50 protein-coding genes and 5 tRNA genes (1 of these 55 running past the window's edge) are annotated in these 57,671 nt (G+C 49.5%); 24 read left to right on the top strand and 31 right to left on the bottom strand.

All coding sequences use genetic code 11. From position 1 onward, the window contains the following. The 8 genes from FMR86_RS13355 to atpD all read right to left on the bottom strand — a co-directional run. Positions 1–1,154: the 5' portion of a F0F1 ATP synthase subunit alpha gene (locus tag FMR86_RS13355; protein WP_163351903.1), read on the bottom strand. 373 nt of this gene lie to the left of the window's left edge; 1,154 of the gene's 1,527 nt are visible here — the first part of the coding sequence; its start codon is at positions 1,152–1,154; its stop codon lies off the left edge, out of view. 111 nt (positions 1,155–1,265) lie between these two features. Continuing rightward, entirely contained in the window at positions 1,266–1,997 is a 732-nt protein-coding gene (locus FMR86_RS13350; protein WP_163351902.1) for an ATPase, read from the bottom strand. A gap of 2 nt (positions 1,998–1,999) precedes the next feature. Continuing rightward, a complete protein-coding gene (locus FMR86_RS13345) occupies positions 2,000–2,278 on the bottom strand; it encodes a F0F1 ATP synthase subunit C (RefSeq protein WP_136675197.1) in 279 nt (92 codons plus the stop codon). Positions 2,279–2,470: 192 nt separating this feature from the next. Next, positions 2,471–3,139, bottom strand: a complete 669-nt coding sequence (locus FMR86_RS13340; RefSeq protein ID WP_163351901.1) for a F0F1 ATP synthase subunit A — start codon at positions 3,137–3,139, stop codon at positions 2,471–2,473. After that, positions 3,130–3,447, bottom strand: coding sequence for an ATP synthase subunit I (locus FMR86_RS13335; RefSeq protein WP_163351900.1), 318 nt, complete (start codon positions 3,445–3,447; stop codon positions 3,130–3,132). Before FMR86_RS13335 ends, FMR86_RS13340 begins: the two co-directional genes overlap by 10 nt. Further along, positions 3,434–3,835: an AtpZ/AtpI family protein gene (locus tag FMR86_RS13330; RefSeq protein WP_239057241.1), complete on the bottom strand. Its 402-nt coding sequence runs from the start codon at positions 3,833–3,835 to the stop codon at positions 3,434–3,436. The genes FMR86_RS13335 and FMR86_RS13330 overlap by 14 nt, the downstream gene beginning before the upstream one ends. Beyond that, a complete protein-coding gene (locus FMR86_RS13325) occupies positions 3,835–4,215 on the bottom strand; it encodes a F0F1 ATP synthase subunit epsilon (protein ID WP_163351898.1) in 381 nt (126 codons plus the stop codon). Before FMR86_RS13325 ends, FMR86_RS13330 begins: the two co-directional genes overlap by 1 nt. After that, on the bottom strand, positions 4,212–5,585 hold the full coding sequence (gene atpD, locus FMR86_RS13320; protein ID WP_163351897.1) for a F0F1 ATP synthase subunit beta: 1,374 nt from the start codon (positions 5,583–5,585) through the stop codon (positions 4,212–4,214). Before atpD ends, FMR86_RS13325 begins: the two co-directional genes overlap by 4 nt. A gap of 221 nt (positions 5,586–5,806) precedes the next feature. On the opposite strand from atpD, the gene map reads away from it, so the two are divergent. The 4 genes from map to FMR86_RS13300 all read left to right on the top strand — a co-directional run bounded on the left by map (position 5,807) and on the right by FMR86_RS13300 (position 10,096). Then, on the top strand, positions 5,807–6,586 hold the full coding sequence (map, locus tag FMR86_RS13315; RefSeq protein WP_163351896.1) for a type I methionyl aminopeptidase: 780 nt from the start codon (positions 5,807–5,809) through the stop codon (positions 6,584–6,586). Positions 6,587–6,655: 69 nt separating this feature from the next. Beyond that, entirely contained in the window at positions 6,656–6,943 is a 288-nt protein-coding gene (locus FMR86_RS13310; protein ID WP_163351895.1) for a hypothetical protein, read from the top strand. Between the two features lie 69 nt (positions 6,944–7,012). Next, complete coding sequence (recQ, locus tag FMR86_RS13305; RefSeq protein ID WP_163351894.1) at positions 7,013–9,244, top strand: DNA helicase RecQ; 2,232 nt, start codon at positions 7,013–7,015, stop codon at positions 9,242–9,244. A 141-nt stretch (positions 9,245–9,385) separates the two neighbouring features. Further along, positions 9,386–10,096 carry an ABC transporter substrate-binding protein gene (locus FMR86_RS13300; protein WP_163351893.1) on the top strand — a complete coding sequence of 237 codons (711 nt, stop codon included), beginning with the start codon at positions 9,386–9,388 and terminating at the stop codon, positions 10,094–10,096. A 54-nt stretch (positions 10,097–10,150) separates the two neighbouring features. Here FMR86_RS13300 and FMR86_RS13295 read toward each other — a convergent pair whose 3' ends face one another. Further along, positions 10,151–11,491: a PpnN family nucleotide 5'-monophosphate nucleosidase gene (locus FMR86_RS13295; protein ID WP_163351892.1), complete on the bottom strand. Its 1,341-nt coding sequence runs from the start codon at positions 11,489–11,491 to the stop codon at positions 10,151–10,153. Positions 11,492–11,616: 125 nt separating this feature from the next. Continuing rightward, positions 11,617–11,706 (bottom strand) — tRNA-Ser (locus tag FMR86_RS13290). 170 nt (positions 11,707–11,876) lie between these two features. On the opposite strand from FMR86_RS13290, the gene FMR86_RS13285 reads away from it, so the two are divergent. Both FMR86_RS13285 and FMR86_RS13280 read left to right on the top strand, forming a co-directional pair. Beyond that, the gene (locus FMR86_RS13285; RefSeq protein ID WP_163351891.1) at positions 11,877–13,244 is read left to right on the top strand and encodes a hypothetical protein; all 1,368 of its coding nucleotides are present in this window, start codon (positions 11,877–11,879) and stop codon (positions 13,242–13,244) included. A gap of 187 nt (positions 13,245–13,431) precedes the next feature. Continuing rightward, on the top strand, positions 13,432–13,677 hold the full coding sequence (locus FMR86_RS13280) for a hypothetical protein (RefSeq protein WP_163351890.1): 246 nt from the start codon (positions 13,432–13,434) through the stop codon (positions 13,675–13,677). Between the two features lie 93 nt (positions 13,678–13,770). Here FMR86_RS13280 and FMR86_RS13275 read toward each other — a convergent pair. The 3 genes from FMR86_RS13275 to FMR86_RS13265 all read right to left on the bottom strand — a co-directional run bounded on the left by FMR86_RS13275 (position 13,771) and on the right by FMR86_RS13265 (position 15,660). Then, positions 13,771–13,860, bottom strand: a tRNA-Ser gene (locus FMR86_RS13275). Positions 13,861–13,950: 90 nt separating this feature from the next. Further along, complete coding sequence (locus FMR86_RS13270) at positions 13,951–14,862, bottom strand: dihydroorotate dehydrogenase (protein WP_163351889.1); 912 nt, start codon at positions 14,860–14,862, stop codon at positions 13,951–13,953. Between the two features lie 3 nt (positions 14,863–14,865). Continuing rightward, the gene (locus FMR86_RS13265) at positions 14,866–15,660 is read right to left on the bottom strand and encodes a dihydroorotate dehydrogenase electron transfer subunit (RefSeq protein ID WP_163351888.1); all 795 of its coding nucleotides are present in this window, start codon (positions 15,658–15,660) and stop codon (positions 14,866–14,868) included. A 57-nt stretch (positions 15,661–15,717) separates the two neighbouring features. Here FMR86_RS13265 and FMR86_RS13260 point away from each other — a divergent pair, with 57 nt between their 5' ends. Next, entirely contained in the window at positions 15,718–17,694 is a 1,977-nt protein-coding gene (locus FMR86_RS13260; protein ID WP_163351887.1) for a U32 family peptidase, read from the top strand. Positions 17,695–17,815: 121 nt separating this feature from the next. Here the strand turns inward: FMR86_RS13260 and FMR86_RS13255 are convergent, their stop codons facing one another. Beyond that, positions 17,816–18,700: a helix-turn-helix domain-containing protein gene (locus FMR86_RS13255; RefSeq protein WP_163351886.1), complete on the bottom strand. Its 885-nt coding sequence runs from the start codon at positions 18,698–18,700 to the stop codon at positions 17,816–17,818. Between the two features lie 351 nt (positions 18,701–19,051). Between FMR86_RS13255 and FMR86_RS13250 the strand changes: the two genes are divergently transcribed. From FMR86_RS13250 to FMR86_RS13225, 6 genes are all read left to right on the top strand, one after another. Continuing rightward, positions 19,052–20,071, top strand: coding sequence for a TRAP transporter substrate-binding protein (locus FMR86_RS13250; protein WP_163351885.1), 1,020 nt, complete (start codon positions 19,052–19,054; stop codon positions 20,069–20,071). A 61-nt stretch (positions 20,072–20,132) separates the two neighbouring features. Continuing rightward, the gene (locus FMR86_RS13245; protein WP_163351884.1) at positions 20,133–20,651 is read left to right on the top strand and encodes a TRAP transporter small permease; all 519 of its coding nucleotides are present in this window, start codon (positions 20,133–20,135) and stop codon (positions 20,649–20,651) included. Positions 20,652–20,663: 12 nt separating this feature from the next. Next, positions 20,664–21,941, top strand: coding sequence for a TRAP transporter large permease (locus FMR86_RS13240; RefSeq protein ID WP_163351883.1), 1,278 nt, complete (start codon positions 20,664–20,666; stop codon positions 21,939–21,941). A gap of 15 nt (positions 21,942–21,956) precedes the next feature. Continuing rightward, entirely contained in the window at positions 21,957–23,288 is a 1,332-nt protein-coding gene (locus FMR86_RS13235; RefSeq protein ID WP_163351882.1) for a Zn-dependent hydrolase, read from the top strand. After that, a complete protein-coding gene (pyrC, locus tag FMR86_RS13230) occupies positions 23,288–24,331 on the top strand; it encodes a dihydroorotase (protein ID WP_163351881.1) in 1,044 nt (347 codons plus the stop codon). Before FMR86_RS13235 ends, pyrC begins: the two co-directional genes overlap by 1 nt. Positions 24,332–24,398: 67 nt before the next feature. After that, positions 24,399–25,094, top strand: coding sequence for an orotate phosphoribosyltransferase (locus FMR86_RS13225; RefSeq protein ID WP_163351880.1), 696 nt, complete (start codon positions 24,399–24,401; stop codon positions 25,092–25,094). Between the two features lie 210 nt (positions 25,095–25,304). Here the strand turns inward: FMR86_RS13225 and FMR86_RS13220 are convergent, their stop codons facing one another. From FMR86_RS13220 to carB, 4 genes are all read right to left on the bottom strand, one after another. Next, the gene (locus FMR86_RS13220; RefSeq protein ID WP_163351879.1) at positions 25,305–27,716 is read right to left on the bottom strand and encodes a penicillin-binding protein 1A; all 2,412 of its coding nucleotides are present in this window, start codon (positions 27,714–27,716) and stop codon (positions 25,305–25,307) included. A 16-nt stretch (positions 27,717–27,732) separates the two neighbouring features. Continuing rightward, complete coding sequence (locus FMR86_RS13215; protein ID WP_163351878.1) at positions 27,733–28,260, bottom strand: YkgJ family cysteine cluster protein; 528 nt, start codon at positions 28,258–28,260, stop codon at positions 27,733–27,735. Between the two features lie 27 nt (positions 28,261–28,287). Continuing rightward, entirely contained in the window at positions 28,288–29,676 is a 1,389-nt protein-coding gene (gene purF, locus FMR86_RS13210; RefSeq protein ID WP_163351877.1) for an amidophosphoribosyltransferase, read from the bottom strand. A gap of 171 nt (positions 29,677–29,847) precedes the next feature. Then, positions 29,848–33,081: a carbamoyl-phosphate synthase large subunit gene (gene carB / locus FMR86_RS13205; RefSeq protein ID WP_163351876.1), complete on the bottom strand. Its 3,234-nt coding sequence runs from the start codon at positions 33,079–33,081 to the stop codon at positions 29,848–29,850. Positions 33,082–33,252: 171 nt separating this feature from the next. Here carB and FMR86_RS13200 point away from each other — a divergent pair, with 171 nt between their 5' ends. The 3 genes from FMR86_RS13200 (at position 33,253) to FMR86_RS13190 (ending at position 34,173) form a co-directional block, all read left to right on the top strand. Then, entirely contained in the window at positions 33,253–33,525 is a 273-nt protein-coding gene (locus FMR86_RS13200; protein ID WP_163351875.1) for a FeoA family protein, read from the top strand. Positions 33,526–33,573: 48 nt separating this feature from the next. Beyond that, a complete protein-coding gene (locus FMR86_RS13195) occupies positions 33,574–33,840 on the top strand; it encodes a hypothetical protein (RefSeq protein WP_163351874.1) in 267 nt (88 codons plus the stop codon). Between the two features lie 99 nt (positions 33,841–33,939). Then, the gene (locus FMR86_RS13190; protein WP_163351873.1) at positions 33,940–34,173 is read left to right on the top strand and encodes a SlyX family protein; all 234 of its coding nucleotides are present in this window, start codon (positions 33,940–33,942) and stop codon (positions 34,171–34,173) included. A gap of 151 nt (positions 34,174–34,324) precedes the next feature. Here FMR86_RS13190 and metG read toward each other — a convergent pair whose 3' ends face one another. From metG to murA, 5 genes are all read right to left on the bottom strand, one after another. Then, positions 34,325–36,265 (bottom strand): methionine--tRNA ligase, encoded by a 1,941-nt coding sequence (gene metG, locus FMR86_RS13185; RefSeq protein ID WP_163351872.1) that lies wholly within the window; start codon positions 36,263–36,265, stop codon positions 34,325–34,327. 250 nt (positions 36,266–36,515) lie between these two features. Further along, positions 36,516–37,874, bottom strand: coding sequence for a regulatory iron-sulfur-containing complex subunit RicT (locus FMR86_RS13180; RefSeq protein ID WP_163351871.1), 1,359 nt, complete (start codon positions 37,872–37,874; stop codon positions 36,516–36,518). A gap of 240 nt (positions 37,875–38,114) precedes the next feature. Next, complete coding sequence (locus tag FMR86_RS13175; protein WP_163351870.1) at positions 38,115–38,513, bottom strand: response regulator; 399 nt, start codon at positions 38,511–38,513, stop codon at positions 38,115–38,117. Between the two features lie 121 nt (positions 38,514–38,634). Beyond that, positions 38,635–41,037, bottom strand: a complete 2,403-nt coding sequence (locus tag FMR86_RS13170) for a DNA internalization-related competence protein ComEC/Rec2 (protein ID WP_163351869.1) — start codon at positions 41,035–41,037, stop codon at positions 38,635–38,637. A gap of 15 nt (positions 41,038–41,052) precedes the next feature. After that, on the bottom strand, positions 41,053–42,306 hold the full coding sequence (gene murA / locus FMR86_RS13165) for a UDP-N-acetylglucosamine 1-carboxyvinyltransferase (RefSeq protein WP_163351868.1): 1,254 nt from the start codon (positions 42,304–42,306) through the stop codon (positions 41,053–41,055). Positions 42,307–42,634: 328 nt separating this feature from the next. Between murA and FMR86_RS13160 the strand changes: the two genes are divergently transcribed. Continuing rightward, positions 42,635–42,710 (top strand) — tRNA-His (locus tag FMR86_RS13160). A 45-nt stretch (positions 42,711–42,755) separates the two neighbouring features. After that, positions 42,756–42,831, top strand: a tRNA-His gene (locus FMR86_RS13155). Positions 42,832–42,897: 66 nt separating this feature from the next. On the opposite strand, the gene FMR86_RS13150 is transcribed toward FMR86_RS13155, so the two are convergent. Then, a complete protein-coding gene (locus FMR86_RS13150) occupies positions 42,898–43,434 on the bottom strand; it encodes a hypothetical protein (protein WP_163351867.1) in 537 nt (178 codons plus the stop codon). Positions 43,435–43,633: 199 nt separating this feature from the next. Here FMR86_RS13150 and FMR86_RS13145 point away from each other — a divergent pair, with 199 nt between their 5' ends. Next, the gene (locus FMR86_RS13145; RefSeq protein ID WP_163351866.1) at positions 43,634–43,870 is read left to right on the top strand and encodes a CopG family ribbon-helix-helix protein; all 237 of its coding nucleotides are present in this window, start codon (positions 43,634–43,636) and stop codon (positions 43,868–43,870) included. Beyond that, complete coding sequence (locus FMR86_RS20850; protein WP_163351865.1) at positions 43,870–44,145, top strand: type II toxin-antitoxin system RelE/ParE family toxin; 276 nt, start codon at positions 43,870–43,872, stop codon at positions 44,143–44,145. Before FMR86_RS13145 ends, FMR86_RS20850 begins: the two co-directional genes overlap by 1 nt. Positions 44,146–44,184: 39 nt before the next feature. Here the strand turns inward: FMR86_RS20850 and selB are convergent, their stop codons facing one another. From selB to FMR86_RS13120, 4 genes are all read right to left on the bottom strand, one after another. Further along, complete coding sequence (gene selB / locus FMR86_RS13135) at positions 44,185–46,092, bottom strand: selenocysteine-specific translation elongation factor (RefSeq protein WP_163351864.1); 1,908 nt, start codon at positions 46,090–46,092, stop codon at positions 44,185–44,187. 117 nt (positions 46,093–46,209) lie between these two features. Next, positions 46,210–47,598 (bottom strand): aminopeptidase, encoded by a 1,389-nt coding sequence (locus FMR86_RS13130; RefSeq protein WP_163351863.1) that lies wholly within the window; start codon positions 47,596–47,598, stop codon positions 46,210–46,212. Between the two features lie 110 nt (positions 47,599–47,708). Further along, complete coding sequence (gene selA / locus FMR86_RS13125) at positions 47,709–49,106, bottom strand: L-seryl-tRNA(Sec) selenium transferase (RefSeq protein ID WP_163351862.1); 1,398 nt, start codon at positions 49,104–49,106, stop codon at positions 47,709–47,711. Positions 49,107–49,249: 143 nt separating this feature from the next. Then, positions 49,250–50,458 (bottom strand): folylpolyglutamate synthase/dihydrofolate synthase family protein, encoded by a 1,209-nt coding sequence (locus FMR86_RS13120; RefSeq protein ID WP_239057240.1) that lies wholly within the window; start codon positions 50,456–50,458, stop codon positions 49,250–49,252. A 64-nt stretch (positions 50,459–50,522) separates the two neighbouring features. Here FMR86_RS13120 and FMR86_RS13115 point away from each other — a divergent pair. Continuing rightward, a tRNA-Arg gene (locus tag FMR86_RS13115) sits at positions 50,523–50,599 on the top strand. Between the two features lie 390 nt (positions 50,600–50,989). Here the strand turns inward: FMR86_RS13115 and FMR86_RS13110 are convergent. From FMR86_RS13110 to FMR86_RS13100, 3 genes are all read right to left on the bottom strand, one after another. Next, on the bottom strand, positions 50,990–53,455 hold the full coding sequence (locus tag FMR86_RS13110) for a DUF3987 domain-containing protein (protein ID WP_163351861.1): 2,466 nt from the start codon (positions 53,453–53,455) through the stop codon (positions 50,990–50,992). Between the two features lie 10 nt (positions 53,456–53,465). Continuing rightward, positions 53,466–53,651 carry an AlpA family transcriptional regulator gene (locus tag FMR86_RS13105; protein WP_163351860.1) on the bottom strand — a complete coding sequence of 62 codons (186 nt, stop codon included), beginning with the start codon at positions 53,649–53,651 and terminating at the stop codon, positions 53,466–53,468. 180 nt (positions 53,652–53,831) lie between these two features. Next, a complete protein-coding gene (locus tag FMR86_RS13100) occupies positions 53,832–54,647 on the bottom strand; it encodes a hypothetical protein (RefSeq protein ID WP_163351859.1) in 816 nt (271 codons plus the stop codon). Positions 54,648–55,159: 512 nt separating this feature from the next. Here FMR86_RS13100 and FMR86_RS13095 point away from each other — a divergent pair. From FMR86_RS13095 to FMR86_RS13085, 3 genes are all read left to right on the top strand, one after another. After that, a complete protein-coding gene (locus FMR86_RS13095; RefSeq protein ID WP_163351858.1) occupies positions 55,160–56,158 on the top strand; it encodes a hypothetical protein in 999 nt (332 codons plus the stop codon). Continuing rightward, on the top strand, positions 56,155–56,373 hold the full coding sequence (locus FMR86_RS13090) for a hypothetical protein (RefSeq protein ID WP_163351857.1): 219 nt from the start codon (positions 56,155–56,157) through the stop codon (positions 56,371–56,373). The genes FMR86_RS13095 and FMR86_RS13090 overlap by 4 nt, the downstream gene beginning before the upstream one ends. 72 nt (positions 56,374–56,445) lie before the next feature. Beyond that, the gene (locus FMR86_RS13085; RefSeq protein ID WP_163351856.1) at positions 56,446–57,468 is read left to right on the top strand and encodes a hypothetical protein; all 1,023 of its coding nucleotides are present in this window, start codon (positions 56,446–56,448) and stop codon (positions 57,466–57,468) included. The last annotated feature ends 203 nt before the right edge of the window (positions 57,469–57,671 follow it).

The following is a 57,671-nucleotide window of genomic DNA, read 5'->3' as shown; positions in this document are numbered from 1 at the left end:
AGGTCACCGGAAACCTTACGGTAGGCCTTGGGCTGGGCCCGTCCGCCTACTCGTGAAACCGACTTGCCCACATCGATTGCCGGGAGCATGCCTTTCTGGAAAAGCACCGGGGAAAGATAAATCTGCCCGTCGGTGATGGAAATAAGGTTCGTAGGAATATAGGCCGAGATATTCTGGGCCTCGGTTTCCACGATGGGCAGCGCGGTAAGCGTACCGCCTCCGTGTTCCGGCTTAAGCCTTGTGGAACGCTCCAGCAGCCTTGAATGGATATAGAAAATATCCCCCGGAAAAGCCTCACGCCCCGGAGGACGGCGCATTAGCAGACTGAGCTGGCGATATGCTTGTGCGTGGCGGGTCAAGTCGTCATACACGATAAGCACATCCTTACCCTGCTCCATGAAATATTCAGCCATGCTCGTTGCCGCATAAGGGGCAATATACTGCATGCCCGAAGGAGCATCGCCCTCAACAACCACAACGAAACTGTAATCCATGGCCCCGTGGTTGCGCAGGGTATCAATCACCCGTGCCACCGAAGTACTGCGCTGCCCGATGGCGCAATACACGCAGACCACGTCACCCTTTTTCTGATTCAGGATAATATCAAGAGCCACGGCGGTTTTCCCGGTCTGGCGGTCGCCAAGTATAAGTTCCCGCTGGCCGCGCCCGATGGGAATCAACGTATCAATCACCTTGATGCCGCTGGCCATGGGCGTATCAACCGGGGCACGCATCAGGATTGGCGGGGCTTCTGATTCTACCGCACGGGTCTCGAGTGTTTCCGGTTGCGGACCGCCGTCCAGCGGATTGCCCAGCGGATCTACAACACGCCCGATCAAGGAATCCCCCACCGGGACGCTCAGCACCGTGCCGGAAGGAACAGCTTCATCCCCGGCTTTAAGGCCCGTGTTCGCGCCCAGCAGGGCCACGCCGATGGAATCCGGCAGCAAATCCAGAGCCATGCCCGGAACATCGTTGCCAAGCGTAATCAACTCTTCCGAACGCACTGAACCAAGACCCTGCACCTGCGCAACACCGCGGGCCACGGAAATCACCCGACCTACTTCACGTGAATCAGGAGAATAATCCATGTTCTCACGGCCCTTCTCATGAGCATTCAAGGCCTGATTTATGTTCTTTTCAAGAAAAGACATTTTGCCTCCGGCGGCTCTCCGAGGGCTTAAACCCTTTTGAAAAAGGGTTTAAGAATCCCAAAACTTTTTATTAAGGCTTCGCCGCTTCGTCTGAAAGAGTGTGCGGCAAATTTAGCTATTTATTTCTGTTAAAATTTTACTCTCAAGCTCTGTTACATATGAACTTAAATTCCATTCCCACTTGCGATCTCCGGCAATTAGCTCAATACCGAGGCCCAATCTTGGATCGTTTGAAAATATCCGTTCATTTTGAACCGGGAACAATTCCTCAAGTAATTGTTTAAGTTTTTGTTCTTGTAAATCAGTATGTTCAAACCCTGTACGGATCAGAATTTCAGAATTACCGCAATCAACATCCCGTGCCTCTGCATCTATCCGCTGCATGAATCCGCTCAGAATCAGCTGCTCCAGATCACTGCCGGAAAGGTCCTGCACAATGCGTGCGGCTGTGGCGGAAACTTCGTGGGTAAGCTTTTTGCGCAGGTTAAGTGCAACGCTTTCCTTTTCCCGCTCCAGCGCGGCCAGCCATTCCCTGCGCATGGTTTCTATCTCACCACGAGCGGATTCCATAGCCTGATTGCGCCATCGTTCGGCCTCGGCATGAATTTCGGCCATGACTTCAGATTCGCGGTTCTCAAGCTCCTCGCGCTTACGGCGAAGCTCGACATTAATAATTTCCGCTTTATCTCGCGCCTCACGCAATGCCCGCGTTTCCTGCGCAACACGCTCCTTGCGTTCCTGCATAGCCGTAACAATGGGCCTGTACAGAAACATCCTGAGCAGCGCGATAAGCACGAAGAAATTCACGATCTGAGCAATGATCGTGAACCAGTCCAGCAGCATTATCAGCCTCCGGCCTTTTCAATAAAATAGGACCAGAACGGATTGGCAAAAAGCAGAATCATGGCCAACACAAAGCAATAAATAGCCGTGGATTCGACCATAGCCATACCCACAAACAGGAATTTCACAATAGTATTGGTCTCATCCGGCTGCTGGGCAATGGAACTGAGTGCCCGCGAAAGAGCCATCCCTTCACCAATCGCCGGACCAATGGCTCCGATACCCATGCAAAGACCGGCCGCAATTATCGACCCGAATGCAATCCAACCAAGAGTTTCCATTGAGAACCCCCTTTATTTAATTCAATTAGGCGAAGCCTTAATAAAAGGTTTTGGGATTCTTAAACCCTTTTGACACAAATCCGCAGGAAAGCGGATTTGCCCGGTGCCAGAAAGGCACCGCCCCGAAGGGGTAAGCCCCAGGAAGGGGCGCAATAAAAAGGGTTTAAGGCCCCCGGCAGGGCCGCCGGAGGCTTACCCATGCACTTCCAGACCCGCAGCAATAAATACCGCCGCGAGCACGGTAAAAATATAAGCCTGCACAACTCCGATAAGCAGCCCCAGCATCTGCATGATTACGGGAACGAAGAGCGGCATGATCACCAGTAATATCGCCCCCATCATGGTTCCGCTGAGAATATTTCCGAACAAACGCACTGCCAGCGCAAAAGTACGGCTGACCTCACCGATTATATTAAACGGCAGCATAAACGGCGAAGGCTGCACGTAACTTTTGAGATAATTGAGCAGACCGTTCTGCTTGATGCCGTAATAAGGAACCGCGAAAAATACGATCAGACTGAAGGCTGTGGTGGTGGAAAGCGATCCCGTGGGCGGCTTGAATCCCGGCACTACGGAAAGCAGATTGGAAACTAAAATGAAAATGAACAGACTTCCGAGCAGCGGCAGGAACTTTTCAGGCTGCTGATTGGTAGCGTCTTTGATCTGAACAAGCAGCCCGCCCACCAGTACTTCCAGCAAATTCTGCTGATCTGAAATTTGCGCGGACGATGTAACCCGGCGGGTCACCAGCCAGGAAAATCCCGCAAGCAGAACCATAACCAGCCATGTGTAAACAATGGTGGCATTCAGCTTGAAAAAACCGAAGCTGAAATAAACGATATGGTCCGGGCTTATTTCCATTCAGACCTCTTTACCTTCACAAATTCCAGCACGCCCATGCCGCAATGGTTTGCCAATGCGTAAGTCCTGAGCAAATAAAAGCCGAGAAACGCCGACACAAACGGTAACGGACCGTAGCTCATAACCTGTGCGAACCCCCATAGAGTGATCCCGTAACGTCCCAGATAACTGGACCAGAAAAAGAGCCTCGGCCTTTCGCAACGGGGCAGAATACGCACTGTCAGCCACAGCCCGCCGAAATGTACTGCCGAGAGCAGCAGGCCGATACCGAAAGCGGCAATGGTTATTATATAATTACTGATGATCATCGTTTTTATCCTTCAACTCTGGTTCCTTCGTTTCTAAGTCCTTAGATTTCAAATCCTGCTGCTCCCATTCCTCTCGTTCCCTGATGATCTTGTTCTTCTCGCGGTTCATCCATATTCCGGCGAAGAGACAGCCTACAGCCAGCCCGGCTCCGAGCATGGTCATGGTCCAGTTGATTTTCGCAGGCCAATTATGGTCCATCCAGACTCCCAGCAGACTGCCCAGCACTATCGGCACTGCCACCAGCCAACCAACGGCCCCCATGGCCCCGAAAGCCGACCACGCGCCCACGGTCCCTTTCTGCTCCGCACGAATTTTGCGCTGCTCTTTGGAGCCTACGGTCTGACCGAAATCATCGGACTTATGTTCATCGGCCCTGTGCTCACTCATCATGTAGTCTCCACCTCAATGAGAGTTCGCACGAATCCGGCCTCAAGCTTAGCGACAGCACTGCGTGCGGACTTCTCAGCCTCTGCGGCCTCATCCTGCATACGCATAACTTCTGCTTCAAGCTCACCCAATTCGCCCGCTACAGCCGCACGGGATGAAACACGTACAGCATCGCCCTTTTTGACCAGCACCCCGCCATTCACCGCCAGATGATGCGACTCACCTTCAACTTCGTAAGTAAGAATTCCCGGCGCAAGAGCAGATGCAGTGTCAATATGGTTGGGCAACAGGCAAAAGCCGCCCCTGGTGGATTCAGCCAGAACCTTATCCACCGGACGGTCCAAAAAGAGACCTGCGGGGACCAGAATCTTCAGTCTCATCTGCCGACCTCCTCAATTGAACCGATCATGTAGAAATCACGCTCAGATGCATCGGGAAATTCGTCATTCAGAATCCGCTCACAGCCGAGGACCGTATCTTCAAGGGAGACAATACGCCCGTCCATGCCCGTAAAATGCTTGGTGGTGTTGAATGGCTGGGTCATGAACCTTTCCAGTCTGCGTGCGCGGGAAACAATCTTGCGGTCCTCGCGGGAAAGCTCCTCAAGGCCGAGCATGGCGATGATATCTTTAAGGTCCTCATATTGGGCCAGTGTGCGGCGCACCTCACGGGCTACGTCATAATGACGCTGCCCTACAATTGCCGGAGAAAGCATCATGGAACGGGATTCCAGCGGATCGACCGCAGGGTAAAAACCTTCTCCCGCACGCTTGCGGGAAAGTACGATGGAAGATGAAAGATGGGAAAATGTATGCGTCGCCGCCGGGTCGGTCAGATCATCGGCGGGTACGTATACGGCCTGAATAGATGTAATGGCCCCGGAACGGCTGGATGAAATACGTTCCTGAAGTTCCGCCAGATCGGAACCAAGCGTAGGCTGATAGCCCATGCGTGAAGGCAGACGCCCCAGCAGCCCGGAGAGCTCCATCCCGGCCTGAATAAAACGGAAGATGTTATCGATGAGCAGAAGTACATCCTTGCCCTGTTCATCCCGGAAATGCTCGGCAATGGTCAAGGCGGTATGCCCGGTACGGAAACGCGCCCCCGGAGGTTCGTTCATCTGCCCGAAAACCATGACCGTATTATCAAGCACCCCTGCATCACCCATTTCGCGGTAAAGCTCTTCACCTTCGCGGCAACGTTCCCCGATTCCGCAAAAGATACTGATCCCGCTATGTGCACCGACCATGTTGTTGATCAACTCGGTAATGAGCACGGTCTTGCCCACCCCCGCACCGCCGAAAAGCCCGGCCTTGCCACCTTTCTCAAGCGGCATAAGCAGATCGACAACCTTGATTCCGGTAGTAAAAATTTCCTCGGACACAACACGCCTGGATAATTCGATGGGCTGATTGTGGATGGAGCGCAGTTCTATATCTGCGGGCAGGTCTTTGCCGTCCACCGGATCACCGAAGACATTGAGCACCCGGCCCAGCAGTTCTTCGCCCACAGGAGTGCTCAAAGTTTCGCCGCTGCTGTAAACCGCATCACCACGGGCCAGTCCTCCGGTGGGAGTCATGGCAATAGCGCGCACGGAATTCATATCCAGATGGTCGGCAACCTCAAGGGAAACCGCTTTCTCGCCACCGGAATACATAACAGAAAGCAAGGGGGGAATATCTTCAGGAAAACGCACATCCACAACAGATCCCCGTACAGATATTACTTCGCCTGTATATTTGTGTTCCATACCGTCACCACCGCAACTGGAGTCATACTCTGCAAAGCAAAAAAATCCTATTCTGTTTATAGAATACGGAAACGGGAAGTTTAGTAAAGAGTTTTTGAATTAAGTTTGTTTTTTCACCGAAGTAAGTGCTCCACCCGAAGAACGTGCTCTTCTCCTGTTGACTTCCATATATTTAAGAGTAGCCTGTCCCGGTCACGAAAACATTTTCTGGAGTCATCCCAATGATTATAAAGAATAAAAAACAAATCGACCTCATGCGCGAAGCAGGTATTCTGCTCCACAAAGCCCACATGGTGGCTAAAGAAATGTGCGAAGCAGGTGTAACCACCGAAGCAATCAATGCCGAAGTGGAGAAATATATCACCTCCAACGGAGCCACTCCGCTTTTCAAAGGTGTTCCGGGCAAGGTTCCTTTTCCTGCCGGCTGCTGCATGTCCATCAACGAAGCTATCGTTCACGGCATCCCCTCCGCCCGTAAACTGGAGAATGGAGATATCCTGTCCATCGATATCGGTGTGCGCTTGAACGGCTGGTGCTCAGACTGCGCCGTAACCCATGCCATCGGTGAAATTGATGATGAGAAAAGAAAACTCATGGACGTGACCGAGGAATGCCTGCGTATTGCCATTAAACGCATCAAGCCCGGCGTAAAATGGAGCAAGATCGCCAAGGAAATGTCCAAATACGCCCGCAACGAAGGCTTTTCCGTTGTTGAATCGCTGGTGGGCCACGGTATCGGTGAAGGACTCTGGGAATCCCCGCAGGTCCCCAACTACCACAGCAGGCTGGTCAAGGATTTCAAGCTCAAACAGGGTCTGGTCATTGCCGTGGAACCCATGATCAACGCTGGTGTAAAGACCACCGAAACCCTCAAAGACCACTGGACCATCGTCACTAAGGACGGCAAGCCTTCCGCCCACTTCGAGCACACCATCGCTGTTACCTCCACCGGATCACAGGTGCTTACCTGCGGGGAGAACGGCGAAGGCTGGGCGATGTAGGATTTATTTACTTACGATTCTTGACGTAATATAACTTTATGCCTATTTATATAGACAGAGGTACTTGAAATGGCATTACTTTTTGATGACTCAGAAAAGCTAAAAGAAGCTGTAGGCAAAGAGGCTGCCGAAGTTATTGCTCATGTTCTGGAAAGGCAGGACGAACAATACAAGCAAGAACTTGCTACAAGAGCAGACCTGATGGCCATGAAAGCGGAACTACAGGTAGAAATCGCCACAGTTCGTGGAGAACTGAAAGCTGAAGTCAGAGATGCCAAATCAGAAATTATTAAATGGATGGCTGGCCTTCTTATTGTTCAAGGAGGATCAATAGCTGCCCTAGTGAAACTACTCTAATGCGAGCACACTCTAAACACCAAGCTCCCTTTGGATTCTCCATCGGGAGCTTTCTTCATATTTAACACAATGGATCAAAATACTCCCAACCGTACTCCTTTAGATGTCCTGCGCCAGACCTACGGTTATGAATCATTCCGCGGCCCGCAGGAAAACATCATCGACCGCATCATGGGCGGCGGAAATGCCGTTGTTTTCATGCCCACCGGTGGCGGTAAATCCGCCTGCTACCAGATCCCGGCCATCCTGCGTCCGGGGGTGGGCATTATCATTTCCCCGCTCATCGCCCTGATGCGCGATCAGGTGGCGGCCCTGCAGCAGATGGGAGTACGTGCGGCCTGTTTGAATTCTTCGGTGCAGCCTTCCGAGGCCAACCACATCATCCATGAACTGCACAGCGGAAACATGGACCTGCTTTACGTGGCCCCGGAACGGTTGGCCCAGCCCGGATTCATGGACATGCTTTCCGGCATTAAGATCAGCCTCATCGCCATTGACGAAGCTCATTGCGTTGCCCAGTGGGGACATGATTTCCGACCCGACTACCTGCGTCTTGGCGTGTTTGCGGAAATGTTCCCCAATGTCCCGCGCATGGCCCTGACCGCCACTGCCGACGGGCCCACGCGCAAAGAAATACTGCATCGACTTTCTTTTACGGAAGACGACATTTTCGCCACCGGGTTTGACCGCCCGAACATCCGCTACACAGTGGTTCCCAAGGATCAGGAAAAACGGCAGCTCTTGAATTTCATCAAGAACGACCATTTCGCGGAATGCGGCATCGTCTACCGCATGAGCCGCAAGAAAGTGGAATCCACCGCAGCATGGCTCTGCAAACAAGGTATCAACGCCCTGCCTTACCATGCCGGACTGGACGCGCAGACCCGCGAAGCCAATCAGGCCCGGTTCATGTCTGAAGACGGTATCGTCATGGTGGCGACCATCGCCTTCGGTATGGGCATCGACAAACCGGACGTGCGCTACGTGGCCCATCTCGATCTGCCCAAGACCATCGAGGCCTACTATCAGGAAACAGGTCGTGCCGGACGTGACGGACTGCCCGCCGAAGCATGGATGTCCGTGGGTATTCAGGATATCGGCTTCCTGAAACGGATGATCATGTCCGGCAATGCTCCCGATGACCGCAAGGCCCTTGAGCTGCGCAAACTGAACGCCCTGCTCGCTTATTGCGAATCTCCGGGCTGTCTGCGTCAGTCACTGCTTGCCTATTTCGGGGAAGAACTTGAAAAAACCTGCGGAAACTGCTTCACCTGCATTAACCCGCCATCCACCTTTGACGGAACCATTCCGGCCCAGAAAGCCCTTTCCAATATTTACCGCACCGAACAGCTTTTCGGGGCCAACTACCTGATCGACATCCTGCTGGGCAAGGAAAGTAAACGAATTTCAACACAGGGACATGCAAGCCTGAGCACCTACGGCATCGGTAAGGAATTTAATTCCGACGAATGGCTCTCCATCCACCGCCAGCTGGTTTCCCAAGGGTTGGTTGATGTGGATATGGAAGGTTACGGATCGTTGAAACTGAACGGTAAAAGCTGGGAGGTTCTGCGTAAGGAACGCACTGTAGCCTTGCGCAAGGACCCGGTACTGGCCAAGACCAAAACCCGCAAGTCCCGCAAGAAGCTGGTCATCGGCGATGCGAACAGCCCGTCCCTCACCACTCCCGAAGCTCAGGAACTGCTGGAATCTTTACGCAGCCTACGCAACACCCTCGCGCAGGAGCAGCATGTCCCGGCCTATGCCATCTTCGCAGACAAAACCCTGCTGGAGCTGGGCTGCTATCGCCCGCAGACCACCGGGGAACTGTACGCCATCAGCGGTCTAGGCGACCAGAAAATCTTCCGCTACGGAGCCGCAATAGTTGAAGTTCTGCTGAATCATCAGGAACAACACGGCAGACCGGACGACCTTTTTCCCATCCCGGAAGACAAAATCAAGGAAGTCCCCGCTTCAAAGCCCAAAAAAGAAGGTCCCACTGTATCAGCATCCGCACTGGAAACCCTTGAGCTCTTCGAAGAACTGATGGACGTAGAAAAAGTGGCTGAATCACGCGGTATCAAGCCTGCAACGATTTATGCCCACCTGACTTCATGCATCGGGGCCGGAAAAGTAAACGTGACCGATATACTTGATTTTAAAGATACGGAGCTGGAATGCTTAAAAGACACCCTCGCTTTCTACAAAGAGGAAGGTCTCATGCAGCTCAGTCCGGTTTTTAATGGGCTCTGCGGAAATTACTCCTACGAACAGCTGCGCATGATCCGGGCCGCCATGTAAAAAACATTACCGCTTTCCTACTATACATTTGACCTGAATCGAAAACTTTGAATAAGATGGCAATACCATCTGTTGTCCTTAAACACTCAGGTACAAATCTTGTTGCATAAATATCTACTCATTTTCATGATCTGCGCGGGAATGAACATCTTCCCAAACAGCGGACACGCCGCAGAAAAAATTACTGTCTATGGCGACAAGACATATCCGCCGTACAGCTATGTACAAAACGGGACCTATAACGGAATTTACGTACAAATTCTGCAAAAAGCATTCGCCCGCATGGATGGATACGATGTTCAAATCAAGCCGTTGCCATGGAAAAGAGTCCTTCTCGGAATTGAAAAGGGACATTATTTTGCATTCTTCCCCCCCTATTACCGCCCCAAACTGCGCCCGTGGATAGATACTTATTCTGTGCCTATCCTTGAAGAAGGCTACGGGCTGTTTTGCCGGAAAGAAGTTCTAACCAAACCGCGTCAAAATTGGCCGGAAGACTATAAAGATCTCCAGATCGGCACCAATCTCGGTTTTGCCGTACCCGGAATTGATAAAATTAAGTTTCAGAAAGCAGCCAGCACAATACAAAATGCCAAAAAATTAATGCAGGGAAGAATTGATTGTTACGCCAGCAACAACATCTCATCCCTCTACATGTTAAATAAAGTGGGTGCAGATTTATCAAAGCTTAAAAAAAGCATACAAATCAGCACAGAACACGGTTATCTTGGATTTTCAGGAAATAACAACCCTCCGTATAAACAGGATTTCATACGGCAATTCAACGACAAAATTCTTGAAATGCAAAAAAACGGGGAGATAGATGCCATAGTTAACGAATTTATCCATTAAAAAAGCCGACCTGAAATCAACAGGTCGGCTTTACTTTTTCCAATTAAAACCAGACTACGCTATACGGTATGCAGACGAATTATTCTTGCTGGGATGAATCCTGCCCTGCTTAGCCAGCTTGCGGACCAGCTCGTCTGTGGCATCCAGAATCTTTCTATCGCCCTTGATAAGCGGCCTGTCATCGCCCCATGAATCCAGCATATCCGGGTCTTTTACTGTCAGATGAACAACAGCGGAAAAGAACCGGCGCAGGTTGATAAGCAAGGAAAACGGTTCCTGATCACGGGAAAGATCGAGTCCTTCCATAGATTCAAAGGTCACCTCGAAAGGCTCCTGAATTCGGGGCTCGAAAACCAGATCATCATTCCACAAATAGCGGGTATTCAAATGCTGCGACTGATAGGCCACATAGTTGGCATAAGACCGGGCAGTACCCACATGCACATTGTACAGACCGTCCAGAGCATCATCAAAGCAGATGTTCAGATACTCCACCAATTCTTTGAAATAAACACCGCCGCCCTTTTCCACGAGGTCGAACTCATAAGGAATCTCCTTATTCTCCGGCATGGAAAGCAGAGCCAGCATGGTCAGGATTTCCTCAACTGTACCGGCACCGCCGGGATGAACCTTGCCGCGGTGGGAAGCACGGATAAATGCTTCCATACGCTCTTCAATGGTCGGAAAAGTGAGCAGTTGGGTGACAAGCTCGTTGGGTGCTTCCGCAGCCAGAATCTTCTTCTCGGAAAAACCGATAAAATCACGGTGTCCGAAACGCTCAAAGGTGTTCTGCTTACCGTAAGCCACCTGCGCGCCTTTGAACGGGGCCTTCATAACCCCGACACCGCACCCGGTGATGTTCTCCATGTCGGGCATGAAAAGCGCGGTCCAATAACCGAGTTCCTTGGCAAAATTGTATTCATCCATGGGAACCTGATGCCCGCCCCAGGTGAACATGACCAGCCCGCGCTCACCCCGGTACATCAGCCCGGAATGTTCAACAAATTTCCTGATATTGGTTGAACGGCAGCAGTCAGTGCCGCAATCAAATTTTGGGGCAAAAATAATATCACGGATCACCGCAGAAATGTGCTCCACAGACTGCCAGATAACATTTCGGCCATCGTAGAGGCAATCCCTCGGCACACGGGTACACATCAAATTGACATGGCCGTTCACCCGGTCCACCTCAATCTGCATATCTTTAAATTTTACGCGTATTTCGCGGGTATCGCAGACATCATTCTTGTGCACGTTGATCAAGGCACCAATGATCTCAGTCATACGATTTTCAGGATCAGCCAGCCCTTGGGCAAGACGTTCAATATCAGCTTCACTGAACTGCTGTGAGACAATCCTGCGGGGAAGAATGGGAATCTTTAATTCTGTTTGCATAAGGAAAATGAGTAATCAGAACACAGGCAAATGCAAGGATAAATTGCATTCCAGCTGAAAAGAAATCAAACCGACACGAAAAAGCCCCTCACAACATCGTTGCAAGGGGCTTACTAAATTCAAGCTGGCGGAGAGGAGAGGATTTGAACCTCCGATAGCGTTAACTATACACGCTTTCCAGGCGTGCTCCTTAAGCCGGACTCGGACACCTCTCCGCTTGGGAGAAATGTATCTAGCTAAATCAGCCACGCTTGGCAAGCATTTTTTCAATTATTTTGAAATATATTCACAAGCCATCTTAACTTCGTAAGAGAGCAAAAACATAACTACTAGAAATATCCTTTAAAATACGCTACAATCCATACAAACCTTAAGGAGCTGCACAATGAACCGCACCTGTATGATTTTATTGCTGATTTTGCTTTCCTTTTTCAGTTTCACATCACTCTCATTGGCGACTGACATGTCTCAGGGACTGCAATGTCCGCCGGGATGGAATGACAATAGGGCTGCACGAGGTAATGATCTGATTAAACAATGTACTTCTCCGGCGCAAGATGCTGCCATTGAACTTTACGCAGCACCTGGGCAAGAGGTGCCGCTTGATGCACTGCTTGATATGTGGGCGCAGGAAATGACCAAGGAAGGGTTGCCCTTTCAAAACAAAGTGTCCCAAGTACCCGGTCAGGTGTCAGGTTACCCTGCTGTTACCCGAACATATTCCGGTCATACCCGCGATGGAAACCAATTCGACTCACATCTTGTCGCATCCAGATACAACGGCGTGAACTACGTCTTTCAAGGTTTTGCCCTCAAAGGACGCAGTCAGTCATGGCACCAGCTCCGCCACTCCATGAACACATGGTATTATCCCGGAGCAGGTCAACAGAACCATGGCAGCCAGCTAGGCGGACTGCCGCTTGGAGCAGGCAGTTCCGGCAATGATCCGTATGGCAATCAACAACCCAGTTCCGGTAATGATCCCTACGGCAACACTCCTTACGGCAACCAACAGGCTGCTGTTAATTCCGGCAATTCACTCCCGACCATATCCGGTACATTTCTGGCTGATATAAAAGACTACTGGAATGGCAAATACCACTACAGAATCTACCACTTCAATGGTGATGGGACTTACGTCTCCGGCAGCAAAAATGCCAAGACCGGAAAAGTGACCATGAGCAAGCATAAAAAAAGGTTCAGAATTTCAAAATCAGGTAACCTCTTTGTAGTAAGCAGCGGAGGTTCCTGCACCGAAGGCTATGTCACCGATACCGAAGCAAATGAGATAACCCGTTTTAAAAGCGGGTGCTACAGCCCCGGCGGAAGGGCAATGTACTTCAAGAAGATTCATGATAATTTTTCCAACACCAGCCAAGGCGGAAACACAGCCGGTGCGATCAATTCCGGCAGCACAAAACCCAAAATAGCCGGAACCTTTGTCTCAGACCTGACCGACTACTGGGGAGGCAAAGAACACTACAGAATATATCAGTTCTACACCGATGGAACATATATACAGGGATCCAAGGCTGCTAAAAGCGGTAAAATCACCATGGGGAAAAATAAATTCAAATACAAAATCAAAAAATCAAGCGGAAATAAAACATCATATGTAATCAAAGGCTCTAAAACCTATTGCACCGAAGGGTTTATAAAAAAGACCAAAGGGAACGTGGTCACGAGCTTTCAAAGTGGATGCTATACCCACAAGGGCCGAAAAAGGCTTAACTTTAATCTGATCAGAAATTAACCGACAATAAAAAAGCCCCTTGCAGCTTGTCCACCCAATGGGGGGCAAGCTGCAAGGGGCTTACTGATATTACACCGACATGCAGCAGATTCCCCCATTGCCGACAATTCCTTTTGAGCGTAGTGTTCAGACAGGCGGAAGTACCTGACGGTCCGAATATGACGCACGTTCGTCAAAGGAGCATCAGATGGCACTTTATCTGATTATCGCAATAGGAATCTGTATTTATTCAATTCACAGACGCTCGATGTCTGTAGGCGGCAGTGTTGTTTCAGGTCTGATCTGGCCTGTTACTTTTGCCCTGTACCTGTATACTGTTGTAACGGGCCGCCCGACCCGCAATCCGATTACCGGCATAACCAGCTCATCCAGCGGACGGGGCTGGAGTCAGAGAGGCAGACAAGGAAGAGGTAGAGGACGGGGACGGCACTAGCAAGTGCTAACCAAAACACATTAAGCAGACAAATTAACCAACCACGAAAAAGCCCCTCGCAACAACGTTGCAAGGGGCTTACTAAATTCAAGCTGGCGGAGAGGAGAGGATTTGAACCTCCGATAGCGTTAACTATACACGCTTTCCAGGCGTGCTCCTTAAGCCGGACTCGGACACCTCTCCGCTTGGGTGAGAAAGTGTCTAGCTAAATCAGAACTGATTGGCAAGCACTTTCTCCAGATTATTCTAAATAAAATCTAAAAAACTAATTTCCTAGACTTTCAGGCTGCCGATGAATTCATCAATGGATTCAGCCTTTACCCGCTCCAGAACCTTGGGCAGCTCTTCAGCAATTTTGAATGCAGTGTCGGGGCTGATGAAGTTTGCAGTGCCGATCTGGACCGCAGTAGCACCTACCAGCAGGAACTCCGCAACATCTTCAGCAGAACTGATGCCGCCAAGTCCCATGACCGGGATTTTTACTGCATTCACGGCCTGATACACACAACGCAAGGCAACAGGCTTCACAGCCGGACCGGAAAGCCCGCCGATGACGTTGGCAAGGCGCGGGGTGCGGCGTTCAATATCCACAGCCATACCTGAAAGGGTGTTGATCAGCGAAAGCGCGTCCGCCCCGCCGTCTTCAGCTGCTTTTGCGCAGACAGTGATATCGGTGACGTTGGGGGAAAGCTTGATGATGACCGGCTTGTTTCCGGCATTCTTCTTTACCGCCTCGGCAACCTTGGTGATCTGCTTCGGGTCCTGACCGAAGGCGATACCGCCCTCTTTTACGTTGGGGCAGGAAACATTGACCTCAAGGGCTGCCACGCCCTCTTCCCCGGCCAGAACTCCGGCCAGTTCGCCGAACTCTTCAGCATCGGTGGCGTAGAGGTTTGCCAGCACAGGCAGGGTCTTCCACGGCAGCTTGGGCAGCTTTTTATTAATGAATTCCTCTACCCCCGGGTTCTGAATGCCGATGGCATTGAGCATACCGCAGGGAGTTTCCGCGATTCTGGGCATGGGGTTACCTTCCCTCGGCTTGAGAGAAAGCCCCTTGACCACGATGCCGCCCAGAGATTCAAGATCTCCGTAACGCTTGAATTCAAGGCCGAAACCGAAAGTCCCGGACGCGGTGAGGATGGGGTTCTTGAGCTTCAGTCCGGCAAAATCTACTGATACATCCATGTCTTAATCCTCCAGACTGAGATTATTGGCTTTAAAAATCGGCCCGGTGGTACAGACCTGAGTATGATGGTCGTCACCGTCCTTGCAAACACAGCCCAGACAGGCACCTACGCCGCAGGCCATGCGGTTTTCAAGGGAAAGCTCCGCATCCGCGCCGTACTTGTTGGCCGCATTCCAGATGGTTTTCAGGAACGGATGCGGTCCGCAGGCAACAATAAGACCGTCATTATCCGCATATTCCTTAACCAGCTCCTCCACCCTTGCGATGATGGCAGGGATGTCTTCAGGCTTGGTTTCGCGGATATCTTCCACATCAACCTTGCCCGCCAGACCTTTATAAGGATAATTTTCCAGCGGCGGGCGGTGGGCAAAAAAGAGCTTCAGATTTTCAGGCTGCGGATGGGTATCGACATATCCGCAAAAGGGAGCTAAACCCATCCCTCCGGCGAGCATGAGTACGGGACGGTTCTGCGGTTTGCTGAAGAAGTTACCCAGCGGTCCCCAGATATTCACTTCGTCGCCCTCTTTAAGTTCCAGCAGACGGGCAGTTCCGCGACCGACAACCTGAAAAAGGATAGTCAGACCGGTCTCATCTGCGTTACATATGGAGAAAGGACGTCCCCAGATGAGGTCCAGAGGCCATGAAACGGGCCTGATCATAACGAACTGTCCGGCCCGCCAACCCGGCTTCCAATCCGGATATTCGAGTTTGAGTTCGACAATTTCCTCACCGGGTGAGGATAATCCGAGGGGCTTGTTGCTGATGACTTTAACAGCCCTGCAATTGTTTGCACTCATGATTTAATCCTGTAGATTTTTGCTGACCGCATTTTTGCGGCATAAGCGTGATACATTATGAATGAACATAAACCAGAAATTCTTGCTCCGGCAGGCGACAAATCCTCTTTCCTTGCAGCCATAGCCGCAGGCGCGGACGCTGTCTATGCCGGACTTAAACATTTTTCCGCCCGCATGGAAGCTTATAATTTCGCTACGAGCGAGCTTGCAGCCCTTGCTGAGCTGGGTCGGGAAAACGGTGTTCGCACCCACATTCCCATGAATACCCTTATCAAACCGGACGATATCAACTCCGCAGCCCGTTTGATTGACCGCGTTTCCCGCACAGTCAAACCGGACGCCCTGATCATTCAGGATATCGCCATGGTTGAGATCGCCCGTCAGGCCGGATTCGAAGGGGAACTGCACCTTTCCACCCTCGCCAACGTCAGCCATCCTGCGGCCCTCAAGACCGCCGAAGAGCTGGGCGTAGACCGCGTGGTCGTGCCCCGCGAACTCAACCTTGATGAAATCAGGATGATGGCCGATGCCTGCCCTGATTCCATGACCCTTGAAATGTTCGTCCATGGCGCGCTCTGCTATTCCGTTTCCGGCCGCTGCTACTGGAGCTCCTTTTTCGGCGGCAAGAGCAGCCTGCGCGGACGCTGCGTCCAGCCCTGCCGCAGACTTTACGGCGGTGCCAAGCGCAAGGATCAGCCCAAGCGTCTGTTCTCCTGCCTCGATCTCAGCCTTGATGTGCTGACCAAGCCGACCCTTGCCATTCCCAAGGTCAGCTCATGGAAAATCGAAGGCCGCAAAAAAGGCCCCCACTACGTATACTACACTGTAGCAGCCTACAAAATGCTGCGCGACAATCCCAATGACGCCAAAGTCAAAAAGGATGCAGTAGAACTGCTGGAACTGGCTCTGGGCAGACCTTCTTCCCATTCCGTATTCCTGCCGCAGCGTCCGTTCACTCCGCTTGATCCGTCCAACGAAACCGGTTCCGGTTTCCTCATCGGTATCACCAAGCAGGAAAAAAACGGCAAGCCCTACTTCAACTGCAGACAGGAACTTCTCGCCGGGGATTTCCTGCGCATCGGCTATCAGGACCAGCCCGGACACCAGACCATGAAGATCCGCAAATTCATCCCCAAGCGGGGCAAGGTCTCCATTCCGGTCAAAGGCAAAACCCGCCTCAAATCCGGTACCCGCGTGTTCCTCATAGACCGCCGCGAAGAAGGTTTAGTCAAGGCCCTCAAAAAACTTGATTCCAGACTTTCAAAGATCAAAGTTGCAGATAACGCAGCCAGCAACATGATCATCGATCTGCCGCAGCCCTGTCCGCTGCCGGAACGTACCGCGCGTCATACATTGACCCGCAATCCGCCCAAAGGAAAAACAAAATTCGGCACCGATGTCTGGCTTTCCATGAACGCCCTCAAGCGCACCCCGCGTCCGGCCGTGTCCAAAATATTCTGGCATCTGCCCCCGGTGGTCTGGCCGGATGAGGAAAAAGAAATCCAGAAGATCATCGACATCTGTCTCAGCGGCGGCGGACGCGATTTCGTGCTTAACGCCCCGTGGCAGAAAGCCTTTTTCCCGGAACATGCCAAAGTCCGCTTTCATGCCGGACCTTTCTGCAACGTTTCCAACCCGCTGACCATCGAGCTGCTGGCCGACATGGGCTTTTCATCCGCTTACGTCAGCCCGGAGCTGGCCCGCGAGGATTTCCTCGCCCTGCCGCAGAGCAGCCCGCTTCCGCTGGGTGTGATCCTTTCCGGCATGTGGCCGCTCGCTCTTTCAAGGATCATGGCTGACGAGACAGAACTGATGAGCCCCATCTACAGCCAGAAAAAGGAAATCTGTTGGGCCCGCAAGTACGGACAAACCTACTGGATCTATCCCGGCTGGCCCCTCGATTTCAATGCCGAGCGCAAGGTGCTGGAAAATTCCGGCTACACCATGTTCCTGAACATTGATGAGCCGTGGCCCCGCGCCGTACCGGAACCGCAGAGAACCAGTAATTTCAACTGGGATTTGAGTTTATTGTAAGAGTTGCCTCCGGCGGCTCTCCGAGGGCCAAAGAAACTTTTTGAAAAAAGTTTCTCTGGACTCTTCAAAAACTTTTATTAAGCTTCGCAACGGGTTCTGCACAATTGTGCGGGACCCTTTTTTATTTGCAGTCTTCTATCATTTTGCGCAGATAATCTGCGGCCCTGCGTCCTTTCAAAGCAGGACCCCAAAGCTCGGAAATCATACTTTGATGCAACTCAAGTGCTTCAGGAGCTGATGTTAACATCCCCACGCCGAGCCGTACATTGGGAAAATGACATAATTTGTAAGGACTGAGGCAAAGTGTTGAACGTTCAGACTGGCGGAAAATCTGAAAATGAGTGCTCGGCACGGAATCCACCAGCAGACCTATCTGTACACCGATGGGCTGTTCTTCCAACAGGTTGATTACATTCTCCACCTCGCGCCGGGCAACCTCGCGCCGCTTCTGCAATTCATCTTCGGGCAGATCAAACGTCCCCACAAACCCGCTGCGCAGGAATTGCTCAAGATTGGTGGCTGAAGCAAGGTTGACCATGCTCGGCCTGCGTTGCTCGTACCCTTTTTTGCGTTCACTCAGAACAGCCATAATATCGGAGATATGTCTCAGTGTATCTGCGTCATCCTGCAATTCTTCAGGAAGACCTTCCTTAATAGAAATCTCAAGATATTCGTCAAATTCATCCGTGGTCAGCAGGTAAGAAACCAAGCCGAACATGACCGAAAGCTGTTCCGATTCAGCCTCGTTCTGACGCATGCGCTCAAAAAAACTGATTGCCGAAGAAATGTACTCCACCCCTACGCCCATCAAAGACGGCAGGGAAACGCCGAACAGCTCGGCTATGGACTCCAGAGTCTCCAGCTTGGGCGGATCGCCTTTTTCATACCTATAAAGAGCCGCCCGTGAAATCCCGATTTTGGACGCGATTTCCTCGGTACTATATTTACTGCCCAGCCTGAATGCCTTCAGACGCTGACCTATTTCCTTAGGACTGAGTTCACTCATTCGCTCGTCTCCGTGAGAGCTAAAAAACTATTTAATTTCCATAATTGTTATCAATTATGACTCAAAATCTCATTTTTGTGAACATTTTTTTGAATTGTTTCAAAAATGAGATTTTTCTTGACAAAAATCTATTTTTTGACCCAACATAGGGAAATCAAATTACAGTTGCAGATCAATACGAATTCCCTTGAATTCATTCTGCAGCCTGTTAAATTTGCAATCAAACCCGCTTGCCAGTCGGGCAAACCCGCTTGCCAGTCGGGCAAACACCGGGATGCACGGTTCCGGTTCGACTTGATCATGTGATGCTGCAGGTCAGTTTCACGCACACCATTTCAGGAGGCTTCCACAATGAAATTTTTCGGACGAATTGTTACTATAGCTCTGGCTTTGTGCATGGTCATGGGTGGAGTTATTTCCGCCAATGCCGCCAAATACGAAGCCCGTATCGGTCACCTCGAATCCCCGCTCCAGCCCCGCCATCAGGGGCTGGAAAAAGTTGCCAAGCTTGTTAAAGAGCGCACCGGCGGCGAAGTTGAATTCAAAATCTTCCCCTCTTCTCAGCTCGGCAACCAGCGTCAGATGAACGAAGGAGTGCAGTTCGGAACCATCGAGGGCACCGTATCCCCCGCGGCTTTCCTCGGCGGATTCAACCCTGCGGTTTCCATTATGGATATCCCCTTCCTGCTTCCCGTTGACCGCGCAAAAGCACAGGAACTGCGTCAGGGCAACTTCGGTAAAGCTCTGCTCAAATCTTTTGATTCAAGAGGCTTCAAAGCAATCGCCACCTGGCCCAACGGTCGCAAGAACTTCACCTCCAACAAGCCCATTTCCTCCATCGCGGACTTCAAAGGCCAGTCCTTCCGCGTAATGGATTCCAAAATCCTCATCGAGCAGTTTGCAGCCATCGGTGCTTCCGCCATCGCCCTGCCTTTCGGTGAACTTTACACCGCCCTGCAGAACGGCGTTGTAGACGGTGAAGAGAACCCCCTCGACACCATCCAGCGTATGAAATTCTACGAAGTACAGAAGTACCTCGTAACTTCCGAGCACGGTGCCATGGAAGACTATGTTCTTTTCAACCCCTCCTACTGGGAATCCCTGCCTGCCAAATACCAGAAGATCATCGTGGACACTTTCATTGAAGTAATGCCCGGTGTTGAAGCTCACAAGGAACAGGCCCAGAAAGACGCTCTTGAAGTCATCAAGAAGGCCGGTGTGAACGTATCCCCCCTGCAGGCTGCAGACCGCGCTGCCATGCGTGAACTCATGTACCCCAAGACCAAAGCGGCCTACCTTTCCCGCGCAGGTGCTGAAGGTGAAAAGCTGATCAAGCTTTACGAAGAAGAATACGCACAGATTGTAAAATAATTACGATTCATTACACCGCAGGGAAAATACATTTCCCTGCGGTTTTTTCAGGAGTTTTCATATGCGTAAGATGCTGGGTTCCCTGCTGGACGGGATACGGATAATCGAAAGGGTACTGATCATTTCCATAAATCTGGTCATGGTCGGCCTGTACACCTTCAATGTTCTGGTCCGGGAAATAACACCCCAATATTCCAGCACCTTCGCATGGATTGATGAAGCCACACGACTGCTCATGGTTTGGGCGGTATTTCTCGCACTGGGCCTTGCCCTTGAGCGCGGCCGTCAGGTAGCGGTAACCACACTTTTCGAAAAGATGCCCGACCTACCCCGCAAAATTATCAGCATCCTCATCAACCTGACCGGGACCGTCTTCAGCTGCTATCTGGTCTGGCTGGGCATCGCCCTCGTTAAATTCGTCATGCGTACCGGACAGCTCAGCCCCACACTGGGCCTGCCCATGTACTGGCTCTACATCGCACCATCCATCGGATTCGGCCTGCTGACCCTGCGCTATCTGCTTGAGCTTTTGAACATCAATGACCGCCACACCCGGCCCATCACCATCCCCAGCAAGTAAAGGCGGTAAACCATGACTCCTGTAATTATCCTCATCGCACTTTTGATGCTTGTCTGCGGTTTTGAAATGCTGCTGGTGCTCGGCGTACCCGCTTTCCTGACCAAAACCTTCATGTTTCAGCGCATTCCCGATCCGGTACTGATTCAAAAACTGGTCGGCGGAATCAACTTTTCCACCCTGCTGGCAATTCCCTTTTTCATCTTTGCTGCAGAACTCATGGCTTCCGGCCAGATTGCCAAACGGTTAACCGACCTGATCAAATATTTCACCGGGCACCGTCTGGGCGGCATCGGCCACACCACAATTTTCGGTTCCATGGCCTTCGGTTCCGTTTCCGGATCTGCCCCGGCAACCGTGGCCGCCATGGGCAAACTCATGTACCCGGAACTGCGCAAGACCGGATTCAGCGAAAAATTCAGCCTCGGGTTAATCATTTCCAGTGCAGAAACCGCCCTGCTCATCCCGCCCTCCATCACCCTGATTATTTACGGCTGGATGACCGGAACTTCCATCACCGGACTCTTTATCGGCGGTCTGGGTGTAGGCATGGCTCTCGGTCTGGCCTTTGCCGCGCTGGTTATCTTCGAATCCCTGCGCAAGGGCGTGGGCCGAGGAGAAAAATCCACTGTACCGTTTTTCACAGTCTTCAAATCCGCAGCATGGGCTCTGGGACTGCCGATCATCATCCTCGGCGGTATTTACACTGGTCTGTTCACCCCCACGGAAGCGGCGGCGGTATCCGTTGTTTACGCTATCCTTATTGAAGCATTCGTATACAAAAACCTGTCCTTCAGCCGACTGATCAGCATAACCGAACGTGCTGCCATCTCCACCACGATCATTTTTATCCTGCTGGCCATGGGCAGTGTGCTTTCCTACTTTGTCACCCTTGCTCAGGTTCCGGTTCTGATCACCAATTTCCTGACCCAGATAGATGCCGGACCGATCACCTTCCTGATGATCGTCAACGTGGCCTTTTTCATTGCCGGGATGTTCATTGATCCCAACTCAGCCCTGCTGATTCTGGTGCCGCCCCTTTATCCGGTGGCACTTTCCATGGGTGTAGATCCCATCCATTTCGGTCAGATCGTCTGTCTGAACATCTGCATCGGCATGATCACCCCGCCTTTCGGTCTGGATATTTTCGTGGCCTCTTCCACTCTGGAAAAGCCGGTCATGTCCATTATCAATGGAGTCTGGCCCTTCCTGTTCATTAATATTCTGGTCCTCATTCTGGTCACCTATGTTCCCGGTCTGGCAACCTTCCTGCCCAGCCTCATTGCTCCCTAAAAAGGAAATATTGATATGATGAACGCAATGACCAGCAATATGGGATCAGCAGGCAACAGTACCAGCCCGCACCCGGTTCCCCAGACCCCGGCAAGCTTAGAGCATCTCACCGCAGAAGCGGAACAGCTCTTTGCCGATCTGGAAGAACTCTCCCGCGATGTGGCCGGGGTATCCCGTCCTTCATACGGCGAAGCGGAAACACGGGCCTTTGAACTTATTGAGAATTTCGCACACAAGGAAGGTTTAATCACCTACCGCGACAATGCAGCAAACCTTGTCATAGAGTTGGAAAAAATTCCCGCAGACGAAGAATACATCCTCATCGGCTCGCATCTTGATTCCGTACCCCAAGGCGGAAACTACGACGGTGCCGCCGGGGTTATCGCAGGGCTGCTCTGCCTTGCGGAAATTAAACGCAGCGGTAGGACTCCTGAAGTCCCGGTAAAAGTTATCGCCCTGCGCGGTGAGGAAAGTGCGTGGTTCGGAGCCTGTTACCTCGGCTCCAAGGCCCTGCTCGGCAAGCTGGAAGAATCCGAACAGGAACTGCTCCAGCGTGACGACAGCCGCCCGCTCAAAGAACACATGGTTGATTGCGGTGCCGATGTAGAACGCATTGCCAACGGCGAAGTGCTCATCGACACATCAAAAATCAAAGCCTTCTTTGAACTGCACATTGAACAGGGTCCGGTCATGATCGCCCGCAACCTGCCCGTTGCCGCTGTGACCGGAATCCGGGGCAACATCCGCCACCGCAAGATCAAGTGCATCGGCGAGGCCGGACATTCGGGAGCCGTTCCCCGCTGGCTGCGCAAAGATGCGGTCTTCGCCACTGCGGAGCTGATCACCCGTATCGACGACCACTGGACCACCATCCTGCAGCATGGTGGTGATCTGGTGACCACCTGTGGAATCCTCTCAACAGATCCGCAGCACCATGCCATGTCGCGCATACCCGGCGAGGTAACTTTCAGCTTCGAAGCCCGCAGCCAGTATGAACACACCCTTGCGGCCATCGAAGCCCTGCTCCATTCCGAATGCGCCACCATCACCCATGAACGGCGCATAAATTTCGAATTCGACAAACCGGTCAAAACTCCCCCGGCGGTCATTGATCAGGAAATTGTGGATCGTATAAACAATGCTTGCATTGCGGAAGGGTTACCTGTAGAAGCTATTCCAAGTGGAGCTGGGCATGATGCCTCACTCTTCGCCAACGCGGGTGTTCCCACAGGCATGATTTTCGTGCGCAACCGCAACGGCTCCCACAACCCGGAAGAAGAAATGGACATGGAAGATTTCATCCGGGGCCTTTCAGTACTGCACCGCACAATCACGGAGTTCAACTAATGAACAACGAAATAACCATCATACGACCGGATGATTGGCATCTTCACCTGCGCGATGGAGATATGCTTGCGGCAGTGCTTCCTTCCAGCGCAAAAATTTACGGTCGGGCCATTGTCATGCCCAATCTCATGCCCCCGGTAACCACAGCCGAAATGGCCGAGGAATACCGCAAACGCATCATTGCAGTCCGTCCCGAAGGATCACACTTCGAACCGCTCATGACCTGCTACCTGACCGATTCCACCTCAGCGGACGATATTCACACCGCCTACGCAGTCAAAGCCTTCCATGCTGTAAAACTTTTCCCGGCAGGAGCGACCACAAATTCCGACAGCGGCGTTACCGACATCAAAAATGTCTATCCCGTGCTGGAAGCCATGCAGGAAATCGGCATGCCCCTTTCCGTACACGGAGAGGTCACCGACCCGGAAGTGGATGTATTTGACCGCGAAGCTGTCTTCATCGAACGGGTCCTCGATCCGGTCCGCAGGGATTTCCCCAAGCTCAAAATCGTATTCGAACACCTGACCAGTAAAGCCGGGGTTGATTACGTTTTTGAGCAGGACGAGAACATGGTCGCCACCATAACCCCGCACCATCTGCTGCTGACCCGCAACGATCTTTTTAAAGGCGGCATGAATCCATACATGTATTGCCTGCCCGTTGCCAAAAGCTTCGAGGACCGCGAGGCCGTGCGTAAGGCTGCTGTATCCGGTGATGAAAGATTTTTCCTCGGCACTGATTCCGCCCCCCATCCGGCCCGGGCCAAAGAAAAAGCCGGGGCTGCGGCAGGCATATTCAATGCCCCCACTTCAATAGGATATGTAACCCAGATTTTTGAAGAGCTTAATGCCCTTGAAAAACTCGAAGGGTTTACTTCCATATACGGTGCCAGATTTTACGGATTTTCTCCCAATGGCAGCACCATTACTTTAGCCAAACGAGAAGAACCCGTTGAAATGGACTGGCAGATTAAAGTCGGAGGCGATGTCGTAAAGATATTCAAACCCGACACCCCCCTTTATTGGGATTTGGTTGATTGATAGATGCTGAACCGTTATATTTCGGTTCAGCTTTTTTTTCGCGATAAAAACAACACAAGGAGAAAAAATGGTACCCACCAGCTTTCCCGACAAAGAAACCATCGCTGAAATCACAGCGAAAATGCTCATCGAAGTAGAAGCAGTTCACTTCCGTGCAGATGAGCCCTTCAAGTTCACCTCCGGCTGGGCCAGCCCGGTTTACATCGACTGCCGCAAGCTCATTTCATTCCCCCGCGTACGCCAGACCCTCATGGATTTCGGTGCTTCCGTAATCCTGCGCGAAGTCGGCTTTGAGTCCATCGACTGCGTAGCCGGTGGCGAAACCGCAGGTATCCCTTTTGCCGCATGGCTCTCCGACCGTCTCATGCTGCCCATGCAGTACGTACGCAAAAAACCCAAAGGATTCGGCCGTGACGCCCAGATCGAAGGCGATTTCGCAGAAGGTGCAAGAGTACTGCTCGTAGAAGACCTGACTACCGACGGACGCAGCAAAATCAACTTTGCTCAGGCTCTGCGCAAAGCCGGTGCGGAAGTAACCCACACCTTCGTGCTCTTCCACTACGGCATCTTCCCCAAGGCAAAGGACACTTTGGCCGAAGCAGGACTCGAAATGCTTTCCCTCGCCAACTGGTGGGATATCCTCAACGTTGCCAAGAAAGAAAAGTACTTCGACAACAAGTCTCTTGAAGAAGTAGAAAAATTCCTGAACAACCCCGTTGAGTGGTCCGCCGCTCACGGTGGTATTTCTACTTATCCTGAGTAGCCTCCGGCGGCTCTCCGAGGGCCAAAGAAACTTTTTGTAAAAAGTTTCTCTGGACTCTTCAAAAACTTTTAATAGTTTTAGCCGTACAAAAATTAAAAGGCTGCTTCCTGAATTGGAAGCAGCCTTTTTAATTAACAAAAGGTTTTGGGATTCTTAAACCCTTTTGCAAAAGGGTTTAAGGCCCCCGGCAGGGTCGCCGAAGGCATTTCTTTAGAAAGTCTGCTTAAACAGATCCTCACTTGAGCCACTGCCACCATCACCACCATCCTCACCGGAACCGGATGCGGTCCTTGTGGGCTGGGTGCCTTCCTTGAAAGGCAGGAAGAAGGTCTTGCTGGAACCGGGCCCTGCAAGCAGACCGGATGCGGCGTCAATTTTAGCCATGACCACGCCGTCAGGCTGCGGAAAATCCTCGTAGGGATAATCCTTCTCCACTTTCTTGCGGTAGGAAACCCAGAGAGGACTGGCTGCACGGGAACCGGTTTCCCATTTACCCATGGGGGTCAGTTGGTCAAAGCCCACAAATACCCCGGTTACAAGGTAGGGGGAGTAACCCATGTACCATGCATCCTGCTCGTTGTTGGTGGTTCCGGTCTTACCGGCTACCGGACGGCGAAGCACCTTGGCACGCCAGCCTGTTCCGTGCTGCACAACCTCTTTCATGAGATTGCACATGATATAGGCAGTCTGCGGGCTGATGGCATCAACGATTTCGGGCTTGGAATCATAAAGTAATTCGCCCCAGGCACTATTCACGGAAAGCACCAGACGGGCCTTAACCCGTGATCCGCCGCGTGCGAAGGTCGAGTACGCTTCAACCATATTGAGCAGGGTTACGGACGCGGAACCGAGAGCCACAGAAAGATCTCTGGGAAATTCGGTTTCAAGGCCCATGTCCTTGGCGCGCTGGATGATCTTATCAATGCTCATCTTGCGGGCCAGACGGATGGTCACGAGGTTTCTGGATTTAACCAGCGCAGTGCGCAGCAGGGTCGGGCCGTAGAATACGCCCTCAAAGTTCTGGGGCTTCCAGAGCTTCCCGGCTTCCATATCAGTATATACAAACGGAGCATCCATCATGATGGATGCCGGGGTGAAGCCGTTATCCATGGCAGTGGAATATACGATGGGCTTGAAAGCGGAACCGGGCTGACGTTTAGCCTGAGTAGCGCGGTTGAACTGGCTTCCCTGACTTCCGCCAAAGGTGTAACCGCCGACCATGGCCAGCACATCCCCGGTTTTGGGGTCCATGGAAACAAGGGCACCCTGCACCACAGGTTTCTGCATCAGGGATACAGCCCAGCTGACATCGCCGAGGGTATCGGTATCAGGATCAACCTGATTGAAATTAACTTCGCTGCCGTCCTTAAAGAATGCCTTGTCGAGTCTTGCCCAGACCACGTCACCCTTCTTGAGGATCTTAGTAGCATCCTTCTTGGGGCGGACATCTTCAGGTGCTTTCTTCACATCCGGGGTGCGGCACCACTTCATGCTGGTCACAGGCATGGTCGCGGCGTACTTGCCGAACTTAACGGCAGCTTCCTTCTTGGAAACCTTGGTCACCAGCACCTTGACCCACTTTCCGGGACGCAATTCCGGTTCGGGGATAATTTCGGATGCAAGGAACCCGGCATATTCGGCGGGCTTGAGCTCAAGCAGCGGACCTCGCCATCCACGACGTCTGGTGGATGCTTCCAGACCGTCCTTAACAGCCTCGGTTGCAGCATCCTGATGTTTCATATCGCAACTGGTGTAGACGTTCAGACCGCCCTTGTAGACAGTTTCCTCGCCGTATTTATCGATCAGCCAGCGGCGTACTTCTTCAAGAAAATACGGTCCGTGCTTCCATGAAGGGTCTTCCATACTTTTGTATACAAGCTGCTCTTCCACAGCCTTGTTGTACTCATCGCGGGAAATCCAGTTGTGCTCGTACATCTGGCCGAGCACGTACAACTGACGCGCCTTAGCCCTTTCAGGGTGACGCAGGGGATCATAACGGCTGGGAGCCTGCGGCAGACCTGCCAGCAAGGCACATTCAGCAATGGAAAGCTGATCAACATGCTTGCCGAAATAGGTCCGCGCGGCAGCTTCTACACCGTAAGCACCTGCGCCGAGATAAATCTGGTTCAGGTAAATAGTCAGGATTTCATCTTTTTCCAGATAATGTTCCAGACGGAAAGCAAGGATAGCTTCCTTGAGTTTACGCTTGTAACTTTTCTCCGGGGTCAGCAGCAGGCGCTTGATGATCTGCTGGGTGATGGTACTGCCGCCCTGAGTTTTGGCACCGCTCTTCATGTTGGCCACAAATGCACGGGAAATTGCAGTAAAATCAACACCGTCATGCTGATAAAAGGAAGCGTCCTCCGCAGCCAGAAAAGCCTTGGGCAAAAACTGATTCATCTCGTCCATGCGGACCAGAAAACGCTTCTCCTTGTAAAAATATCCGAGAACCTTGTGGTTGCGGGAATAAACAGTGGTCACCAGAGGAGGATTATAGTCGGTGATATTCTTAAATCCGGGCAGATCACTGGCAGCCCAGAAATAAAGTCCGGCCATGGACCCGACGCCGAGAATTCCCATGGCAAGCGTCACTATCAGTAGGATTTTATATACTTTTTTCATTTATGATTCTCATCCGTTAATCAACGTGAGCGGCAAAGCCCCATGCAATCCGTAACTTACTGTGCAAATCACGCACTTCTGACTGGGTTACTCCGAGTGTCTTAAACAACTTGCCCGGAGTCTTATTTTCCTGCTGCGCAAGGCAGGTTTCAACATCAAGCAGCGTAATACGCCCGCTTTCATCGGTCCAAAAAGGAAAAAGCCGGCAATACAATGGCCGGGCTTCCTTGGGGATAACACATCCCCCGCTGCCGAGAAACAAGCATTTGCCGGCGGAATCAACTTCAAGCCGATAATGCATTCCCCCCGGAGGAAACAACTCTTTCACTCTTCTGCGCTGACCGGGAAAGAGCTTGAGCATATTTTCTATAAAAGCCGGGGTATTCAGTTGCAAACCGAACCCACCGGAATCGGGAACGCATTCCATAATGCGTTCCCGTTCATATTCGGAAATCGGGAAAATGACTTCTTCTGTCCCCGGAGTCAACTCACAACATGTCGGCCCCTTGGCGGCGCATCTGGCACATACGAAAGGATCGCTCATGACAATGGTAAACTCCCGGCAGAGATATTAATCGTTTTCCAGACACATTTTCCCGTATCCCTCACAAGGGGGGATGGGATAATCACCGTTAAAGCAAGCGAGGCAGTAGGAATCCCTTTCTTCCACTGAACTGAGCAAGCCCTCAATAGACAGATAGTGCAGTGAATCGAGACCCAAGAAACGTGCAATCTCTTCCTCAGTGCTGTTGGCGGCAATGAGTTCGCCCTTGGAGGAGAAATCGATGCCGTAGTAACATGGGTTCCTGATGGGAGGACAGCTGACCCGCATGTGAATTTCACGGGCACCAAGTTCACGGAGCTTTTTAATTCTGGTCCGGGTGGTGGTTCCACGCACAATGGAATCTTCCACAATCATGATCTTCTTGCCTTTGATCATGGATTTAACCGGGTTAAGCTTAACCCGTACGCTGAAATCGCGCATATCCTGAGAAGGCTGAATAAAAGTACGGCCCACGTAGTGGTTACGGATCATAGCCAGCTCAAGGGGCAGGCCGGATTCTTGGGAGTAACCAACTGCTGCGTAGTTACCGGAATCAGGAAACGGCATGACAAAATCAACATCAACCGGATGTTCCTGAGCCAGCACAGCACCCATCTTCTTGCGGCGTTCGTAAACAACTTCGCCGAAAACAGTGGAATCCGGACGGGCAAAATAAATAAGTTCAAAAATACACTGACGCTTGGGCGCGCTTTCACAATAGGTGTAGGAGGTAAGTTTGCCACCCTCAACTACAACCATTTCCCCCTGATTCAGAGGACGGATTTCCTCAGCATCGATCAGGTCGAATGCGCAGGTTTCAGAAGCAAAAGCGTAATTATCGCCCACCCGGCCGATAGCCAGCGGACGGAAACCGTTAGGGTCTTTAACTGCAATAAGCTTGTCATTTGCCATGATCAGCAGGGAGAAAGCACCCTTAACCTTGCGGCAGGCTTTCATGATCGCGTCTTCAATGGTGTTGCCGTTCAGATTCTTGGCGATGAGGTGAACAAATACCTCGGAATCCATGGTGGTCTGAAAAATAGACCCCTGTGCCTCAAGCTCCTTGCGCAGCTCAAGGGTATTCACCAAGTTGCCGTTATGGGCGATGGACAGATGCAGGTCGCCGAACTTAACCAGAAAAGGCTGGGCGTTCCTGATCAGGGAAGCACCTGTTGTGGAATAGCGGATATGCCCCACAGCAATATCCCCTTTCAGTTCCTTACCGAGATGACGCTCATTAAAAACATCGGCCACAAGGCCCATGCCCTTCTGTTCACGGATGGCAGTGCCGTCCCAAGTGACAATCCCGGCAGATTCCTGTCCGCGATGCTGCATGGCGTAAAGGCCGAAATAAGTCATTCTGGCCGCTTCAGGATGTCCGTAAATCCCAAACAGTCCGCAATATTCTTTTTTCATTTGAATGCCTCCGGCGGCCCTGCCGGGAGCCTTAAACCCTTTTGCAAAAGGGTTTAAGAATCCCAAAACCTTTTAATAGGGCTTCGCCGTTCTTAGCTCTAAATTGTTGCTATTAAAAAAGGAAAAGGACCGTGTGTTAAGCACGGTCCGTTTTCCAAATTAACTAACTTCTTACATGTTGTGATAGTGCTGCAGGCACTGCACATCAAGCCCTTTGCCGCGTTGCTCCTCAATTGCCAGACTCATGGCATGGGCACCCGCGACGGTGGTTGTATATGCCAGTCCGTAAAGCAGGGTTGTCTGTCTGATTTCCTTTGAATCTGAAACAGTCTGCTTGCCGGAAGGCGTGTTGATCAAAAGGTCGATATCGCCGTTCTTGATGTAGTCAACAACATGCGGACGACCTTCATTAACCTTGAGTATTTTCTTGGTAGCAATCCCTTGCTCAAACAAATAGTCGGCAGTTCCTCCGGTAGCCAGAATCTTGAATCCGAGTCTCTCAAAATTTCTAGCAGTGGGCAGGATTGCCTCCTTGTCCCTGTCCTTTACAGAGATAAAGACGGTACCTTCCATGGGCAGCTTGATACCAGCACCGAGCTGAGCTTTCATGAAAGCAAGGCCGGGAGTGTAGTCCATGCCCATTACTTCACCGGTGGAACGCATTTCAGGCCCAAGCATAACGTCTACATTGGGGAACCTGTTGAAGGGAAAAACCGCTTCTTTAACGGAATAGAACCCTTCTTTACGCATAGACCATGGATCAAGGTCTTTGAGCTTTTCTCCGAGCATAACCTTGGTAGCCATTTTAGCCAGCTGGATACCGGTAGCCTTACTTACGAAGGGCACGGTTCTGGATGCGCGGGGGTTAACTTCGATGATGTAAATCTCATTATCCTTCACCGCAAACTGAATATTCATCAGACCGACAACTTCCAGTTCTTCGGCAAGAGCCACAGTCTGACGTTCAATTTCCTTTACAATCTCATCACTGAGAGTGTGCGGAGGCAGAACGCAGGCGGAATCACCGGAGTGAATCCCGGCTTCCTCAATATGTTCCATAACCCCTGCAACGTAAGTCTGCTCGCCGTCGGCCAGAGCATCAACATCAACTTCAACAGCATTCTCAAGGAATTTGTCGATGAGGATGGGGTGTTCCGGGGAAACAACCGCTGCTTCGCGGAAATAGGAATCAAATTCTTCGTCGCTGTAAACGATATCCATTCCACGTCCACCGAGAACATAGGAAGGACGCAGCACCAGCGGATAGTCCAGACGCTCGGCAATGGCTTTGGCATCTTCGAGAGACATGGCTGTTCCGTTAGGCGGCTGTTTAAGATCAAGCTTCTTGAGCAGGGCTTGAAATCTTTCCCTGTCTTCAGCGCGGTCAATGGCATCCGGGGAGGTTCCCAGAATCTTGACCCCGGCCTTGAGCAACGGGATAGCGAGGTTAAGCGGTGTCTGCCCGCCGAACTGCACGATAACGCCTTCAGGCTTTTCAAACTCAATGATATTGAGCACATCTTCGTAGGTCAGCGGCTCAAAATAGAGTCTGTCGGAGGTATCGTAGTCAGTGGATACGGTTTCGGGGTTGGAGTTGACCATGATGGATTTCACGCCCATGTCCTCCAGCGCAAACGCGGAGTGACAGCAGCAGTAGTCGAACTCGATGCCCTGTCCGATCCTGTTGGGACCGCCGCCGAGAATCATGACCTTGCGTTCAGGCATGGACTGTGCTTCCTGCCCGGACTCGTAGGTGGAGTAGAAATAAGGGGTGTAAGCCTCAAATTCAGCGGCGCAGGTATCAACCAGATAGTAGGTCGGAATCAGGCCGAGATTCTTTCTGAATTCACGGACATTCTTTTCAGACTCACGCCACATGGTAGCCAGCTGCGGATCGGAATATCCGTATTCCTTGGCTTTCTTGAACATGGCCGGAATCCGGTCGTCGCCGGAATAAAGACCGATTTCAAGAGAGAACTGGCGGAGTTCCTTTTCAAAATTAACCAAATCTTCAAACTGATGCAGGTACCAGGGGTCAACCTTGGTGATGTCGAAAATTTCCTCAAGGGTCAGTCCGGCAAGAAAAGCTTCACGCAGGTAGAACATGCGTCTGGAATTAGGCTTGCGGATCAGGCCGATGAGTTCATCACGGTCCATCTCGGTGGGTTCGAAAACCTTACCGAATCCGGGCATGCCCACTTCTAGGGAACGCAGACCTTTCTGCAGACACTCCTTGAAGGTTCTGCCGATTGCCATGGTTTCACCGACACTCTTCATGGCGGTAGTCAGGTAATCTTCGGAACCGGGGAATTTCTCAAAAGTAAATCTGGGAATCTTGATTACGCAGTAGTCAATAGTCGGCTCAAAGGAGGCCATTGTCTCGCGGGTGATGTCGTTGGGAATCTCATCAAGAGTGTAACCGACAGCCAGCTTGGCCGCGATCTTGGCGATGGGAAATCCGGTTGCCTTGGATGCCAGTGCGGAAGAACGGGAAACACGGGGGTTCATTTCAATGATGGCCAGCTCGCCGTTTTCCGGGTTGATGGCAAACTGTACGTTTGAACCGCCGGTTTCAACGCCGATCTCGCGCATGATGGCGAGAGAAGCATCGCGCAGCATCTGGTATTCCACATCGGTCAGGGTCTGGGCCGGGGCAACGGTAATGGAGTCCCCGGTATGTACGCCCATGGGGTCGATGTTTTCAATGGAACAGATAATTACGCAGTTATCCTTGCGGTCACGCATGACCTCAAGTTCGTATTCCTTCCAGCCGAGAATGGATTCCTCAAGCATGACCTCATTCTGGAGACTGGCGGAAATCCCCTGCATGGCGATATGTTCCAGATCTTCCATATTGTAGGCCACCCCGCCACCGGTTCCGCCAAGAGTAAATGCAGGACGGATGATGATGGGAAAGTCAATTTCCTTACCGCAGCGGCGAACATCGTCGATGTTGCGGGCAATACGGCTGGTGGGAACCTTGAGGCCGATTTTTTCCATGGCCGCACGGAAAAGTTCGCGGCTTTCAGCTTTTTCAATAACATCAACGGATGCACCGATCAGCTCCACACCGAATTTTTCCAGCACACCCTGCTCAGCTACGGCAAGGGCTGTATTCAGCGCGGTCTGTCCGCCCAATGTAGGCAGCAGTGCGTCCGGTCGTTCTTTTTCGATGATTTTGGCAATGGTGCCCGGTTCGATGGGTTCAATGTAGGTTCGATCCGCCAGAACGGGATCGGTCATGATGGTTGCAGGGTTGGAGTTAACGAGAATGACCTCGTATCCCTCTTCTTTCAAGGCTTTAAGAGCCTGAGTTCCTGAATAGTCAAACTCGCAGGCTTGACCGATGACGATCGGCCCGGAGCCGATAAGCATAATTTTCTTGATATCAGTGCGTTTAGGCATGAACTCCATCCAATAATGGTTTGAAATATTGGCGTTAGGACTTGTGGGTGAGACAGAAAGACATAAAACATTCCTCGAAGATGGGCAAGCACAGAGTTGTCTACCTTATTTGTATGATAATTCCATCCTCCCATTGACAAAGCACATAATTGACTTTAAATTTCAATTGCAATGAACGTACTAGCAAACACAGCAAAACAAAGACCGCTCTCCAGCTACAAAGCCGGAATGTCGGTCAGGGTCACCGGATTTGAAGGTGGAAAATGCTGCCGCAGCAGACTCCTTTCCATGGGCATAATCCCGGGAACTATCGTGGATATCATCGGCAGCAACGGCCGCATGAATATCCGGGTACGCAGTTCCCAGTTCGCCATCGGCTGCGAAATGGCCAAAAAAATCATGGCTATCCCGGTTTGCGATTGCGACAAATGCAGTGCGTTCTAATATACACGTAACCGGAATTTTCTCCACTTCAATCAAAAAGAGTAAGCCATGGGTTCAGATGCAAAATGGCAAGCCCTGGAAATGCTTGCCACCGGCCAGTCGTGGTGGTCACTTACCATTCTGCAAATGAAAAAAATTCATGACCAGAACAAGGCAACATTCGGAGTCTGGGCCAGCACAGAAGACATGATAGAGACTATGATATCTCTCAAAGCCCACAAAGAATTTGTAGAACGCACCGAAGGCCGGGTCATCAATCTGGTCATCAACGGTGCAGATGTGCCTTACGACCTGCCCAAAAAAATCAAAGCTTAAATCAGCCCTCCCCTCTCCTTTTATTTGCCATCCACGTGTTTCATTTGCCGCCATTTTCTTTCATTTGCCTTCGGGCTGCTCTTCTGGCATTTTCCAACAATGAATAATACAAAATCCACAGAAGAAAGAATAGAATCCCTTGAAACCGCCCTCGCGCTTCAGGACCAGACCGTAGAAGAACTGAACAAGTTCATCATTGCCCAGCAAAAACAGATCAATGACCTTGAGAAGAAACTGGAATTAATGGTCCGCCAGATGAAAGACCTCAAGGAAGCCGTGGATTACGCATCTCCGCAGGATGACGTTCCGCCGCCCCATTACGGACAGGTTTAGCCTCCGGCGGCTTAAACCCTTTTGCAAAAGGGTTTAAGAATCCCAAAACCTTTTAGTTTGGCTTCGCCAGCGTTTTTTAAATATAGCCAAATGCAAAATCCCCCGCCTGCATAAGCAAGCGGGGGATTTAATTTTTTGATATAAATTGTAGCTACGAAACCTTACACCCATTGGCAACAGGCGCGCTTACGCTCAGCAGCTGCATCTCATCACCGTTGCGCACAGCGAGAATCATGCCCTGAGACACTTCACCGCGCAGCTTGCGGGGCTTGAGATTTACAACAACCACAACCTGACGGCCTTCCAGTTCTTCCGGCTTGAAGAACTCAGCCAGCCCGGCCACCACCTGACGCGGCTCATCATCGCCGGTATCAATCTTGACCAGCAGCAGCTTATCCGCATCGGGATGTTTGGTTACGGAAAGCACGGTTCCCACGCGCATGTCCACTTTCTGGAAATCAGGAAACTCGATAACTCCGGGGATCTCTTCCTTGGCCTGCTTGGGCTGCTTCTTGGATTTCTTTGCTTCCTTTTTCTTGGGAGCAGGTTCTTCCTTGGGCAGTTCCACACGCGGGAAAAGGTTGGATTTCTTGGCAACTTCGGTACCCGGATCAAGCAAACCCCAGACATCGATTTCACCCTGCAGGTTAACTTTCTCAGGAGCGAATTTAATGCCCAGCTGTTCCAGCATCATTTCACTGGCTTCCGGCATAACCGGCCAGAGATGAACCGCGATTTTGCGCATGTTCTCAAGCAGGACATACATCACGGTTCCGAGACGGGACATCTTCTCTTCTTTATAAAGAGTCCACGGCTGGGTGGTATCGATATATTTGTTCAGGCCGCGCACAAGTTCCCAGAGTCCTTCCAGACCGCGGGAGAATTTAGCGTCCATGAAATTGTTCTGAAATTCAGCCATGGCTTTACGGCCAAGGCTCTTGATTTCGCAATCTTCATCAATTTCTTCGCCCTGATCCGGTACCTTGCCCTCAAAATATTTGTGGGTCATGGACAGGGTCCGGCTGAAAAGGTTGCCGAGGTCGTTGGCAAGGTCCGCATTGAGACGGCCCACAAGGGCTTCCTCGGAAAAGCTGGAATCATTACCAAAAACCATCTCGCGCAGCAGGAAATAGCGGAATGCGTTTACGCCGTATTTCTCAGCCATTTCCAGCGGGGAAACAACGTTACCCAGAGACTTGGACATCTTGGTGTCCTTGATAAGCCAGTAACCATGCACGTTCAGGTGCTGGTAAGGCTCAATCTCGGCAGCCTTGAGCATTGTGGGCCAGAAGATGGCATGCGGCTTGAGGATATCCTTGGCCACCAGATGGTTGGCTTTGGGCCAGAATTTTTCAAACTTCTGCCCTTCGGGATATTCAAGAGCGGTAATGTAGTTGATAAGAGCATCAAACCACACATAAGTCACAAATTTATCATCAAAAGGAAGTTCGATTCCCCATTCAAGACGGCTCTTGGGACGGGAGATGCACAGATCTTCCAGTTCGCCGGACTTGAGCAGGCTGAGAACTTCGTTGCGGTATCTTTCAGGACGGATAAAATCAGGGTTGGCATTGATGTGTCCGATGAGCCAGTCCTGATATTTGGACATTTTGAAGAAGTAGTTCTTCTCCGCAATATATTCGGGAACTGTTTCATGCTGCGGACATTTACCGTCAACCAGTTCCTTCTCGGTATAAAATCTTTCGCAGCCGAAGCAGTAGTGGCCGCCGTATTCACCGAAATAGATATCACCTTTATCGTAGACTTTCTGCAGAACTTCCTGAACGCACTTGATGTGCCTTTCCTGTGTAGTCCTGATGAAATCGTCATTTTCAATCTGCAGTCCGGGCCAAATGCCGCTGAACAGCGCGCTTATCTCGTCGACGTATTCACGTGGTGTCTGGCCGCCTTTTTCTGCAGCCTGTACGATCTTATCACCGTGTTCGTCGGTTCCGGTGAGAAAGAAAGTTTCATCTCCCAGCAGCTTGTGAAACCTGTTCATGGAATCAGCAAGAATTGTTGTGTAGGCATGGCCGAGGTGCGGCTTTGCATTAACATAATAGATGGGAGTTGTAATAAAAAACGAATCCAAAATCAGTCACTCCTGTTAAGGTGATAACAATCGGATTTAATAAAATTTATATAAAAGCGACCTTTTGCCGCATACAAAATCCGAAGTGAAGAGCGCAAAAAACTTAACAGCCGGGTGATAATACTGACATTTTCAACCGGCCGCATCGCTCTTTGCCGTTCACGGGCAGAACGCCATATAGCGAAGAACCCGCAGATAAGCAAACATTTGTTCGGCCCGACATTTTTTTACCGGACCGAACTATAAAACATTATTTATTCTTCCGTGCTCCGGAAGGTTTACGCTTGCGCCTGCGCCTTGAAGGACGACGGCGGTTTGAAGGCTTTCCTGTCTTGGCAGAACCGGACTCATCCTTTTCTCCGGGCTTGGCGGGAGCGGCCCCCTTGTCCTGTTCCGGCTTATTCTGCGGACGATCCTTTTTGGGTGGACGTCTGCGGCGGTCCTGCCGGGAATCATCCCGGCGTTTTTCCAGCCTTGCGCCTTCGCGTCTTTCTTCACCGCGCCTTTCTTCTCCGCTTCTGGCACCTTCTGCGCTTTCCGGGGCTTCATTGCGGCGATCTGGCCGACGTTCAGATTTCGGCCTTTCCGGTCTGGGTCTATCAGACTTGGGACGATCTGATCTGGAACGGTCAGAACGCCCTCTTTCCGGCCTTGAGCGATCAGAGCGACCACGCTCGGACCGGGACCTTTGCGGCCTTGCATCACTACCGTCATTATCTCCCCAGCTGCGATCCCTGCCACCGGAACGTCCACGACGGGAATCACCGTCACGGGAATCTGAATCGCCGCCGCGATCCTGGCCGGGACCTTTGATCATATCCGGCCAATCATCAAGCGGAATTTCAATTTCATCACCCTGTTCCGGCAATACGGTCAGAGTGTTGCGGAAAAAGTTGGTCCGGGTAACCCGCACAGTTCCGTGCACGGTATTATATTTTTTCCCGGTCTTGGGACTCTTGCGATGGAAATCTTCATAGTTTTCCTGCTCAAAAGAAAGACAGCAGAGCAATCTTCCGCAAATACCCGAAATCTTGGTCGGATTAAGGAACAAATTCTGTTCCTTGGCCATCCTGATAGTCACCGGCATGAACTTACGCATAAAACGGCGGCAACAGCAGATCTGCCCGCAGTTACCAATTGCTCCCAGCATCTGGGTTTCGTGACGCACACCGATCTGACGCAGTTCAATACGGGTCCGGTATTCCTTAACCAGATCCTTGACCAGCTCGCGGAAATCAATCCTGCCCGGAGCGGTGAAGTAAAAGATCATCTTGCTGCGGTCAAAAAAGACTTCCACATCCACAAGCTTCATTTCCAGCTTCTGACGGTCGATACAATCTTTGCAGAACCTGTGGGCTGTACGGGAAAGCTCCCTGTTCTCAACCTCGGCCTCAAGATCTTCATCCCCGGCAAGACGGTAAATGGTCTTGATGGAATCCTCGGTTACATCTTCGGGCAGGTCCTGCTGCACAACAAAAACCTTGCCCAGCCCCATACCCTGTTCGGTCTTCACTATGACCGAGTGGCCCTCGCGAACGACGAACGGCCCGGACGAAAAATAATATATCTGTCCGAAATCGTTAAATTTAACGCCTAAAATCTGTGACATTTTAAAAAAACCTTATATAAAACCGCATCTATCAGCGGATAAAACTTGATATGAAGGAGGTACAATAGACCACTTCCAGCGGAACTTCAATTCCGTTATTTATTTCTAACAGCCTTGAATAATACATTTTTTAATATTTAGCAAAAAAAATCCGCAGCAAAAGCCGCGGATTCAGCCCACATTAACGGGAAAATATAATCAACAGGATTTAAAAATCCCTTTAAAGTCGGAATTTGTATCTTATACGGAAAAACCGAGATTCTTGAGTTCCTTGACCAGCTTATCTTCTTCAATAGGCTTGACCAGATAAGAAGTGGCACCGCCAAGGAAAAAAGCATCATGGGTTTCCTTGCGGTCATCAAGCATGGTGGTGACAATAACTTTTACTGCACCGTCCTCTTCAACCTTGAAATCTTTTTCAATAGACCTCATTTCACGCAAAGCCTGCTGGCCGTCCATTTCCGGCATCATCAGATCCAGACAGATAAGGTCGTACGCATTGCCGGACTCAAGACCTTTTTTAAAGGCAAATACAGCTTCTTCACCGTTAACGGCAATATCGCACTGTGCATATGGTTTCATGATCTCATGCAACATATTGCGGCAATAAAAATCATCATCAACAATCAGCACTCGCATGCAGGGAACCTCCATCATATTAGGCTTCACACAAAATCTTCGGTCAATGGAAAGACCTTGGCACTTTTGCACATGAAAATCAAGTTTCCACATACAATTATTAATAAAAAAATAATTAAATTCAAGGAACAGTAACCACGCGCCCGTCACTGTCCCATTCAACAGTCAACATTCCATTCGCTGAAGTCGTATACATACATATGTGTCTTTTTGCCAGTTCCCGCTCAACCTTTTCTGCAACAAAATTGAAACGATTCAAAAATCCGCAGGCTGCCAACGCAAGCTCAGGATTTACCCGTTGGTACAATTGAGGCGAATATGATCCGGCACTGCCATGGTGCGGCAGTACCAGCACTTTTGATGCAAGCTCCCCCCCGCTCTTCAGCACAGCCCGTACCCCCTTGCGGTCCAGATCACCGGAAATGGAAAGCAGCGGCAGATCATTCCAGAGCAACCGAAGATAGAGAGAACGATCATTTCGGCTGCCTTCAAATCCCGCATAAGGATGCAGAACCTCCATGACCAGCCCCGGCTCAAGCTCAACTATATCCCCTTTAATCAGAACTTCAGGATGAATACCGTTTTGTTCGAAAGCTGCCTTGAATCGTTCACCTACCCTGCCGGAAGGAATATCACCGTTGGAATAAAAACGGCCGACAGTAAATTTCTCCAGCAGAAAGGCCAGACCTCCGGCATGATCGCGGTCACCGTGGGTCATGAAAATATTATCCACCTGCGGCAGATGTCCGTGAGCAAGCCACGGCCCTACAATTGAGCGACCCATATCAAAATTCCTGCCGAAACCACCGCCGCCGTCCACCACAGTCCGTGAACCCTGCGGTCCGGTAATAACCACGCATTGCGACTGCCCGGTATCCAGAATATCCATACGCACCAGTGAAGGCCCCATGGTCCCGTAAATTCGCACGCCAAGCAGCAGAACCATTGGCAGCAGCAAAACCTGCGCCCGCTTCCCTCTACCATAAAAAGCCAACAGGCCCGCCCCCAGAACCAGATAGTAGATCAGCAACCCTTCCCAGTGCGGGCGGTAAAACGCATATTCGGGCAGCATGCCTGCATCTGCAGCTTTATGCACCAGCAAAAGCAGCCATTCAAAGACTGCGGCCCCGACGGAAAAGAAATGCGCTGAAATTTCCGGGCTGATGTATGAACAGATCAATCCGCCGACCCCGCAGACAGGCAGGATAAATGAACCGAGCACAGGCACGAAAAGAACGTTGAAAAGCAGGTTCGGCGTGAGCACCCCGAAATTCCAGACCAGCACGGGCAGCAAGGCAATGTTTGCGCAAATACTAATGTAGATCAGAGCCAGCACAAACCGCATTACCCTGCTCCATAATCCATCAGCAGCAGGCATAAGTCGTGAAAACAACGGATAAAACAAGGCTATACCGCCCACAGCCAACACGGAAAGCTGAAAACCAAGATCAAAAACACTGAGCGGTGAAAGCGCAAGAATCAACAGCACAGCCAGAAACAAACCGTCCAGCAACACCCTGCCCCGGCCCCAAAACATGAGCAGCCCCCAGAAGCCGAACATGGTCACAGCCCGCAGAAGCGAAGGGCTGAACTGGCCCAGCCAGAGATAAAGCAGCACCGGAAGTATGGAGAAAAGGACGCCCAATCGCATACGCGGAATAAGCAGATAAATCCGAGGATAAACAGCACCTACAAACCAGGCCACACCGAAACCCAAGGCAACAATAAATCCCACATGCAGACCGGACAAAGCCAGAATATGCGAAACTCCTGCCCGGCGAATCAGCTCCACGCTGTCACGTGAAAGATAGAAACGGTCCCCGGTGAGCAGGGCCGGAAATATGGCTCCGCCCTGTGTCGGGGGTGCATTTTTGAGAATATGTTCACGCAGGGAAGCCCGCAGTTTCTGCAAGCCCTGCGGTTCGTACGGCTGCAGTCCGCCATCCTTGATCGGTCCACGGGTGTAGGTTCGGTAGCGGATATCTTTTGTGCGGCAATAAAAATCATAATCCCAGAGTCCGCTGTTGCGGAACCCGTGAACCGGATTTACCCGCACCTTTAACGAGACCTGCTGCCCTACATATGGAGTCCGGTCCGGCTGGTCCCATGTCCAGTTCAGAAGACCTTCAAGCTGCGTCTGCCCGGCCTTGCTTTGGCAGCTGACATCATCAAGAAGGATTTTCAGCCGCTTGCCCGGTGCACCTTTGATACTGTGGATTGTTCCGCTGAGTCGGACTTTTTCACGGGCAGCCATCCAATCAGGCATGACATCCGGTCCGGGAGGCAGCACAAAATTGCCATACCAATGCCCGAAGCCGAAAAGCACCAACATCAGCAAAGCTGCGCCCTTCTCAGCGCGAAAAATAAAAAGAATAAAAAAATAGACCAGCAAAGCGGTCAGGGAAGGAAGCATCCATTTGATGGACAGGATGCCGAAAACAAAGGCAGGAGTGAGAATCTCCCAAAAAAACAGGCCCGGAATCCCGGACCTGTTTCCTGAAATCGAATTCTCGACTTGATTCATAACCAGAAAGGCCGGTTACTCTTTCTCGCGCCAGACCCTTGCGCCCACAGCGGAAAGCTTATCTTCCAGCTTCTCGTAGCCGCGATCAAGATGATAAATACGCTGAACATCAGTCCGCCCGGAAGCAGCCAGTCCGGCTACAACGAGGGAAGCACTGGCCCGCAGGTCCGAAGCCATAACCGGAGCACCGGTAAGCTTCTCAACGCCGCGAATCATGGCGGTACGGCCCTTTAGCTTGATATTCGCGCCCATACGCACCAGTTCCTGCACGTGCATGAAACGGTTTTCGAAAATCTTTTCCTCAATGGTACCGGCACCGTTGGAGAGACACATCAGGGTCATGAGCTGAGCCTGCATATCTGTAGGAAAGCCGGGGTACGGCTGCGTGGTGATATCCACCCCGGAGATAAGACCGTTGGCCCGGCGCACGCGCACTCCGCCCTCTTCTTCCTCAAGGGAGATGCCCATCTTGCGCATCTTGTAAACAACGGATTCCAGCTCCTGAAAGGGACAGTCCTGAATCAGCAATTCACCGTCAGTCATTGCGGCAGCAACCATGTAAGTCCCGGCCTCAATGCGGTCGGGCATGACTTTGTAGTCGCCGCCTTTAAGGGAAGTAACGCCCTGCACGGTAATAATGCTGGTGCCGTGACCGGAAATTTTCGCTCCGCAGGCAATAAGGAAATTGGCAAGATCAACAACTTCAGGCTCACGGGCCGCGTTTTCAATAATGGTCTCACCTTCGGCCAAAGCTGCGGCCATGAGCACGTTCTCGGTGCCGCCCACAGTGGGGAAATCAAAATGGATGTGCGCGCCTTTGAGCTTGTCGCACTTTCCATGAATATAACCTGAATCAAGATCAAAAGTAGCACCCATCTGCTCAAAAGCGGTCAGGTGCAGATCCACCGGACGTGCACCGATAGCACAGCCACCGGGAAGCGCAACCTTGGCCTCCCCCTTCAGAGCCAGCAGGGGACCCAAGCAGAGCACCGAAGCACGCATGGTCTTAACCAGATCGTAAGGTGCTTCCACCTTAAGGTCCTTCACTTCGCTGCACACCCTGTTACCTTCAAAAGAAGTCTCACAACCGAGGATATTAAGCAGCTTGAGCGTGGTATGAATATCCCGAAGACGCGGAACATTATCGAGACAAACCGGACCTTCCGGAAGAATACAGGCCAGCAGGATAGGCAGGGCTGCGTTTTTGGAACCACTGACCCTGATCGGGCCGTTAAGGGAAACTCCACCTTCAATAACTAATTTATCCATCTCAAAATCCTTATATTTATCAGGTAATAAGCCACCGACGCCAACAGCTTGAAATTAACGTCCCGGCAGCCGGGTGAATAAGGCAATACCTACCCTCGACCCCTGATTGCTTTCAGTAACAAAAGAACAAAATGTTTGTGGCACAAAATAACTCATTAGTGAAGACCGCGCTTAACCTATTTTCTTATTAAGATCAAAACACGGTTTTATAAACAAGTTAATCATCTCTTTTACTTGCGTGATTTGCAGAACTCAAAAAAAATAGCCTTTTTTTCAAAAACTTCTTGACCATCGCACCCAGCTTAGTTAAACACACCTCTCACACGCGGTGGGTGTAGCTCAGTTGGTAGAGCACTTGGTTGTGGCCCAAGTGGCCGGGGGTTCAAGTCCCCTCACTCACCCCATTTGACATATCTAGGGATCAGATAGTCCCTGACCCCTTTTTTAAGGTGGGTGTAGCTCAGTTGGTAGAGCACTTGGTTGTGGCCCAAGTGGCCGGGGGTTCAAGTCCCCTCACTCACCCCATATTTTTAAAGCCCGGATTCACATGAATCCGGGCTTTTGTATTTTCCAGTCCTGACTGAATTTTACCTACTCCACTAATTCAAACTGAATCCCCCGCTTAAACTGCTGCCCGCTGATCATATCATGCAATACAATAATATAACGATACTTCCCGGCCGGAAGATTTCCGAGACTGAAATCATTGGTCATATAAATATCAAGGATGGGCTTACCGGTATTGTAATGCATGCTCAAAAGCCCATCACGCTTGAAAAGAACTTCCCCTGCTGCCGATTCAAGAATGACATCCTGCGTAAGATAGAATTCATACCTGCCCTGCTGTGTGGACGTAAACCAGTTGATTGGTTCGTAATATAAAAGGAGCTTTGTGCCGCGCTTAATTTTATTATCCTGCTTGGGATAAAATGAAGCATAATTCAAAACCTTAGTGCACAGAGCAAATTCCTGCACTCCGAGCCTGCCCTTATTCTGCTTTTGAATAATTTCATTTTTTAATTTCAATATAGCTTCCGCATCCCCGGCTCCGGCAGAGGGGACAAAAACAAAACTCATCATAAACACAAACAATATTCCGGCCAATAACGGATATAATCTCCTTGTCATACCCAAGCTCCTGTCAGGTTGAAGTTTATTTCACAGACCTACCTGACTATATCACCCCACAGCAGCCCCAGCCAGCAAAAGACGCAAAAAAAAACCGGACTCATACGATCCGGGCTTTTAAAATTTCTTGCCATACTCAAATCTAATCACTAATATTCATGGTGACTACAAACGATATCAAACATACTTGAGGTGAATAATGCCGCAATCAAGCACCAGCTTTCGCACCGACCCGGACACCCTGTCTTCCCTTGATAAAATAGCCAAGGACATGGGCAGAAGCCGTAACTGGGTACTCAATAAAGCAATCAAGGATTTTATTGAATACCAGCAATGGTTTAAAGAGCAGGTTCAGGAAGGACTGGAGGCTGCCGACAAAGGTGAATTCGCTTCTGAAGAGGAAGTTAATGAGATCTTCAGCAGGTTCGGTGCATAGTGCCGTTGTGGACTAAACCTGCGCAAAGAGACCTGCAAGGACAACTGGAATACATAAAACGGGAAAATCCTGAAATTGTATCCCGAATTGCAGCACAGATAAAAAAGGCAACCGAATCATTAGACTCATTTCCTCAACTTGGACGTGACGGTACAGTTGAAGGCACCCGCGAACTGATCATCCCGAAACTGCCCTTTATCTGCGTTTACCGGATCAAAAACAATCGAGTTGAAATAATCCGTTTTCTGCATGAACGCATGCGCATGTTAAAATAAAAGCCCGGACTCTCACGAATCCGGGCTTTATAATTTATCTTAACTCTGCTTACGCAACCTGCGCTTATCACCGACTCGAATGGTGATCTTTTCCTTATCCATATACTCAAGCAATGGAATGGAAAATTTACGCGACAGGCCGACCAGTGTTTTAAAATCCTGCGGGCCGAGTTCTTGGTTTTCAGCGAAATACCCCTCAAGAATCTTCTGCAAGCCGTCCACTGCGGATTTAGCAAAATACATGTCATCCTTGATCCTGACCAGCAACCCTTCATCCTGCAAGAGCTTGTAAACAGGCGCGGCTTCTTTGAAAACCAGATCAAGCGGATCAAGCACATCCTTCAGATTCGGCGGAGTCAGCCCGCCTTTCTCGTATGTACTCATCAGGATGTCACGCAGCTTCTGCTGATCCGAAGCAAGAGAAACCTTGTGTCCGGGCAGATGCAGAATCTCCTGTGCAGCCATGATATCATTTTTCTTAAGCAGACGTTCCACAATTGTATGGAAAAGCTTTTCCGGCAATCCCTTGCCGTAGGTGGAGCCGATCTCACCACGCGAGACGCCCGGCTTCATGGGCTCATTCTTGTGAAATTCAGCAAGGTGATCCAGCAGTCCCTGCACCAGATTCTCATAGTGAGTGCCGGAAACATAGCTGCGGGTTTCCTTGTCATACAGAAAAATCTTCTGCTGCCCGCCCATGGTCTGGAGCATTTTTTCCAAAGGCTTGGAGGCCACATTGCTCAGGATGGAAAGCTCCTGAAAAGTAAGCCCGGCCCGACCGGCCAGATCAAGCTGGGTAAGGACCAGTTCTTCCGGCTCGGCTCCAATAAGTGATTCCAGCCGCTTCACATCATCGGAAAAACGTTTCACCTTGCGGCCCAGCGGGTTGATGATGCTGCCCCCGGCGATTGTCCGCAGCGGGGAAAACGAACGCAAGACAACACGATCCCCGTAAACCCCGGTCATGGGCTTTTCAAAACGAATCTGGCAAACCGCCCGTTCGCCCTTTTCCAGCTTTTCACGATCAAGAAAATAGACCTTGGCCATTACTTCCTTGGAGCCATGATGGAAATGGATTTCCTTGCGGTGCTTCAAGCTTTTGGGGGAAGACGGCAGACAGGTCAGCTCCACATCCCAGACAGTAGACGGAAAGAGTGTTCCCGGACGGCCCAGCACTTCACCGCGCTCGATATCTTCAACCTCAACGCCGTGCAGGTTGATGGCGGTCCTGCGCCCTGCCGGAGCGGTCTCTACAGACGAGCCATGTGATTGCAGGCTGCGCACCTTGGTCTCAGTCAATTTAGGATACAGCAACACATCATCGCCCACGGAAAGCTGCCCGGAAATGAGAGTCCCGGTCACCACCGTGCCGTGCCCTTTCATGGTGAACACGCGGTCCACAGGCAAACGAGCGAGGTCAGTCCTGCGTTTCGGGGCGAAACCTTTCATGAACTTCCCAATCTCGCTACGCAATTCATCCAGGCCCTGTCCGGTATGCGAGGAAACAGCATGGACAGGTGCTTCAGCCAGAAAGCTCGGCGCAAGGAATTCACGCACATCTTCCTGCACCATCTCCAGCCACTCTTCATCGACCGTATCGGCCTTGGTCAGAACCACGAAACCTTTCTCAATGCCCAGCAAAGTGCAGATTTCCAGATGTTCGCGGGTCTGGGGCATCACCCCTTCATCAGCGGCGATAACCAGCAGCACGAAATCAATACCCGCTGCCCCGGCAACCATGTTTTTCACAAACTTCTCATGGCCCGGAACATCAATGATGCTCAGCTGTTCATCACCGCCAAGATCAAGGCTGGCAAAACCCAGCTCAATGGTGATGCCGCGTTTCTTTTCCTCGGCCAGACGGTCGCAGTCCGTTCCGGTCAATGCTTTAATCAGGCTGGTCTTACCATGGTCAATATGACCGGCTGTTCCCATAACTACGGGCATAATTATCCTTTTGCCTTCGGCGACCCTGCCGGGAGCCTTAAATCCTTTTGCAAAAGGGTTTAAGAATCCCAAAACCTTTTATTAAGGCTTCGCCGGCTTTGTATTCGAAAGCTATATTTAATTTTTCAAAAATGTCCTGAAAGCCAGTTCAGTAGCATAAAGATCAGCTTTACTGGTCAGTTCGAACGGGCTGTGCATGGAAAGCACCGGAGGACCGAAATCAATTACATCCATGCCGTAGAGGGCGAGAAACTTGGCAACAGTGCCGCCCCCGCCGAGATCGACCTTGCCGAGTTCAGCCATCTGCCACGGCACTCCGGCTTCATTTAGGATATTGCGCAGCCAGGCCACGAATTCAGGGTGGGCATCATTGGCACCAACCTTACCGCGATGTCCGGTAAATTTGCTGAAACTGGGACCGTAACCGAGATAAGCGGAATTAAGCTTCTCGTGCGCGTCCTGATAATCGGGATCGATTGCCGCGTGAACGTCAGTGGACAGGGCCTTCCCGGCCATCATCACCCGGGACATCTTGGCGTTGGGTTCCCATGCTTCGATGAGGTCTTCGAGGCAGTATTCGAAAAAGAGCGACTTGGCTCCGGTAGAACCTTCGGAACCGATCTCTTCCTTATCGTAGAAAAGTACTATCTGGGCATGCTCAGGTTCAGGAGCGTTGAGAAATGCTTCCAGTGCGAGAAACACGCAGGAACGGTCATCCTGTCCGTATCCGCCCACAATGGACTTATCCAAACCTACGTAACGGGCCGGACCTGCAGGAACAATATGCATTTCCGCGCTGAAAAGGTCTTCTTCAACGATATCATATTTCTCGTTGAGCAGCTCCAGTACCTTGCGTTTTACGGAAGGTTTGCCGTCAGCATCACCCTCGTCCTCTTCGTCCTTAGAGAAAGACAAAGAGTGCCCCATGAGGACATTCAGTTTTTCAGCTTCAAAAGCATCAGTGACACTCTTGGCCACCTGCTTGTGGGCAAGGTGCGGCAGCAGGTCGAGGATGGAAAGGACCGGATCATCCGCATCCTCGCCGATGACAACATCAACCTTGGTGCCGTCAGCCTTGACCACCACGCCGTGCAAAGAAAGAGGCCGTGCCAGCCACTGGTATTTGCGGATACCGCCATAGTAATGGGTCTTGGCCATGGACATACCGAGGTCTTCGTACAGCGGACGCTGCTTAAGATCGATACGCGGGGTATCGGCATGTGCGCCCACCAGTCTGAAGCCCTGCGAGAGCGGATTTTTACCCTTACGGGCAATAAAAATTGTCTTATCACGGAAAGAACGGAAGCACTGGTCCGCGCCGAGATAATCTTCGAAACCCTCTTCGCGCAGTCTGTCTTCAACGTATTTGATGGTCTCGCGCTCGGTTTTGCAGCGGGTCAGGAAGTCGATGTACCGGGCTGCAAGGTCATCCATTTTCTGCTGGTGCTCTTCGTCTTTGAAAATTTCCCAGCAGCTTTTCGGTTCATGTTCAAGAGATTTATTCATAATTATAGATGCCTCCGGCGGCCCTTCCGGGGGACTTAAACCCTTTTTAAAAAAAGGGTTTAAGAATCCCAAAAACTTTTATTAGGCTTCGCCGATGTTATTGTTAATTTTTACTTTAATACCTGTGAGATAGCTTCTGCGCAGAGTTTGTATTCTTCGCGGGTCAGGGTCCGTGGATCTAGGCAGAATGCATCTTCTTCAATCCTACCTACCAGCGGCGGTTCGGTTGAAAGAAGACATTCTTTTAATTCTTCAACCGTAACTTTTCCACCCGGAATAACGGTTACCAGAAAAGTCTTTAAATCCTGCTCCGGGAACGCCCCGCCGCCTACGCGGGAGACTCCCTCGCGTACGCCGATCTTTGCGGACTCGCCAAGCTCACGACGCAATGTGCGGGCAAGGGACTGGGCCTGCTTTTTGAGATTTTCAGGTTGCTCGGTGATCATGCGCACAGTGGGAACTTCGCGCTTGGCGGTTTCGGGGTCAAGGTAGAGACGCAGGGTCGCTTCAAGGGCTGCGAGAGTCATTTTGTCGATGCGTACCGCGCGGTTGAGCGGATTCTTCTTAATCATATCGATAAATTTCTTTTTACCGACAATAATCCCCGCCTGCGGTCCACCCAGCACTTTGTCACCGGAAAATGAAACCACGTCCACATCTTCAGCTACGACTTCCTGAACTGTAGGCTCGCGCATAAGTCCCAGCCCGGAAAAATTAGTCAGGTTTCCGCTGCCGAGATCCTCATAGACCGGGAGATCATGCTTGCGACCCAGTTCGGCCAGTTCGCCACCGGAAACTTCCTTGGTGAACCCGATGACCCGGAAATTGGAAGTATGCACCTTCATGAGCAAGGCCGTGTCCTCGCTGATGGCATTCTCGTAATCATGCAGATGAGTGCGGTTGGTGGCCCCTACTTCACGCAGGGATGCCCCGCTCTTGGTCATCACATCCGGAATACGGAACGATCCGCCAATCTCCACCAGCTGCCCGCGGGAAACAATAGCCTCGCGCCCCTTGGCAAGTGTTTCAAGGGTGATCAGCACCGCCGAAGCGTTGTTGTTAACCACCAGTGCGGCCTCGGCCCCGGTAATCTCGCAGATCAGCTTTTCCACATGACTGTAACGGCTGCCACGCTCCCCGGTCCCCAAGTCAAACTCAAGATTGGAATAACATGCACAGGCCTCAGTAACAGCCTTAACTGCGCTGTCCGCCAGCAGGGAACGTCCGAGATTGGTATGCACCACCACCCCGGTAGCATTGAGCACCCGTCGGAAATGCGGCTTCGCCCCGGCCCGCACATGGCAGGTCAGGCGCGGGAAAAGTGTTTCCGGGGAAAGCTGCTTTTCCTCGGTAATGATCCCGCCCTTGATTTCCTCACGGCAGACATCAAGAAAGCCGTTAACCAGATCACGGGAAAGGGTCCTCGGCAATCCGTCGATGACCCCTTCGTCTTCAAGACGGGTAAGGACAGAATCAACAGAAGGTAAATACTTAAATAAATTAGACAAAATAAACCCTCATAAAATTACAACTTAAAACCCTGATTAAAAAAGTAAGTTCCTGAACTAAACTATTAAAAGTTTTAGGAGAGTCCAGAGAACCCTTTTCCAAAAGGGTTCTTTGGCCCCCGGAGGGCCGCCGGAGGCATTCTTCATAAAAATTCTGGGTATCTTGTATAAAAAGCTGCCAGCAAAAACAAGGACCCGCAGATTAGAACTGTTCTATCACCGGAATTAAGCATTGAAAGGGCTTCGTCAATGGTTCCGGCTGCTTTTGCCCGCTCTCCGAGGACCGCAGCCAATTCCTCATAAGGATAAGCCCGTTCGTTATTCTCAATTCCACAGGCTATGATTGACCCGTCAGTCATACGAAAAAGGGCCTCTTTGACCGGATCAAGATTCTTGTCTTTCATGCAGGAAAAGATAATCGCATCCGGCTTGATCGCGGACCGCGACAACTCTGCTTCGAGAGCATCAAAGGCATGGGTGTTATGCGCTCCGTCTAAAATATAGATTCTGTCAGATTCAACAACCTGCAACCGTCCGGCAATAAAAGCTTTTGACACCCCGCTACGAACCTTATCTTCATTAAAAACTACATCCGGCTCTTCGCAAAACATGCGCCACGCAGCAGCCGCAAGCCCGGCATTCTGCTTTTGATGCTCCCCGGCAAGAGACGGATTCAGGTCCGCAACAACTTCCTGCTTATTAATATGAGAAAGAGCACATCCCAATTCCCCGGCCCGCGACTCAAGAACCGTCATAGCTTCCGGGACCTGTGCGGCAGTGATGGCCTTTCCATTCTCACGCATGGCATCGGCCTTGTCTGCGGCGATTAAATCAATGGTGGAACCGAGAACCTTCTCGTGATCGAGTCCGATGGGGGTGAATACGGTCAGATCGGGATCAACAGTATTGGTGGCATCAAAACGCCCGCCCAGCCCGGCCTCCATTACCGCCAGATCAACACCGTTATTCTTGAACGCAACCAGTGCCATGCAGGTCAGCAGTTCAAAATAGGTCAACCCGACATCCGGCGCGATTTCCATAACCTGATTGGCAACAGCGCACCATTCTTCTTCTGTAAGCATGGAACCGTTGACGGTTATCCGCTCCCGGGGAGTCACAAAATGGGGCGAGGTAAACGTTCCGGCTTTAAGGCCGTGCTCAATAGCGATGGAAGTTAAATACGAAGAAGTGGAACCTTTACCGTTGGTTCCCACCACATGGATAACCGGAAAAGCCCCCTTACCGCCCCAATTACGCACAAACTCTTCCATCCTGCCGAGGCTCAGATCCATATGAAAAAGACCGAGATCATCCAGATAAGTACTGAATTCCACAAAATTTTTAAATTTCAAAACATTTTCCTGTTTTTTTACTTGACCGTCAGGTACGCTTTGTATAAATAAGCATCTCTCGCGCGGGGCAGTAGCTCAGTTGGATAGAGCAACGGCCTTCTAAGCCGTTGGCCGAGGGTTCGAATCCTTCCTGCCCCGCCATGATATTTCAAGGACTTACAGCATACTTGCTGTGAGTCCTTTTCTTTTATCTGTATTCTTCCCCACACTCTTCCCCACAACTGGGCGAAAAACCGACTCATCAAAAAAACTCCTGCTTGGATTCGAAGGGCTGGGAATACACCGCAACCGGAGCGAGTTCAAGAACAAAGGTTACGTACAGGATCACGAACGGAGCTAAGTTATTGGACGTCATTGCCGGGACTTAATCAAGCTGTAATTCTGCGAATTGTGCGATCCAGTGTAGGGCATAAAAGCTCGTGCGCCAATTTAGCGAATTATGCGAAGCCAGAATATGGAAACAAACAATAGCCGCCTATTTTCATAAGCGGCTATTCTGCTAATTATGCGAACCATGGTGATAGGGAAGAATTAATCACCATAATCCTTGGTGATATAGGGAGAAACCATATACTTTGCACTTGGTGGGCGACCTCTACCTGTTCTATTCCTTGGTAGTTCTTTAATATAAAATCTATCTAACAATACTTTGATCCCCTTCCCTATCAACTTCATGGAATTAAATGAACCCTTTATTTTTTCAAGCATCTGACGTTCGCTAAATTCGCAGATCTTATCCTTCTTGATTCGATCCAGTATTTTATGAGCGCACTTAAAATCCTTGTTTTCTTCAGCTAAACCATGAGCTGCGAGAGCGTGTTCCCCCAAAACATCTGCAAGAAGACATGCTGCTTCCATTGTCTCCCCCAGAATAGGATTCTCGTGTGGGTTTTCAGTTGCTATACAATGAAGTATCCCGGCAAGACGGACAAGCTGTCCAGTGAGCTTGCTTGCCCAATCACGAACGGTTTCCAGTCGTCCTCCTTCTTTAAGAGCCTCTTCAACTTTTTCATGATAATCGTGATACATATCCTCAGCAGCAGGAGTTAATCCTATACAATAAAAAGACTTTCTATTTGCCTCTTCAGTCTTTATGGGGATAGCCATTAACCTCTGAACTAATTGACTATATAACCTTTTCACAGATGGATTAATCCCTTCAACTCTTGAATTTCGATAACCTACTATAGTTTTTGGGATTAGACATATAAAGCGAGCTGATAGCCCCCTGCCAACAAAATGAGGATTACTATACAATTCATCTAAAACATGCGGCTGAACACTTAAACACATAGTCATAAGAGGATTCGCCAACCTTATCGGATCATGCTTCTTCCTATCAATAACATGCCCTTCTCCGCTCCAATACTTGAGCACTCCGTCAATGTTTGGAATTTTAGAATATCTGCCTGCCAAATTTCCGAAAAAACCTCCCTCAGCTTCAATCATTCCTATACTTTCATTATTATTTTGCAATAACTCACCCAAAGCTTCAGGAGTGGCATCATCAGCAAACCAACGCTGAACGTATGGAATTTCCGGCAATTTTTCCTTCAAATCAACAACTTCTTGAATATACCTATCTCGATCTTCTGCATCATCTGTCTTTGCAGCTTGATTCATCTTTAAATCAATTCTTTTTTCCAAAACACTTCTAGTAATGCGCACCTTTTCAATTTCCGGCTTAAGCTGTTTACTTTGCTCTATTTCTGAATGCAAAAAGGGATATTTAAAAAAACCGGTAACAGCTGATTTTCGATCACCAGGAGGTAATACCCCCGCTGCATAAATATTTATATGCTCATAATAACCAGACTTAACCTTGATAATAATTTTATTTTGGATTGAAAGAGCTATGCAAGCCAAAAAATTAATTAAAACCAATTCAATGGGAACCTGAATTGAATACGCTATGCCTTTAACAATGCTTTGCATTACTTCAGGAAAAATACTTATAGGAACCTCAGGAAGTTCTTGAGCGGCATTCCCTAAAGGTTTGGGCTTTTCATCAAACTTAACAATATCATTTCGCCTTGGATTGCTGAATCCAAATCCTAGCCCGCTCTCAATTGTTGGCCCAATTTCATCTGCATCCAACCCAATCCCTATTGCCACATTTTCTAGGCGTTCATACACTTCAAAATAGTTCAACTCATTACCAGCAATATGTTGCCCCATTCTAATCGCTGACAGATAAAGTTTACTATTCCTATTACCTTTTTTCTTAAATTGCGCTAAGTCCTCGCACTCATTATCTAGAGCAACCTGTCCATACTTTGTTGTTTCAACATCAGATTGCTCCAACACACTTAACTCAGCAGATTGATTTGTAGTCCCAGTCTTGGAACCAATTAAATCTAGCAGCCACTCAGGGGCTTCAGCGACCTCACAATCAATAACCAACTCGTATACATTACCACTTTCGTGCAAAGAAGGCGGCGCAATTGCATGTCCTCCATTTCCGCGAATGTCGACCTTATCAACAATACCTGCTCTATTCCCTATTATTCGCCCTTGTGGGTTCTTGAACCACATATGGCGGCCACCGCCACCCGTTTTAATTGTATGTGTTTCAGGTAAAGGACTATTCTCTGCTTCCAGTTTTCGAATGCTTTCTTCTCCAACATCCCCATCTATATCGAGGACGAAAAAGCCTGAAGCATCTCCGGTTGCAATACCTATGTTGTAATCAGGCTTTTCACCCCACCATTCATTTATAACATCAGGATTAATTGTAGCCTTCTTATAACCACCTTTTATTGCGGGCCTCTTCCCATAACATGGAATAACGGCATAACCTTGCTCTGCATAAAAAAGGGCAGCTTCATGTAAGCTCATATCATTTATAAATTCTCCCGAAATTTCGCAGTCAGAAAGCAAGGAACAATTGACATCAGCATCGCATTCTAATAATTTTGATGAATACATGTTACCCTTGCTGAGATCATCAAGTTTGCCGACTTCCATCTCAGTAGGGGTTTCGATTTTTTTATTCATGTTCTCCCCCTTATTTCTCAGGATTAATTCTTCGACTTTTCAGAAACTCGTCCAAATCTTCCACCAAATAGCGCACCGACCTGCCAATTTTTACATATGCAGGCGGTTTGTGCATAAAGCGAAGAGATTGGAGAGTGCTTCGGGAGAGACCTAAATACTCGGCAGCCTGTTTTTCATTGACCAATTTTTGATTCATGATGAACACCTTGTTCGGTTTGCAGCGGATTGCATTACACCTCACTGCGTTGCTTTGTTCATCATAGACTGCCTTGTCCGGGCGAGCGGACGTCAAGCCGGACAAGCAAAAAAGATATTCATTCTTTTTAGGGCGTTAAATAGACATTCTCTTTTTTCTAGGCGGACAACTATAAAAATTTCACTCATCGGCATCATTTACAAGATAGCCATCCAGCCCAATAGAAGCTAGGAGATCGTTGGGTAGCTCCTTAAGTAAACCTCTTCCTTTCTCAAGATACCTACGTGCATGTCTTTCAAGTGTGTCTTTATTCTGACTAGCTGAAAGCGAAAGGTCCTTGGCAAGTTCAGCACGTGTTTTCTGCTTTCTATACAAATCATACACTAAAGACTTCAGAGCTCTTTTCTTTTTGGGCTCAACATCTTGCAATTCGTCAATCCTCAAACAAAAAAATTTGTACTCCCGGAAACCTTCTTCTTCCTCTTCAGGGTCTGATTCAATCTCAACAGTATCAACCAAGACTTCAGGACGTTGCTTTTTAATTTCTTTTTTAATAAATACAAAACCATTAAGCTCGTCATCATCCTTATACGTCATATACCCATCTTTAACATAAGACGACTTAACACCAACGAACTGTTCTAATAACTCTTCACGCATATAAATTTCATTTCCTTCGGCATCAAAAGACATAAAATCTTCAAAGGATTTATTACGTTCATCTAAAAAAATATCATACAGTATTTGATACAATTCAAAATCAGGCCCTTCCTTTCTACGCTGTTTATACCATCCCCAATTGTCAGCCACCCATTTCTCCGCTTCATCAACAGAATATAGCAGAACCCTTTTCGGCAGTGCAGAGATATGAATCATCTTTGCAAGCTTCTCAGGATGGAATGGAGTCAGTCCAGACCTTACCAACTCGATCAGATCCTGAAGTATCCAATCGTTCAACTTAAGAAGCTCTTTCGCAGTGATGTACTTGCTAGACATTTTTTCACTCCACTAAATTTTTCGCACGACAAAATTAGAGGGGGGGGGGACCCCATTCTTAGGCCAGTGCGATTCTCGCGATATTTTTTAGTTTATTAACCAGACTACTTTGCTACGAGGAGAAAATTAGCCTTTAGAGGCGTAAACGCATCCCGAACACAATTACTTTTACATAGACAAGGCAATAGCACACTAAGCCGCTGAAATCATGTATTTGTCAGGTATAGATAAACCATCGAGAATTCCCGATAAAAAAGCTATTTCATCCACATATTTTTCTCAAAAAAAATTTTCAAAATAGATTGCTCATTATAACTCTGAAAGGGTCTACATAGGGACTAACTATCTAAAAACAACTAGTTCCATAACATCTTGGCAGACTGAACAATACTAGATATAAGAAACACGCAATAACTTCAGGAATGATCATGTGCCCTATTTCAGGCTGGGGTGCAGCAACCAAGGCAGGAGTCTTGAGCAAATAAAAACAGTTTGGATACTACAAGAATAAGATGCTAAATATTACAGATTTAACTCAGGTGATAAGCAGTAGTGCTGGAGAGGGCTTAAACTGGTTCAAGGTCGTCTTTTCAGATATAAACTGGAGTAAATTTGTAACGACAACATTCAGTGCCTTCCTTGCAGCCGGAGCGGTCTCTTACTTCTCAAACAGATCTTTGAATAAACGGGATGAGTTACAGCTTAAACGGGAGAAACGGAAGGAACTAGAACAGAGAGCCAAGGAAGAGAAGCTGCAACGGCAGAAAGAAATCAATGCCTGTAACTTTTATACAAATTCGATCCGCTTTCAGATGTTTGACCTATACTCTTTGGTGAAACAAAAAGAAAATTTTGAAAACGACATTAAACATAATATCCCACTTAAACCAACTGACAGGTATGAAATTACTGAAATTTCCCCTGAGATGAACGCTTTTCTTTCCGACCTTTCAACAGATTCAACAGATCACTATTTCTTAGCAAAATTTTATATGAAAAGGTTAAATGAAGGCTTAGATTTTGTTTTTAACATTGGCTGTGAATTTGAGAAATCAATAGAGATAACTCTAAATTCTAAAGATGATAGTGCACCTTATAAACGAAGAATGAGCCAACACGAACTACATTCAATGCTTGTAAATTACAAACAAAGACTAAGAGGCATATTTTTTAACATCAAAGACAATGAAAACAAAATAGCCAGAGAAGGATTATATACAACTGCAACTCGTTTTTACCTATGTATTTTCTATTCACTTGCCTGCTTACAACAAGAAGCTAACAACAGTGAAATAAAATTAAATATAGTGACAGATGCTGAAAAATATTTTCCAGCAAAGTACATTGAATACTTAAAAACAGAAGAGGCTATTCGACTTATCGACGAATCTCCAGCAGCAAAATTTTCTCACGCCAACTTGATTGAAGCATATTGGGATAATCCTGACGACATACTTAACACTGCAGAGAAATTAGCAGCTAAAGAAAACACCATAGGAGACAAAGAATGAGTGATCGTGATGACATCATAAAAGTACTGTATGAGTGCGACAGAGAAAGCTATGAAACAGACGGCATGAAAATAGCCGAACAATGGATAGACTGCCTTTTCCATGTAGATGAAGTAAGGGCATGGATTGAACATGGAGTAACTGATCCACAAGAAGCATACGATAAACGACTCAATCAGGAAGACATGCCTTCATATTACCATGATGATGAATGATATGCATCCACAAACAGATTTTCCATGCCAAATAAAATATTAACTTCCTAACACTCCAAAGAACAGCACTACATGAAATACGTAAACACATACTTCACTCCTTTAAATGTCCAAACCGAATCAAATGTCAAAAAATTTATAAAATACCTATCTCAAAAAGAGAAGGAAAATGAGATACTACAATGCTATAGAGGGGAAGAGGAGAAGAACCTTAAAGATAGAATAACAAACAACCCACAAGAAGTTTACCAGTACCTATATGAGATAGGAGACAAATGCAGACATCTTTTTATGGATGACTATTTCACTAATACAAGAGCCCACCTAACAAACATTGAAGACTGCTCTCCCAAAACACTTAATTTTATATATGATAAAATAAGCTATGTTGTTTGTAATTCACGGTTGCAACAAAAAGTAAGAGACCACTGTCCTCTTAATTTCATAAAATACTTTAAAGAAGCTTCAAACAAAACTTCATTCACAAACAATATTTCAGAAATAAATTCACTTCCCAATCAATTAATCGTCAGAGACTATTATCTTTATTTTCTACATGTTGCAGGTTCGCAAGGTATACGAAAAGAATCAATATTGATTTCAACATCTAAAAGACTACGTACTGCCATTAATTTTGCACATGGGTGGAAAAATCATTCCATGGTATACGGAAGAGAAGGAAAACCAAACAAAAACTCTAGTGGAAAAATAGTATACCATTATTTTGTACCTCGCCCATTCGAATTCTATGCTATTGCTCCATGGACAATTACATCTATTCACAACACAGTTAAAAACCTTATGTTGCCAACATACAACCCCGGAGGGCTGTTTCCACAACAGCAGGAAGTCGCTATTAAAGGTGCATTGTTTCCACACTTTATTTTAGGAGTTCACAAGCTGGATACAGATGAATTCATAACCAATCCGTATTTAGAAAATATATCGCAAAATGATTTTGACAGAATCTCCAAATTTGGATTCAACATTGACCAAAGTGACTTTGAAGAACGGATCAAGGAGTCTAAATTTAATGGGCATATTGAAACAGACTCAAGGGGGAACTATTCTGAACATAAAAACAAGAAAGAATAGAATTCACTTTAGACAGCTTCTTTTCCGAATGCATAAGAAAAGCCCCTCTATTGAGGGGCTCAGATTGCTGACTAACCCCGCTTTTCTCGGAAAGCGGGGTTTTATTATGCTTTCTTCCGTTCGATTTAATTTGAAAAGCTCAAGTTTGTGCGACCAAAGTCAGATTTGGGATCAGAAGGGAAAATTGTGTTTATTTTGGAGAA

Source organism: Desulfovibrio sp. JC010, assembly GCF_010470675.1.
Classification (GTDB): Bacteria; Desulfobacterota; Desulfovibrionia; order Desulfovibrionales; family Desulfovibrionaceae; genus Maridesulfovibrio.
The sequence above is the reverse complement of the archived record's forward strand: the minus strand, read 5'-3'. Positions and strand labels throughout refer to the sequence as shown.

Coding starts and splice junctions, on each gene's coding strand:
- FMR86_RS13300 (WP_163351893.1), top strand. CDS start 9,386: ATGAACATCTTCCCAAACAGCGGACACGCCGCAGAAAAAATTACTGTC.
- FMR86_RS13350 (WP_163351902.1), bottom strand. CDS start 1,997: ATGCTGCTGGACTGGTTCACGATCATTGCTCAGATCGTGAATTTCTTC.
- FMR86_RS13330 (WP_239057241.1), bottom strand. CDS start 3,835: ATGAGTGAGCACAGGGCCGATGAACATAAGTCCGATGATTTCGGTCAG.
- FMR86_RS13190 (WP_163351873.1), top strand. CDS start 33,940: ATGAATAATACAAAATCCACAGAAGAAAGAATAGAATCCCTTGAAACC.
- FMR86_RS13150 (WP_163351867.1), bottom strand. CDS start 43,434: ATGACAAGGAGATTATATCCGTTATTGGCCGGAATATTGTTTGTGTTT.
- map (WP_163351896.1), top strand. CDS start 5,807: ATGATTATAAAGAATAAAAAACAAATCGACCTCATGCGCGAAGCAGGT.
- FMR86_RS13235 (WP_163351882.1), top strand. CDS start 21,957: ATGATGAACGCAATGACCAGCAATATGGGATCAGCAGGCAACAGTACC.
- pyrC (WP_163351881.1), top strand. CDS start 23,288: ATGAACAACGAAATAACCATCATACGACCGGATGATTGGCATCTTCAC.
- FMR86_RS13085 (WP_163351856.1), top strand. CDS start 56,446: ATGAAATACGTAAACACATACTTCACTCCTTTAAATGTCCAAACCGAA.
- FMR86_RS13095 (WP_163351858.1), top strand. CDS start 55,160: ATGCTAAATATTACAGATTTAACTCAGGTGATAAGCAGTAGTGCTGGA.
- FMR86_RS13240 (WP_163351883.1), top strand. CDS start 20,664: ATGACTCCTGTAATTATCCTCATCGCACTTTTGATGCTTGTCTGCGGT.
- FMR86_RS13260 (WP_163351887.1), top strand. CDS start 15,718: ATGAATGAACATAAACCAGAAATTCTTGCTCCGGCAGGCGACAAATCC.
- FMR86_RS13225 (WP_163351880.1), top strand. CDS start 24,399: ATGGTACCCACCAGCTTTCCCGACAAAGAAACCATCGCTGAAATCACA.
- FMR86_RS13110 (WP_163351861.1), bottom strand. CDS start 53,455: ATGAATAAAAAAATCGAAACCCCTACTGAGATGGAAGTCGGCAAACTT.
- FMR86_RS13310 (WP_163351895.1), top strand. CDS start 6,656: ATGGCATTACTTTTTGATGACTCAGAAAAGCTAAAAGAAGCTGTAGGC.
- FMR86_RS13265 (WP_163351888.1), bottom strand. CDS start 15,660: ATGAGTGCAAACAATTGCAGGGCTGTTAAAGTCATCAGCAACAAGCCC.
- selB (WP_163351864.1), bottom strand. CDS start 46,092: ATGCCCGTAGTTATGGGAACAGCCGGTCATATTGACCATGGTAAGACC.
- purF (WP_163351877.1), bottom strand. CDS start 29,676: ATGAAAAAAGAATATTGCGGACTGTTTGGGATTTACGGACATCCTGAA.
- FMR86_RS13340 (WP_163351901.1), bottom strand. CDS start 3,139: ATGGAAATAAGCCCGGACCATATCGTTTATTTCAGCTTCGGTTTTTTC.
- FMR86_RS13090 (WP_163351857.1), top strand. CDS start 56,155: ATGAGTGATCGTGATGACATCATAAAAGTACTGTATGAGTGCGACAGA.
- FMR86_RS13280 (WP_163351890.1), top strand. CDS start 13,432: ATGGCACTTTATCTGATTATCGCAATAGGAATCTGTATTTATTCAATT.
- FMR86_RS13175 (WP_163351870.1), bottom strand. CDS start 38,513: ATGCGAGTGCTGATTGTTGATGATGATTTTTATTGCCGCAATATGTTG.
- FMR86_RS13245 (WP_163351884.1), top strand. CDS start 20,133: ATGCGTAAGATGCTGGGTTCCCTGCTGGACGGGATACGGATAATCGAA.
- FMR86_RS13105 (WP_163351860.1), bottom strand. CDS start 53,651: ATGAATCAAAAATTGGTCAATGAAAAACAGGCTGCCGAGTATTTAGGT.
- FMR86_RS13295 (WP_163351892.1), bottom strand. CDS start 11,491: ATGCAAACAGAATTAAAGATTCCCATTCTTCCCCGCAGGATTGTCTCA.
- FMR86_RS13250 (WP_163351885.1), top strand. CDS start 19,052: ATGAAATTTTTCGGACGAATTGTTACTATAGCTCTGGCTTTGTGCATG.
- FMR86_RS13100 (WP_163351859.1), bottom strand. CDS start 54,647: ATGTCTAGCAAGTACATCACTGCGAAAGAGCTTCTTAAGTTGAACGAT.
- FMR86_RS13335 (WP_163351900.1), bottom strand. CDS start 3,447: ATGATCATCAGTAATTATATAATAACCATTGCCGCTTTCGGTATCGGC.
- FMR86_RS13200 (WP_163351875.1), top strand. CDS start 33,253: ATGAACGTACTAGCAAACACAGCAAAACAAAGACCGCTCTCCAGCTAC.
- FMR86_RS13255 (WP_163351886.1), bottom strand. CDS start 18,700: ATGAGTGAACTCAGTCCTAAGGAAATAGGTCAGCGTCTGAAGGCATTC.
- FMR86_RS13130 (WP_163351863.1), bottom strand. CDS start 47,598: ATGAATAAATCTCTTGAACATGAACCGAAAAGCTGCTGGGAAATTTTC.
- FMR86_RS13195 (WP_163351874.1), top strand. CDS start 33,574: ATGGGTTCAGATGCAAAATGGCAAGCCCTGGAAATGCTTGCCACCGGC.
- FMR86_RS13145 (WP_163351866.1), top strand. CDS start 43,634: ATGCCGCAATCAAGCACCAGCTTTCGCACCGACCCGGACACCCTGTCT.
- atpD (WP_163351897.1), bottom strand. CDS start 5,585: ATGGAACACAAATATACAGGCGAAGTAATATCTGTACGGGGATCTGTT.
- recQ (WP_163351894.1), top strand. CDS start 7,013: ATGGATCAAAATACTCCCAACCGTACTCCTTTAGATGTCCTGCGCCAG.
- FMR86_RS13180 (WP_163351871.1), bottom strand. CDS start 37,874: ATGTCACAGATTTTAGGCGTTAAATTTAACGATTTCGGACAGATATAT.
- carB (WP_163351876.1), bottom strand. CDS start 33,081: ATGCCTAAACGCACTGATATCAAGAAAATTATGCTTATCGGCTCCGGG.
- FMR86_RS13345 (WP_136675197.1), bottom strand. CDS start 2,278: ATGGAAACTCTTGGTTGGATTGCATTCGGGTCGATAATTGCGGCCGGT.
- FMR86_RS13270 (WP_163351889.1), bottom strand. CDS start 14,862: ATGGATGTATCAGTAGATTTTGCCGGACTGAAGCTCAAGAACCCCATC.
- murA (WP_163351868.1), bottom strand. CDS start 42,306: ATGGATAAATTAGTTATTGAAGGTGGAGTTTCCCTTAACGGCCCGATC.
- FMR86_RS13325 (WP_163351898.1), bottom strand. CDS start 4,215: ATGAGACTGAAGATTCTGGTCCCCGCAGGTCTCTTTTTGGACCGTCCG.
- FMR86_RS13220 (WP_163351879.1), bottom strand. CDS start 27,716: ATGAAAAAAGTATATAAAATCCTACTGATAGTGACGCTTGCCATGGGA.
- FMR86_RS13170 (WP_163351869.1), bottom strand. CDS start 41,037: ATGAATCAAGTCGAGAATTCGATTTCAGGAAACAGGTCCGGGATTCCG.
- FMR86_RS13215 (WP_163351878.1), bottom strand. CDS start 28,260: ATGAGCGATCCTTTCGTATGTGCCAGATGCGCCGCCAAGGGGCCGACA.
- FMR86_RS13285 (WP_163351891.1), top strand. CDS start 11,877: ATGAACCGCACCTGTATGATTTTATTGCTGATTTTGCTTTCCTTTTTC.